This window comes from Pseudarthrobacter defluvii (assembly GCF_030323865.1).
GTDB classification, from domain to species: Bacteria; Actinomycetota; Actinomycetes; order Actinomycetales; family Micrococcaceae; genus Arthrobacter; species Arthrobacter sedimenti.
This window is the reverse complement of sequence record NZ_CP066362.1, coordinates 903,306-959,674: the sequence shown is the minus strand read 5'-3', so window position 1 is coordinate 959,674 and position 56,369 is coordinate 903,306. Positions and strand designations below refer to the sequence as shown.

The following is a 56,369-nucleotide window of genomic DNA, read 5'->3' as shown; positions in this document are numbered from 1 at the left end:
CCTGCGAGGCCATCACGGAGGAACAAATCGCGGAAGCCTGTGGGATTGCCGCGTCCGTGGAAACCTGTGTGATCGTGGTGGGCGACAACGCCGGTCTTTTCGGCCGCGGCACGTCCGGCGAAGGCAACGACGCGGCGGATCTTCAGCTGCCGGGAGATCAGCACCGCATGCTGGACCGGGTGCTGGCCGCCGCAGAGGAAGCCGGGACGCGGGCTGTTGTTGTGGTCCTCAGCGGCCGGCCCTACGCACTGGGCGACTTCGCTGGGCGGGCCGCAGCCATCGTGCAGGGATTCTTTCCCGGTGAGGAGGGCGCGGAAGCACTTTGGGATGTGCTGTCCGGAGCGGCGAACCCGTCCGGCAAACTGCCCGTTTCCGTTCCACGTACCTCCGGCGGCCAGCCTGGAACCTACCTGCACAGCCGCCTTGCCGGCCCGTCCGGCGTCAGCGCGCTGGACCCCTCGCCTCTGTTCCCCTTTGGCCACGGACTGTCGTACACATCGTTCGCGTTCTCCAACCACCAGGCCAGCACGTCCACGATGTCCACGTCCGGCACTGTAAGCGTGGCCGTGTCTGTGGCCAACACCGGCACAGTGGACGGCGCGGAAGTGGTACAGCTCTACCTCGAGGACCCCGTGGGCGAGGTGGTGCGGCCCGTTCGCGAGCTGATTGGCTACGCGCGGCTTGAACTGGCTGCCGGCGCCTCGGCGCGGGTGGAGTTCACGGTGCACGCGGACCGGACCTCTTTCACGGGCCTGGACCTGAAGCGGGTGGTGACACCGGGCCTGGTGAAACTGCATGTCGCCACCTCCAGCACGGCAGACGTCCATACCCACGAGGTCATCCTGCACGGTGAACGCCGGGTGGTGGGCTTTGAACGGGAGATGCTGACGCCGGTAACCGTTAACCGGCCTTAGGTTATGGCCCTGCGCCCCGGCCGCTGGCGGTGAACTTGTCCTCCACCAGCTTCAGCAGCGGCCGGGCGTTCAGGCATACCAGGATTACCACCGCGCCGGCGAGAAACGGCAGCAGGTAGGCGGTGGTCAGCAGGAGCAGCGTTGCGGTCACGAACAGGATGCCCGCCGTGCCCAGGGACACCCGCTTCTGCGCGCCGAAGCTGTAGAGGGCCAGCTTGTAGAGGTCCCGGGTTCGGAACGAAAAACGGGACAGCAACAGCAGGGCGTGCACGGCTGAGGTGGCAGCCAGCAGTGCCAGGACAAGCAGCACCAGCCGGAGCGCCGGCGCAGCAGGATTATCCGGCCCCAGGGCCGCCGGCAGTCCGGCCAGGTTGACGCCGATGACTGCCAACACCACCAGGCAGGGTGTCCAGACCTTCAGCGCAGGAAGGAAATTCAGCCGGTAGCTGCGCACAAAGTCCCGGTACACGCCGCTGTCCCGGCCCCCCAGCAGCCGGTTGAAGGCGTACATGCATGCCACCAGCGCCGGCCCAACGGGCAGAAGTGCGACGACGACGGCCCAGGCACCCAGCACCGGGGCTGCCAGCACCGCGACCAGCAGCAAAACATTGGCCAGCACCAGCAGGGCCGAGCCCATCATGACGCCGGCCGCGGTGCCGGCCGCCTTGAAAAGGGGGCCGGCACCATACGCCGCTTTTTTCTGAGCCACCAACTGCCTTTCGGTCACCGCGGAAGGTCCGCTGCCGCCGTCGTACGCCCTACTTCTTGTCGGCGTACGCCTTGTACGCCTTGTTGGCCAAATCTACATACTTGCCCATGCCCTTGCTGTCCAGCTCTTTCACGTAGGCATCGAATTCGGAGATGGGCCGCTGCCCGGTGATGAACTTCAGAGTGTTTTGCTTGACGTGGTCCTTGAGCGGGGTCAGCGTCAGTGTTGCCTGCTCACGGTCCGCATCGCTGTAGGGCACGGGCGGCGAGACGGGGCGGGGAGTCTTGCTCTTCATGGCCTTCTGGAATGCCAGTTCCTCAGCATCAAAAGTGGACTGCAGCAGGTCCGTGGTGCCGCCGTAGGCAAAGTTGCCGCCTGAGAAGCCGTAGTCCACCCGCAGGTCCTTGGTGCCGGCGGGGTTCAGGCCCTGGAAGTTGATGTCCTTGGCCAGCACCCGCTTGCCGCCCTCTTTGTTGTAAGTGGTGCCCTGCACGCCCCACTTGGCGAACTCCTGTCCTGCGTCGCTGTAGAACAGCCAGTCGATGTACTGGATCAGCGCCACGAAGCTGTCCTTGTCCTTCACCGACGAGTTCAGCATGATGCCGTTCTCCAGCCGGGAGCCGCCAATGATGTTGCCTGCGGGGCCGCCGGGGACCGTTATCTTGCCCACGGTGAAGTTGCCCTTGCCCAGGGACTGCTCCATGGACGTGCGGTAGGTGATGATGTTCTGGGAGTTGGCACTGATCACGAACGACTTGCCGGAGGTGAACTTCTGGATGGCTGAATCGTCGGTCTGCGTGAAGCTTTCCGGGTCCATCAGGCCTTCCGAGACCAGCGAGTTGAAGTACGTCAGCAGGTCCTTGAACGCCGGGGTGCTGGAGGCGAACTCGAACTGCTTCTTGGAATCGTTGAAGGCCAGGCCGTCCACCAGGCCCCAGCCGGCTACGGTGCCGAAGGAAGTGGCGGCGATGTTGAGCACGCTGTTGCCGTTGAAGCGGTCCGAGAAGGGCACCACGTCCGGGTGAGCCTTCTTGAGGGCACGCAGCACGTCCCGGAACTCGTCCCAGGTCTTGGGTTCGGCGAGGTTTTCCTTCTGCAGGATGTCCTTCCGGAATGCCAGGGAGTAGTCCGGCCAAAGTTCCTCATGCAGCCCCGGCAGCACGTAGTACTTGCCGTCCTGTTGCGTGAGCCCGGCGATTTCCGGCTCCAGCTTCCACTTCTTCACCTTGTCCTGGAAGTGCGGCATCAGGTCCACATAGTCACTCACCGGCAGCACGGCCCCGGAGGACACGAAAGCCGATTCCTCGCCGGGATAGGTCTTGGCGATGATCTCCGGAGCCTTCCCGGAGCTGATGAGCAGGCTGCGCTTCTGGGCATAGTCGGCGAACGGCACCACCGTGGCGTCCAGGGTCACGTTGTTGTCGCTGGCCATCTTGGTGAACAGGAGCCAGTCCTTTTTATAGGGGTACGTGGGCTGGTCGCTGAACAGGAAGGTGTAGGTCAGAGGTGTGGTCGCCTTGAACGTGTCCCCCAGCTTAAAGCTGTCCATTGCGCCGGTGCGGGCTTTGGAGGTATCGGCTTTACTGCCGGATTCGGAGTCGCAGCCTGCCAGCGCCAGGCCGAAGGCTGTAAGCGCGGAGAGGCCGAGGAAGTCTCGTCTGCGGATCATGGGCTTTCCTTTCATAAGGGGGTTATTCCTTGACGGAACCGAGCATGACGCCCGAGAAAAAGTACTTCTGCACAAAGGGGTAGACGCACAGGATGGGGATGACGGTGAGGATGATGGTCACGGACTGGATGTTCGCGGCGATCTGGCCCATGTTCTCCGTGGTGCCACCTGCAGAGCCTGCTGTGGTGACCCCGGCGATCATGTTGCGCAGGTAGATGGTCACCGGGAACAGTTCCGGCTTATCCAGGTAGAGGAACGCCTGGAACCAGGAGTTCCAGTTGGCCACGGCGTAGAAGAGCACCATTGTTGCAACAATGGCCTTGCTCAACGGCAGGACCACCTTGAACAGCACGCCGTACTGGGTGAGGCCGTCGATGGCGGCCGCTTCCTCCAGTTCCCGCGGCATGTTCTCGAAGAACGACTTCATGATGAGCAGGTTGAAGACACTGATGGCGTTTGGCAGCACCACGGCCCACAGCGTGTCCCGCAGGCCCAGCGAGCTGATCAGCACGTAGTTCGGAATCAGGCCGCCGTTGAAGAACATGGTGAACACGGCGATGCCGATGAATGCGCTGCGGCCCTTCAGGTCCTTCTTGGCGATGGCGTAGGCGAAGGACGTGGTGAGCACCATGGAGATGGCCGTAGCTACCACCGTGTAGAGCACTGTGTTGCCATAGTTACGCCAGAACGTCGAATCAGCGAGGATCAACTTGTAGGTCTCGATGTTGAAGCCCATCGGGAACAGGTTGACCTGGCCGGCGTTGATGAAGCCTTCGCTGGAGAAGCTCTGGGCCAGGATGTTCAGGAACGGGTAGAGGGTCAGGAACACCACCACCAGCAGGAACGCCAGGTTGGCCACCCGGAATACCCGCATGGCGCGGGAGACCTTCATGTCCTTGACCAGGACGCCGGTCTCTTTGGCTGGTGCTTTGCTGCCGCGCTCTTTCAGTGCGGTTTCCTTCACGGTTGCCCCCTTCACCACAGGCTCGTTCCGGCGAGGCGCTTGGATAAGGCGTTCGCGGAGAGGATCAGCGTCAGGCCGATGACGGATTCGAACATCCCGATCGCGGCCGCATAGCTGAAGTTGCTGGATTCCAGGCCCACCCGGTACAGGTAGGTGGAGATGACGTCGGAGGTTGCGTAGTTGAGGGGGTTGTAGATGAGGAGGATCTTCTCGAAGCCCACTGCCATGAACGTGCCGATGTTCAGGATCAGCAGCGTGATGATGGTGGGCCGGATGGCCGGCAGCGTCACGTGCCAGGTTTGCTGCCACCGGTTGGCTCCGTCGATCCGGGCTGCCTCGTACAGCGACTCATCCACCCGCGTCAGCGCGGCGAGGTAGAGGATGGCACCCCAGCCCATGGTCTGCCACACCTCGGAGCTGATGTACATGGGCCGGAACCAGGCGGCCTCCTGCGTGAAGTTCACTGTGGTGCCGAACAGGGCGTGGCCGATCTGGTTCACCGTGCCCGTCATGGAGAAGTTCTGCAGGATCATGCCGGCGATGATCACCACAGACATGAAGTGCGGCAGGTACGTCACCGTCTGGATCAGCTTCTTGAACTTCTGCGAGCGCAGTTCGTTCAACAGCAGGGCAAAGATGATGGGCATCGGGAAGCAGAACAACAAAGTGAGCACGCCCAGGATGACGGTGTTCTGGAATGCCTGCCAGAAGCTGGGATCGTTGATGAACAGGGTGACGTACTTGAGCCCCACCCACCTCTCACCGAAGATGTTCCCGCCGGGCTGGAATTGCCGGAACGCGATGACGTTGCCGACCATGGGCAGGTAGCGGAACACCGCGAAGTAGGCCAGCGGCAGCAGCACCAGCGTATAGAGGCGCCAGTCCCGTTTGATGGCCAGCTTCCAGCCGCCGGGTTTGTTGCGGGGTTTTCCGGTCCCCGCCTCCGCATCCTTGGGGACCGATTCGGGGGGTACTTCCAATCGCATGGCCATGTCTGCTCCTACCGGCCCGTTGTCAGGGTTTCGTTGTCTGTGGGTGTTTCCTGCAGCACCAGTACGCCGTTCGCGGCAAGTTCAACGGTGCCGGTGACCGCGGCGCCGGTGATACCGTCCGTCCCACCGGATCCAACGTCCACCCTGGCGGGGGCATCGTTGTGGTTCAGCACCAGCAGGTAGCTGCGTCCGTTGCCCGTACGACGGCGGACCTGCACTCCCAGCGGCACCTCCAGTTCCGGCCGGATCCCCGCAGCCGTCCGTTCGGCGGAGAGGAGTTCCTCCAGGAAGGCGTCGTCCACACGGGCGGACAGATAAGTGGCGGTGCCCCGGCCGAAGGTATTGCGGGTGACGGCGGGCATGCCGGTGAGCCGTCCCGATGCGTAACTGGCAACCACCTCCGCCGTCGTGGTGTGAAGGTGCTCAGTCCAGTAATCCGCGGAAGCCGTGCCGCCGTCGGCCGTTGTCAGCTTCACTGCCTCGCCTTCACCTGCGAGTGGGTGCATCTCCTCGCTCCACGCACCCAGGACATTACGGAGCGCGCCGGGGTATCCGCCCAGCCGGATGGTGTTGTCCTGGTCCACGATGCCTGACAGGTAGCTGGCCACCAGGCGCCCGCCGCCGGCTACATAGTCTTCGATGTTCTGCGCTGCACGGTCCGTCAGGAGATATGTGGCGGGCAGGACCACCAGGCTGTACTGGCTGAGATCTGCCTTGGTATCCACGAAGTCCACGGGGATGTTTCCGTCAAAAAGCGGCCGGTACAGGCGGAGGACCTCCTGCGGGTAATTCAGATCCGAGCGCGGGGAATTGCCCAGTTCCAGGGCCCACCAGCAGTCCCAGTCGAACACCAGCGCCACCTTGGCGCCGGCGCGGGTGCCGGTGATGCCCGCCAGGCCCTTCAGTTCCCGGCCCAGCTCGCAGACCTCCCTGAAGACACGTGTGTTGGGTCCGGCATGGTTCACCATGCCGGAATGGAAGCGTTCGGTGCCGCCCTTGGCCTGGCGCCACTGGAAAAACAGGATGGAGTCTGCGCCCTGGGCGATGGCCTGGTAGGATCCCAGCCGCATCTTGCCGGGGAGCTTGGAGACGTTGACGGACCACTGGCTGACGGCGCCCGTGGCCTGTTCCATCACCAGCCAGGGCTGGCCCCGGCGCAGCGAGCGCATCAGGTCGAAGTTCAGGGCCGCGGCCACGTGTGCGTCTTCTTCCCGCGGGTCCGGATAGATATCCAGGGCCGCCGCGTCCTCTTCCGCTGCCCAGGCCCAGTAGTCGTTGTTCTTGTAGAAGCGCATGAAGTTGGTGACGATGGGCAGGTCCGGGGTATGCCGGCGCAGGATGTCCCGCTCAGCTGTGAAGTGCGCCAGCATGCTGTCCGAGGTGAACCGGTGGTAGTCCAGGCGGCGGGAGGGGTTTGACCAGGTGCGGGGCTGGGCGGGCGCGTTCACTTGTGACCAGTCGGAGTAGACCTGGCCCCAGACGTCCGTGCTCCAGGCCCGGTTTAGGTCTTCCAAGTTGGAGTATTTTTCCTGCAGCCATGAGCGGAAGGCCCGATCGGCGTGCGGACCGTAGGAAACCGGGCCGTATTCGTTGTTGACGTGCCACATGCACAAGGCCGGGTGCTGGGCGTAGCGCTCCCCCATCTTTTCGGCCATCGCCAGCGACTTTTCCCGGTATGCGGGGTGGGAAACGTCGAAGTGCTGGCGGGACCCGAATCCAAAGGTGCTGCCGTCAGCCAGGACGGGGAGGATGTCCGGATGCTGGGCGATCAGCCACGCCGGCGGGACCGCGCCAGGGGTGGCCAGATCCACACCGATCCCGTTCGCGTGCAGCAGGTCCATGATGTCGTCCAGCCAGCCAAAGTCATACACCCCGTCTGCTGTTTCAAGCCTGCTCCAGGAGAAAACAGCCAACGTCACCAGGTTGACTCCGGCTTCCTTCATAAGGCGCACATCGTCGTTCCACACCTCCCGGGGCCATTGCTCGGGGTTGTAGTCGCCGCCGTAGGCGATCCCGCCAAGGCGCTCATGCAGGCGTTTGAGACGGTGCTGGGAGGTGCTGGCGCTATGCTCGCTGGTCATCATTGTCCTTTGGTTGGCATTTTGGCCGCGGCACCCACCAGTGCGACCTGCATCACAGAGAAAGTATCGTAAGTTTCAGCAATAACAACAGGGGTAGGGGAAGTGGGAGATAACTATTTATCCGCCTTGCCGCCGGAATGAGTGCACCAACAGTGGGCAGAAGCCTCATATCGATGCAGGAGCAACAACATCCGGGCACCGCAGCGTCACCAGTTTCCAACCGCAGAATGGAAAGTATCGGAAGCCCGCGGGTACGAACGGAAATATTCCGATACCTCATGGGGCGTCCCGACACCTCATGGGGCGTGCAGCCGCCCATCGTGGAACGTGAGGGTGTCGCCCGGTAAGCGGTCAGAGGTGGGCGGGCGTCATCGGAAATCCCGCCAAAGGTGAGCGGGCGTCATCGGAAATCCCGCGAAAGGTGAGCGGGCGTTGATGGGTTACTCCGAGTCAGTTGCCCGGGGCGGCCTCCCCGGCCCAGGCTCCCGCACGTCCTGGACGACTTCGTTGTGCCGCAGGAACCACGGCTTGAACGGCGGGTCGAAGCGGGCGAACCGGGGCGGGCCCACAGGCGTCAGTCCGGCCAGCGTCAGGGCGGCTTGTAAACCGTTGTTCCGCTTCTCAAATGCAGAGCCGGAACCGCTGCCCGAGAATCCCACTACCGCGGCGAGCGAACCCGGCACCGCCCGGACCCTGACCTTCGGGTCCGCGGGCACAGGGGCGGTTTCGGCGGTCACGTCCGCCGGGAGCACAAAGGCCACCGTGAATTCAGCGGGCTGTTTGGAACCGGGCAGCGGTCCGCTTTGGAGCACCGGGGCGGTCATGGCCAGCTTCTGCGGCCCCGGCTGCGGCTCCTGGAGCACGGGGACGGTCATGGCCAGTTTCTGCCGGGCAGTGTTGTTGCCGCTGATGTAGTTGAAAAGATAGCGGAAAGCGGCGTTCCCCGCGCGGTCAAAGCCGGCCGTCACCGTCACTTCGGCGACGACATAGTCCGGGTACCGGCGCAACTCGAAATGCGGATAGCGCCGGACCAACTCATAAGGCTGCTGCTCGGTCATGGTGCAGCAGAGCCTACGCCGGCCGGACGGGCGCGGCCAGACCGAAGGACTCTACCGGGCCGGGGTCAGACGACTCGCATCGCACCCCGAACTGTTGCCAAGCCCACGCTGCCTGCCATTGCCATGTGATAAGCAGGCGAAGCATAATAGTTAGCAGAACTAATTAGCATCGCTAAAGAACGCCAGCAGGAGGCGCACCCGCTTTTATGCCAGCCACCCAAACCAAGACCACTGCAGCCGCCGACCCCACCGCCCCCGACACCCTCGCCATCGATCTCCGCACCGCCGTGATGCGCACTTCGCGCCGGCTCCGCGTTGAGGCCACCGGTGACGCCATCACCCCCGGCCAGTACACGGTCCTCGCCCTGCTGAACGGCAGCGGCCCAAGCACTTTGCGGGATCTAGCCAAGAGTGAGCACGTCCAGGCACCGTCCATGACCAGGATCGTCAACGCGCTGGCCGACCAGGGCTTCGTCACCAGGAGCGCCGATCCCGACGACGGCCGGCAGGTCCGCGTGGACATCACGGACGCCGGCAGGACAGTTTTGGCGGAAGCCCGGAGCCAGCGGACCGCTTGGCTGGCCCAACGCGTGGCAGGCCTCAGCGAGGAAGACCGGCTCATCCTCAGCCGCGCAGCCCGGATCATGCAGGAAATGAGTGGTAAATGAGCGCGATGTTCCGGGCCCTCGAAAACCCCAATTACCGCATTTGGGCCAGCGGTACGATCGTCTCCAACATCGGCACCTGGATGCAGCGGGTGGCACAGGACTGGCTGGTGCTGACTGTCCTCACCGACCACTCGGGTGCCGCCGTCGGCCTCACCACGGGCCTGCAGTTCCTGCCCATGCTGCTGTTCGGCCCCTACGGCGGCGTGCTGGCGGACCGCTACCGCAAGCGCATCATTCTCATGTGGACGCAGCTGGCCATGGGATTCACCGGCCTTGCCATCGGACTCCTGGTGGTCACCGGTACCGCCCAGCTGTGGCATGCCTATGTGGCGGCGTTCTGCCTCGGCCTGGCCAGCGCGGTGGACGCGCCGGCGCGGCAGGCCTTCGTTTCCGAGCTGGTGGGCCAGGAAAACATCTCCAATGCGGTGGCCCTGAACTCGGCGTCCTTCAACACCGCGAGGCTCACCGGCCCGGCTATCGCCGGGGTGCTCATCGCGTGGGTGGGCACGGGCCCGGTGTTCCTGCTCAACGCCGCCAGCTTCGCCGCCGTCCTGATTTCACTGTTCCGGATCCGCGTTAGCCAGCCGGCCCCGGCCGGAAAGGGAGAGCGCAACAAGCACCAGGTGGCCGAAGGCATCAGGTATGTGCGCCGCAGGCCGGACCTGATGCTGATCATGGTCCTGGTGGGCATCCTTGGCGCGTTCGGCATGAACTTCCCCGTCATCAACTCACTGATGGCCACCACCGAATTCAGCATGGGGCCAAGTGAATTTGGGCTCCTCGGCTCGATCATGGCCGTAGGCACGCTGGCCGGTGCCCTCCTGGCGGCGCGCCGCTCCGGCCCCCGGCTGCGGTTCCTGCTGGGAGGGGCACTGGGACTGGGAATCTCCACCATACTGGGCAGCATCGCACCAACTTTCTGGGTCTACGCCGCTATCCTGATTCCCGTGGGCCTGGCGTCCATCACCTTCCTGAACAGCTGCAACACCAGCATCCAGCTCTCGGTGGAGCCCCGGTTCCGCGGCCGAGTGCTGGCCCTGTATCTGGCCATCCTGCAAGGCGGCACCGCCATAGGTTCGCCACTGGTCGGCTGGATCGGAAGCCAGTTCGGAGCCCGCTGGTCCGTTGCGGTGGGCGGCATCGTGGTGCTGCTCGCAGGTATCGCCGCTGTGGTCGCGGTCACCAGGCGGAACCGGCTCACCCTTCGCGGCGCGCTCCGCCTGGCCTTGGGCCGGCGCGAGCCCGCCGTTTAGGAGGGCTGGGACGAAAGTTGACCCGTGGGCCGGTCCCCCAACACCGGCACCGGCCCACCGGTGGCGGCGGCCATTGGATGGGTCCGCCGCAATCCGCAGCTGCAACTTGGGGTGCAGCTGCAGACGATGTCATCCCCCAGGCGGGGGCAGGACTGCGGACCGGCGCACGAGCTCCTGCTCCACAGAGCGCAGGATGGCCTCAGCTTCGCGTAGTTCGGCACCGGGAAGCTCAGCACCGGAGCGTTCGATGGCGTGGCGCAGCATGAGGAGGTCGGCGGCCGGAACCAGGGCCCAGCCGTCGAAGGCATGGAAAACCCGGCCCGGGGCCGTACCGCCGGGCGGATGGAACCAGGAATGCGCTTCTTGAGCTCTAACTTCTTGAGCTGCGAATTGTTGAGCTATGAGTTTCACCAGGGAGGGCTCTCATGACTGCCTAGCCAGCTGACTGCTCAACCACGGGTAAGGAAAAAGATAACCACAACCGTGCCGTTAAATCACGTGGTTGCCGTACCGAATCTGAAAATGACGGCATCCTTCATACGAGCGGCCACAAGAGCCCCCAGGTTGCGGGTTCACTGCGGCGCCTGGTTCACGATGTCCACCGAGATTTCGACTACCGGTACCGTCCCCCGGTTCTCCAGCCAGTGGGTGGTGTGCCGGTCCTCCTTCCACCCCACACCGGGCCCATACTCAGCGACGGCGCCGTCCCGATGCTCCGTGACAGTCCCCTGCAGGACGTAGACGGTGCCGGGACGGCCTTTGTGATCATGGAGTGGGCCGAAGACGCCGCCCGGTTCGATGGTCACCATCCTCATCCGCAGCTGCCGGCCTTCCATGCCGTCAATCTCGCCGGCAAGATCAACAGTCGCCAGCAGCTCCACCGAGACGCCCGTCGACTCAGGCACCGCTTCTTCCCCGCCCATTGCCCTTCCTTTCTATGCCCGCTTACGACGGCGGCGCCGGCCTGCCGCTGCCACGCACCCGGGTGCGGGTGCTCTGGGCGGCACGTGCCGGCGTCGTACCTTGATTGATGCGCCTGCATTGGCGCGACGTGCCCTTAGGCCGGCAACGAGGAGATATTCAGGATGTTGCCCTCGCTGTCCACGAACCAGGCACCCTTGCCCATGCCCTCCATGGTGGCGATGCCGTTTTCGGTCTTGAGGCCTGGCATGTCGTAGTCCTCAAACACCACCCCGCGGGCCCGGAGCTCCTCCACTTCCTTCTCCACGTCCTGGACACCCCACGCCATCTGGGTGTTCTTGGCCGAACCGGCGTTGTCCGTCCGATACAGCAGGAAGCCGGTCCCCTTGCCGCATCGGTAGATCAAATTCTCGTTTTCGATAGTCTGGGCCGGCTCAAGGCCCAGCTTGTCCCGGTAGAACTCCTTGGCCCGGTCGATATCCTTGGCAGGCAGGACGGCCATGAGTTCCATATCTTTGAGCATGACAAACAACTCTCCTTGCGGTTGCGATGGCGACGCTCTCCCCCGAGCCGGTCCGGACGTGCCCGCCGGGCCATGTGGCCGTCCTTCCCGCCGAGTGCCGGGGCGGCCACCTGGAATCCCGTTTTGCCGTGCTGGCAGCAACCATCGACGCAACCATCGACGCGGGGTCCCCGAAGTCTACGAGGCCATTATGGAACCGAAAATCCCGCGGCGAAATAGGGGATTTAATCGGCCCTAAAGCAGCTTCAGCCTGCTACTTACGTGCCACCCAGATTGCCTTACGCAGGGCAGCGCCCACTACAGACACCAGGGGAACCAGGCAGACCAGGGCGGCGATGGTGTTGGGGCGGAAAGCAGGTTTACCGTTCACTGTGCGGTACACGCCGAGCGGGACAACGAAACCGCCGCCGCCTCCGCCGGAGGCCCCGTCTTCCGATTCCGTGCCGCCGCCGAAGCCAAAGGACACCAGCGCCACGGGCACGATTTCCTCCCCGCCGAGGTTCACGGGAGTCCCGTAAGCGCGGGTGACGCCCATGTTCTTAAACGAGTCTGCAAGGGATGCGAGAGTGTCAGCCATGGCATCAGGCTAGGCAGCAGCTTCCGCAGCCGAAAGGACCATAAGTCCCGTTGAAGCCGGATCCCAGCGCTCCCTACTTCCGGATTTCCGCCATCCTCAAGCGGACGATGTCCGCCAGCACGTCGTCGGGCACGGGGTGGTCAGCGGTGAAGCGGATGGTCCCCTTGGACAGCGAGTACCCTTCCAAGCGTCCGGCCACCGCTTCGACCACTGCCGAGGAAAAGGGAAAGATCGAAAGGTGCTTTGCCGCCGGGACGGCTGCCAACAGCGGTTTGCCCTCGAGCTTCAGGGCAGGCATGCCGTAACTCATCCCCTGCGTGGCCTCGGGAGCCAGCGAGCGTGCAGTCTCCACCACATGCTGCAGGCAACTGCGGTCGGGTTCATCCAGCGCAGCCAGCGCCTCGTCCACGGCCCCCACCGGGAACCTCAGCTCTTCCTGGCCGCAACCGTGGAGGCCAGTGCGGCGAGGCCCCGCTCAAAGTCGGCGCCCACCATCTTGTCCATGTCCATGAACAGTGCGAACACCCTGCCCAGGCCCTTGTTCTCGCCCGTCATCCGCCAGGTCACCTCGGTACCGGTGTCCACCGGGGTGAAGCTGAACGTGGTGGGGTTCAGTGCCTTGAACGGCCTGGTGAACTGCAGCCGGATCCGGATCAGGCTGGCGGGTACGGATTCTGTGAGTTCCATCGTGCCGCTGCCGGCCCTGCGATTGCCGCTCCACTCGTACCCCGCGCCGGCGCCGGCCTCGTTGCCGAAGTAACGGCGGCTCATGCCCGGGTCAATCGTTTCCCAGGGGGACCAGGCGGTCCATTCATGGAAGTTGTTGACCAGCGGGAAGATCTGCTCCGGGGAGGCAGGGATGACCGCAGTGCGGCGGACTTCAAAAGTGGACATGGGCCCAGCATAGGGGCCGGAGCCGCTGGCGTTAAGGGAGGACGACGTTCACGGGGTCCCTGCCCTCGAGCAGGAGGCCGATCTGCTTCCTGAGCAGCCGGACCATCCGGGGGAACATGGCAGAGCTGGCGCCGCCCACGTGCGGGGTGATGAGCACGCCGGGGCTGGTCCACAGGGGGTGGTCGGCCGGCAGCGGTTCCGGATCGGTCACGTCCAGGGCAACCCGGAGGCGGCCGGTCGAGGCCTCGGAGAGCAGCGCGTCGGTATCCGCAACCGGGCCGCGGGCCACGTTGACCAGCAAGGCACCATCCGGCATGGCCGCCAGGAACTTGGCGTCAACCAACTGCTGGGTCTGCTCACTCAACGGAACACTGACCACCACGATCTCGTGCAGCGGCAGCTGCTCATAGAGCGAATCGATTCCGTAGATGGTCCCACGTTCGTCTTCCCGCCCACGGCTGGCCATGCGGGTGACTTCCGTTTCGAACGGCAGGAGCCGCGCCTCGATGGCCTTGCCCACTCCCCCGTAGCCCACCAGCAGCACGCGCCGGTCGGCCAGGCTGGGACGCTGGCTGTTGTCCCAGGTCCCGGTCTCCTGGTTCCGGACGAAGTCCGGGATCCCGCGCTGGGAGGCCACCATCATGCCCACGGCGAGTTCCGCCGTCGACGTTTCATGCACTCCGGCCGCGTTGGCGAAGGTGACGCCCGCCGGCAAAACCGCCGCGACGCCGTCGTACCCGATGGACTGGCTCTGCACCAGGCCGACGTCGACGCCCTCCAGCGCGGCGAGCGCCGCCGGCTTGCCCATGTAGCCCGGAACCAGCAGGTCCAGCCGGCCTTCCGGCGCCGGTCCGGTGAGGTCCCACCGGACGAATTCGACGCCGTCCATCGGCTCGAGCGCGTCGATGAGCCTTTGGTCGGGCAGGCACACCCGCAGCCGGCCCGTCATGCGGCGACCATCAGCTTCACGTTCGCGGCATTCAGCGCGTCTTCGATTTCCTGGGGCGGCGGTGCATCGGTCACCAGGACGTCCACCGCATCGAAAGCTGCCAGCCGCGCCAACGCGTACCGCAGCATCTTTTGGTGGGTAGCCACCACCACCACCTGTTCCGCCGAATTCATAAGGGCGATCTTAGTGGCGCGCTCCACATCCCGCTCAATGTAAAACGCCTCGTCGTGGATCCCGGACACACCGATGAAGGCCGTCTTGGCGCGCAGGCCGGCCGCCGCGCTGACGGTCATGGGGCCATTGAAGGCCTGGCTGTCCAGCAGCAGCTCACCGCCCAGGCAGATGGTGCGCGCCTCGGTCAGCTGCAGGCAGCGCTGGATGGCGGGCGCGGAGTGCGTGATGATGGTGCCCGTAAAGGCCGTGGGCAGCTCCTGCGCGATCTGGTAGGTGGTGGTGCCGGCATCCAGGATGATGGCGTCCCGCTCGCCGATCAAAGATACGCAGGCACGCGCCACCCGCAGCTTGGCAGCCGCGTCTTCCCGGACCCGGGCGGCGAAGTCTGCATTCTGGCCGTGCCCGTCAATGGCGCTGACGCCGCCATGGACCACCCTGGCCAGGCCCAGTTTGGACAGTACGCGCGTGTCCCGCCGGACCGTCATGTCCGAAACTGCAAACGTCTCCGCCAGGTCGGTCGTGGAAATGAAACCGCGCCTGCCCAGTTGGTCCAGGATGGTGCGCTGACGAGGCGTCAGCGCACCCTCTTTCCGTGCGGTGCTCATAACCCCTTCTTCCCTCCCCAATGTGCCGGGCTGGAGCCTGGCGGGATGTTGCAATTCCAACACGTATCTTCTTATGAACGTACCCCGATGGCGGCATTGCCAAGCTCAACAGGGCGGCCTTCCGTAATAGACCGTTCAGCGGCCAGGCCCATCCGCACCGACTGGAGGCCATCCGCCACGGTAACCTCCACCGGCCCTTCGCCCAGGATCGCCTTCCGGTAGCCTAGGTGTTCGTAGTAGGTGGAGCCGTGGTGCGCGCCGGCGGCCAGGACAGCCTCGTCCACCGGAACCTCGTGCTTTTCCGGGCCCAGCGGGGACCGCGGGCTGAACTCCACGGTGGCTTCCGCCTCATCGCCGGGAATCCAGTGGTTGGCAGCCACCGGGATAAGGGTTTCGATCTTGGCCTCATCACCCACGATGGAGATCCGCTCCTGGAACTTGGATCCTTCCGCGAACATGGACAGTTCCAGCATGGCCCGGCGGCCGCCCTTGAAGTCAACGATCACGTAGGCGTTGTCCAACATGTCGGAGACCCGGCCGTCGTAGACCTCGTCCATATGGTTCACGTCGTGGCCGCCGCTGGCGTAAACGCGGACAGGCTCGTCCTGCAGGATCAGCCGCATCAGGTCGAAGAAGTGGCAGCACTTTTCCACCAGGGTGCCGCCCGTGCGTTCGGCGAAGCGGTTCCATGCATCCACTTTGTGCAGGAACGGAAACCTGTGCTCCACGATGGAGAGCATGTAGATGTTACCCAGCTTGCCGCCGTGCGCCGCTTGGATGACTTCCTGCACCGGCGGCATGTAGCGGTATTCCATGGCCACCCATACCGGCGCGGGATAGTTGGCGGCGAGCGCTTCCAGTTCGTCTGCCTGCTCCGCGCTGGTACAGACCGGCTTTTCCACGAGCACGGGCAGGTTGGTTCCGCTGGCAAAGATGTCCTTCAGGATCCCCAGGTGCGTGTCGTTGGGGCTGGCAATGACCAGCGCATCCACCAGCCCTGAGGCCAGCAGTTCGTTGTGGGTGGGGAAGGTCCGTACCTCATGGCCAATCTCCCTGGCCGTCTCCGCCAGGGACGACGGCGTGGGATCCGAGACTGCGGTGATCCGGCTTCCAGGGATCAGGGCAAGGTTCCTGACATGTTCGCGGGCCATATGGCCGGCGCCGATAAGGCCGTACCGGATTGTCCGTACTGGTTCCGCAGTAGGCACTGACATGAGCTGCTCCGTTTCTCTACGTTGAGTGGGGGACCGCGGCGTTGCATCCCAAACACAACTATACAGAAAGTGTTGTTTTTCCAACATAGCGTGTGTATATTTCTTCAGTACCAGCCGGAACTACAACGAGGTGGAACGTGCCACAAACGTCAACTGGAACGCTGCTCTTCGTAGGATGCGCCACTCTTGACTCCATTGCCCTGGTGCAGGATTACCCCGCAGCGGACAGCCGCACGGTAGCCACGGACTTCGCGACGGCGGGCGGCGGCCCGGCGGCCACCGCAGCTGTGGCAGCAGCCCGGGCAGGGGCAAGGACAGCCTTCGCAGGAGTCCTGGGTACCGACGAGGAAGGTGACCGCATCATCCACGGCCTGGAGGCCGAGGGCGTGGACACGTCCGCCGTGGTCCGGGACGCCGGTGTCAAAACCGGCGCCAGCGTGATCGTGGTCAGCCGCGCCACGGAGAGCCGGGCAATCGTCACCCGCCCGGTCCCGCCGGTCAGCTTCCCCGCAGGCGGCCGCTTCTCCGAACTGCTGCAGTCCGCGGCGTGGGTCCACACGGACCACCTGGGCTGGAACGCCGTGGCCAGCGCCTCCGGCCGTCCCGGGACACTGAAGATCAGCGTCGACGCCGGCAATCCCATCCCGGGCTTCAGCCCCCGCGGCGTCGCCCTCTATGTCCCCACCATTGAAAGGCTCCAAGCAGAGTACGGCGAGGACCTCTCCCCTGCAGCGCTCCTGCAGAAAGCGATCGACGCCGGCGCCTCCGCCGTCGTCGCCACCGCCGGCTCCGACGGCGCCTGGGTTTTGGAACCCGGCGGCGAACCCGTCCACGTGCCGGCCACTCCCGCAAGCATCGTCTCCACCCTCGGCGCCGGAGACGTGTACCACGGCGCCCTGCTCGCCGCCGTCGCCGCCGGGCTTCCACTCGTGGAAGCCGCGGCATTCGCCGGCCGCACGGCCTCCGCCTCCTGCGGCGGCCTGGACGGCCGCTCCGCCATCCCGCACCAGACCATCAATTCCGTCCCAGCCTCCATCTGAACCAGCTGAAAGAAGCAGCCCATGAGCCCCACAGACCTCTCCCCCCTCCAGCGCCCGTCAGGCGCCTTCGCGATGCTCGCCGTCGACCAGCGCGAAGCCATGCGCAACATGTTCGCCGAACACACCGACCAGCCGGTCACCGACGAGGACCTCCGAGACTTCAAGCTCGAAGCCGCCCGGATCCTCAGCCCCTATGCGTCAGGCATCCTGATCGACCGGCAGTTCGCCCTGGACCAGGCCATCGACGCCGGGGTGGTGGACCCTGGCTGCGGACTCATCGCCTCCGCCGACCACTTCGAGTCCGCGCACGGCGAGCTGGTAGGCGAGGTGACCATCGACAAGCTGGTGGACCCGCACAAGTACAAGGCCCTGGGTGCGAAGGCCCTGAAACTCCTGGTCCTCTACCGCCCGGACGAGCCCGCCGAGGGCCGAGTGGCGATGGTCCGGGAATTTGTCGAAAGCTGCCGGGCTGCCGGACTGATCAGCATCATCGAACCCGTCTCGCGCAAGCCCCTCGCCGGCGGCGATTTCGACTGGAACGCCGGAATCCTGGCCGCAGCCAAGGAGCTCGGCAGCCTTGGCGCCGACCTCTACAAGGCCGAGGTCCCCTTCAAGGGACAGGCTTCCGAGGATGAAGTCCGCGGCGCCTGCGCCGAACTGACCAAGGCCATCAACGGCCCCTGGGTGGTCCTTTCCTCCGGTGTTCCCGAGGACGTCTTCCCCGATGCTGTCCGGTGGGCGTGCCTGGAAGGTGCCAGTGGCTTCCTGTCCGGACGCGCCGTCTGGGCGTCGTGCATCGGCGCCCCCGACGTCGTCGAATCCCTGTCCACCGACGCCGTCCGCCGGCTGCAGCGCCTCTGCGCCGTAGTTGACGAGGCCGTCTCCGCCCAAAGGACCCACGCCTAGGCACCGGTGGCGCGCCGCAGCGTGCCCCGGGGCAAACCCTTCCGCAGTAAGCAAAGCAAACGCAGTAAGCAAACAAGGCACAGCAAACACTCAACGAGGAGATTATTGTGAGTCAGATTTCACGCAGGCAGGCAGTCGCCCTTCTCGGGGCCCTTGGCTTCGGCGCCGCTGCGGCAGCGTGCGCCGGGCCCGGCGGCTCCACCAAGCCGGCTGGCGCCTCCGGACCGGCGGCCCCCTCCGCCGGCGCCGTCACCGGGAAGGTGTCGTTCGCCCACTGGCGCGGCGAGGACAAGGCCGTGTTCGACGAGCTCATCAAGCGCTTCGCCGCAAAGCACGACGGCGTAGAGGTTGCCCAGGACATCTCCACGTCCAACGACTACAACGCCCAGGCGCTGCAGAAGCTGCGCGGCGGCTCCATCGGTGACGCGTTTGCCACCTTCCGCGGGGCGCAGTTCAAGAACTTCACCGAGGCGGGGATCTACACCGAACTCAAGGACAGCCAGGCGGTAAAGAACTACCAGAAGGGCCTGCTGTCCGCGGGCCAGAACGGTGACAGCCAACTGGGCCTGCCGTACCAGGTGGTGTTCCCCATGCCCATGGCCAACCTGGACCTCTTCGACAAAGCCGGCGCGGAGATCGCCCCCAAGAACTGGGACGCGTTCCTGGCCATGTGCGAAAAGCTCGCCTCCGCCGGTGTCATCCCCATCTCCTGGCCCGGCGGCGACGTGGGAAACGGTGGCCAGCTGTTCAACTGCATGATCGCCAACAACGCCCCCGTGGACGACATGTGCGCCCAGATCGAGCAGGGCAAGCTCAAGTGCACCGACGACTGGTTCATCAAGATGCTCAACCAGTACAAGGACCTGAAGCGGTTCGTGCAGCCCAACGCCACCGGAACGGCGGTGGAGCCCGCCCAGAACCTGTTCTCCCAGGGCAAGGCAGCCATGCTGGCCACCGGTTCGTACCACCTGGCCGCCGTCCGCGGACTGGGCGCCAAGTTCCCCATCGACCTGGTGTTCCCCAACACCACCTCCGACGGCAAGGGCAAGTATGAGGGCGCCTACAACGCCACGTTCATCCTTGGCGTCAATTCGGCCAGCAAGAACCAGGCGGCCGCGGCAGCCTGGATCGATTTCCTCTCTGAGCCGGAGAACGCCGGCTACTACGCCAACCAAACGGCCCAGCACGTGTCCGTGGACAAGGTGGAGTACACCAACCCGGACCTGAAGCGGCTGAGCCCCTGGCTGCAGAAGAAGACCGCGCTCGCCGCCAGGTTCCAGTTCAACAACCTGGATGTCCGCAACGCGGTGGAGGCCAGCGCCACGGCCGTCATCTCCGGCACCAGCCCGGAGCAGGCAGCCGCTGCCGCCCAGAAGATTGTTGACGAACGGCTATGAGTATCCATCCCGGAACTGCTGCCAAACGCAAAGCAACGGACAGCCCAGCGCCTGCAAACCCTGCCAAGGTCCGCCGCCGCTCCCCCACACGGGTGAATCCGGCGCTGTACCTTTTCCCGCTGCCCGCCGTCGCCGTCGTCGCCTTCTTCCTGGTGATGCCCACGCTGCAGGCCTTCCAGTACGCCATCACGGACTGGAACGGTTTCTCCGCGGCGTTCAACTACGTGGGCCTGGACAACTTCATCCGGGCGTTCACCAAGGATTCGCTGTTCACCAACGCACTGACCAACAACCTGAAGTTCGTGCTGCTGGTGGTGGTCGCCCAGACCCTGTTCTCTCTGGTGCTGGCACTGCTCCTGACGAAGAATTCACGCGGCAGCATCCTGCTTCGCGCCCTGTTCTTCTTCCCCACCATCCTGTCCTCGGTGTCGGTGGCCTTCATCTGGAAGTTCATCTACGACCCCAACTTCGGGCTGGCCAATTCGGTCCTTCGAACCGTGGGGGTGGACGGGGGCGCCTACCTCGGCAACGACGCCCAGGCCCTGTACTGGGTGGCCGTCACCCAGGTGTGGTTCCACTCGGGCCAGATGATGGTGGTCTACATCGCGGGACTCCAGGCCATCCCCAAGGAACTCTACGAAGCGGCGGAAATGGACGGCGCCAACAAGTGGCAGCAATTCAAGTCCATCACCTGGCCGTTCGTGGCCCCGGCAACGTCCATTGTGGTGGCCTACACCACCGTGCAGTCATTCAAGGCGTTCGACCTGATTCTGGGCATCGCGGGCAACCCGCCCAAGAGCTCCCTGGACATCCTGTCCACCCGCATCTACAGCACCTTTGCCAACTCGGAGTTCGGCTACGCCGCCGCCCAGTCGATCATCTTCATGGCGATGATCGCCCTGGTCACCTGGCTCCAGCGCCGCCTGCTCCGGCTGACCCCGAAGGGGGACTAACAGCATGCTCGCCTCACTCAGCCGCCGCGCCATCCTGGCCATCTACGCGGTCATCATCATCATTCCCCTTACCGTGGTGGCTTTCGGCAGTTTCAAATCCACCCAGGAACTGTTCGCTGGGCCGTTCAGCCTGCCGCACTCCCTCGCACCTGACAACTTCGCCGAGGTGGTGGGCGGCCAGAACCTGGGCTCGTCCTTCATGAACAGCGTGATCGTCACCGGTATCTCCGTGCCGCTCACCCTGTTCCTGGCAAGCCTTGCAGGCTACGCAGTGTCCCGGTTGAAGGGGTTCATGTCCTGGGCCATCTTCGGGTTCCTGGTCCTGGGCATGGCCATCCCCGCGCAGGCCAACATGGTGCCGCTCTACGTGCTGTTCGGCCGACTGGGCCTGCTGGACAACCTGGCCGGCCTCATCCTGGCCAACGTAGTGTCCACACTGCCCATCGCCGTCTTCATCCTGGGCGGGTTCATGCGGACCCTGCCAAAGGAGCTCTACGAAGCATCCTCCATCGACGGCAGCGGACCCTGGAAGACCTACTCCTCCATCGCCCTGCCGCTCTCCGCACCCTCCATCGCCGCCGCAGCGATCTTCCTGTTTGTCATCCACTGGAACGAACTACTGTACCCGCTGCTGTTCATCCAGACCCCCGGCAACCGCACCCTGCCGCTGGCACTGCTGAGCTTCCAGGGCGAGTTCCAGACCAACTACCCGCTCCTGTTCGCCGGCGTGATCCTGGCATCGCTGCCCGTTGTGGTGGCCTACGTCTTCCTGCAGCGCTACTTCGTTGCCGGCATCACGGCGGGAGCCAGCAAGGGATGAGTACGACGACGGCGGCCGGCTTTGCGGCCGGCAGCACCCTTCCCGCCAACGAAAGGCACTGTTCATGAACCTCAAATCAGCCAGGCACCTTGTGAACGGCAGCTGGCACACCGCCGGAAGCGCCAAGGACGTGACTGACCCGGGCAACGGCAGCACCGTGGGCGAGGTGGCCTGGGGAACCGCCGGAGACGCCACCAAAGCCGCCGACGCTGCCGCCGAAGCATTCGGTTCCTGGTCCCGCACCACGGTGCGGCAGCGGGCAGACCTGCTGCGCACCGCAGCCGAACTCCTTGCGGATCGCCGGGACGAACTCGCGCACACCCTGGCACTGGAAGCCGGCAAGCGGCTCCCGGAGGCGCAGGGCGAGGTGGACTTCTCGGTGGAGTACTTCCGCTGGTTCGCCGAGGAAGCGCGCCGCACCACCGGCACCGTCAGCCCGCCCGAACTGCAGGGCCGGAGGCACCTCAGCACCCGGAAACCGATCGGCGTGGCCCTCAGCCTCACACCTTGGAACTTCCCGGTCTCCATCCAGGCCCGGAAGCTCGCGGCCATGCTCGCCGCCGGCTGCACGGTGGTGGGCAGGGTGTCCGAGAAGGCCCCGCTGGCTGCCACCGGGCTGTTCGAGGTCCTGCACGACGCCGGCTTCCCAGCCGGCGTGGTCAACCTGGTCCACGGCCCCTCCCGCGAAATCACCGCCGCCCTGATGTCCCACCCGGCCGTCCGCGCCGTCAGCTTCACCGGCTCCACGGGAGTCGGCCGGCAGATCATGGCGTCCGCCTCGGAGCGCGTGGTCCGGCCCCTGCTGGAGTTGGGCGGCAACGCGCCGTTCATCGTCTTCGAGGACGCCGACCTGGACGCCGCCGTCGAGGGTGCCATCCTGGGCAGGCTCCGCAACACCGGCCAGTCCTGCGTGGCGGCCAACCGCTTCCTGGTGCAGGACAGCATCGCAGAGGAGTTCGCGCAGAAGCTGGGCGCACGCTTTGATGCAATGAGCATCGGCCACGGCGTTCCCGACGACGGCGCACCGGTTCCGGACCTCGGCCCGGTCATCGACGCCGACCGGGTGTCCGCGGTGCAGGCACTGGTGGACGACGCTGAAGAGCGCGGCGCGCGGCGGGTGACGCAACGGACGTCCGTCCCCGCACAAGGGTCCTTCCTGGCGCCCACACTGCTGGCCGACGTCCCCGACGACGCACCGCTGGTGACCGAGGAAGTCTTTGGCCCGGCAGCCGGCGTCGTCACCTTCTCCTCGGAGGAAGAAGCCATCCGCAAGGCCAACGCCACCGAAATGGGCCTGGCCGCCTACGTCTGGAGCGGCAGCCCCAGGCGCGGCTGGGACATCCCGGAGCAACTCGAAGCCGGGATCGTGGGCGTCAACGACCCCCTGCCCTCCGTAGCCTTCGCCCCCATGGGCGGTGCCAAACAGTCCGGTCTGGGCCGGGAAGGATCGAGCCTGGGCCTGGAGGAGTTCGAGGAGGTCCAGTACGTGGCCTGGAGGCCGTAAATGCTGACCACCGGGCTGGTGCTGGGCGCCGTCGTCATGGGAGCGGGGATGCAGCGGATCACCGGGATGGGCTTCGCCCTGGTGGCCGCCCCCTTCCTGGTCCTGCTCCTGGGGCCGGTGGAAGGCGTGGTGCTGGTGAACGTGTGCGGCGCCGTGACGGCTGGGGCCATCATCTTCCGGGTGGTCAGGGACATCGATTGGAAGCGCTACCTGCTGCTCGCGGCCTCGGCGCTGCTGGGCATCATCCCGGCGGCGTTCCTGATCCGCCTCATTCCGGCGCCGGTCCTGGAAATCTCCATTGGGGTTCTCCTGGCCGCCGGGCTGACGGTCCTGCTGGTCCTGAAGTCCGCCACCCTGCCGGAGCGCCGCCGCTACCTCTTCACTGCCGGCGGCCTCAGCGGGTTCATGAACACGGCGGCCGGGGTGGGCGGTCCGGCCGTCAGCATGTACTCCATCGCCACCCGGTGGCAGCACAAGTCCTTCGCGGCCACCATGCAGCCGTACTTTTTCACCATCGGAACGTTCTCGCTCATCTCCAAGGCCATCACCGCCCCGGCGACCTTCCCCGCGATGCCGCTGGGCATGTGGGTGGCTGTTGCCGTGGCGTGCCTGGCCGGGCTGGTGCTGGGCGACCTCGCGTCAAAGTTCGTCCCCGCCCGCGCCGCACAGATACTGCTGATCATCCTGGCCTACCTGGGAGCGGCGGCCACCATCATCCGCGGCGTGCTTGACGCCGCCGCCTGACCCGACATCCCGCATTCCTACCAGAAAGAGGACATGACATGACCTGGCTCGAAAGTGCCGCCCACGCACGATGGCTTGAGGCGGAAACCGACCGGCTGATCCGCTTCGCCGAGGCGTCGAAAGTATCCACAGGTTTCGGCTGGCTGGACAACTACGGCAAGGTATTCGCCGACAAGCCAACTCATCTTTGGATCACCGCCCGAATGACACACAGCTTCGCAGTCGCCGCGCTGATGGGACGGCCGGGCGCTGCGACCCTCGTGGACCACGGCATCAACGCACTCAACGGCGTCCTCCACGATGACGAGTTCGGTGGCTGGTACGCCGAGGTGGACGCGAACGGGCCCGTGAACGACACCAAGTCCGGCTACCAGCACTCCTTCGTGCTACTGGCTGCCGCCAGTGCCGTTGCCGCGGGGCGCCCGGGAGCCCGGGAACTGCTCGACGAAGCACTCCGGATAGCCGACACCAAGTTCTGGGACCACCAGGCCAACATGTGCTTCGACTCGTGGAACCGGGAATTCACCGAAACCGAGGCCTACCGCGGCGGGAACGCGAGCATGCACTCGGTGGAGGCCTACCTGATCGTCGCCGACGTGACCGGGGAGAACCGCTGGATCGAACGGGCGCTGCACATCGCCGAGGTGCTCATCCACGACTTCGCGCGCAACAACAACTACCGGGTGTTCGAGCACTTCGACCCGGAGTGGAACCCGATGCCGGAGTACAACACCGATGACCGGGCCAGCCAGTTCCGTGCCTACGGCGGAACGCCGGGCCACTGGGTGGAGTGGGCGCGGCTGCTCCTCCACCTTCGCGCTGGATTAGAGGCCCGCGGCCTGGACGTCCCGGCCTGGCTCCTCGAAGACGCCCGGGGCCTGTTCGACGCCGCCATCCGCGACGCGTGGGAACCGGACGGCCACCGGGGATTTGTGTACACCGTGGACTGGGAGGGAAAGCCGGTTGTCACCACCCGCATCCGCTGGGTTCCCGCGGAGGCCATTGGAGGCGCGGCAGCCCTTTACCTTGCCACCGGCGAGACGAAGTACGCGGACTGGTATGAGCGGATCTGGGACCATGCCCGCGACTGGTTCATCGACTACGAGCACGGATCCTGGAAGCAGGAACTCGACGAGAACGGCAATGTCAGCTCGACTGTCTGGTCCGGCAAGGCCGACATCTACCACCTGTGGCACTGCTTGGTGGTTCCGCGCCTTCCGCTGGCCCCCGGACTGGCGCCGGCACTCGCAGCAGGCCTGCTCGATTCCCGAATCAACCAAACCCACGTCTAAGAAAAGGACATCGAATGTCTGCCATTTCCTCCCAAGAAGCTGTCCTGCATGTCACCGCGGTAGGTGCTGAAACCCTGAACCTGCGTGTCGATCCGGGTGTGCCGGCAGCGGTGCGCATCGAGGTTCAGGGCAGCTGTGCCTGCCAAAGCGCCGGCCGCCGGCCTGGGTCCTACACGGACACGGACTTCGGCGGCCGGTAGTCCTGTTCCAGCCGGTCGCGAAGCTCATGCTGGGGCACTGCGGGCGGGAGTGCGGGTGACCGTGTCACGTCTGTGACAGGCCCTCTGGTCCGGTAAATTTAATGGAGGAATTGTCCGGCGAGCCGAGCCGCATTCCAAGCCCTCCCCTTGAATGGACCGCACCCCCATGTCTTCCGCGATTTCCGCGCCGTCCCCTACCCGTTTTCCCTACGCCGCGATGGTGGTCCTGGCCACCATCGCGTTTACTGCCATCACCACCGAGCTCCTCCCGTCCGGGCTGCTGCCGCAGATCAGCACCGGCCTGGGCGTGTCCGAGCCGGTGGCCGGATACCTGGCAGCCGCCTACGCCGCCGTCATTGTGGTAACGGTGGTTCCGGCCGCCCGGCTGCTGGGGAAGATCCCGCGGCACGCCCTGCTGGTGGGCCTGGTCCTGACATTCGCCCTCAGCAATGCACTGGTGGGACTGGCCCCGGACTTCACCTCCGCGATGATCGCCAGGCTGGTGGGCGGCCTGGCGCACGGACTGCTTTGGACCACCATGGCGCCGTTCGTGTCACGGGTGGTGCCCGCGGACAAGGTAGGCAAGGCCCTGGCCATCGTGTTCAGCGGCAACAGCCTGGGCCTGGCCATCGGGGCCCCGGTGGGAACGGCCCTGGGCGGCTTCCTGGGCTGGCGTGCCGCATTCATGGTGCTCGCCGGATTCGGTGTGGTGCTGACCGTTCTCGCGTTCTGGCTGCTCCCCCGGGTCCAGCGCATCAGCGACGCCGCCCGCCCGTCCCTGCGCAAGGCGATCGGCCAGCCCGGCGTGAAGTCAGTGGCGATTGCCTGGCCCCTGCTGGTGCTGGCACACTTTGCCCTGTTCACGTACATCGCGCCGTTCATCCGTGAGGCGAGCCTGCCGGACTATGCCACCAGCCTCTCCCTCACAGTTCTGGGCGGTTCCGGCCTGCTGGGCATCTGGATCGCCGGGCTCACCGTGGATTCCCGTCCCCGCCGTTCGCTTTTGATTACGACGGCGGCCATCGCCGCTTCGATGTTCCTCCTTCCACTTGCGGTAGGGAACCTCGTCCTGGCCTTGGTTCTGATGACCGTTTGGGGAGCCGGCCTGGGCGCCATTGGCATCTACAACCAGTCCGCGATCCTTCGTGCCGGCGGCGAATACAGCGAGGCCGCCAACGGACTCACCGTCCTGACCATCCAGTTGGGCATCACCATCGGAGCGCTTTACGGTTCGGCCGCCCTGGTGGTTGGCGGCCCGCTGCTGGTTCCGGCCGCCGCGGCGATCCCTGTGGTGGCCGCGTTCGTCATCACCCTGGCTGGAAAAAGGTATGCCTACCCGCCCGGCCCGCGGGAGCGGATCTGGCTGGAGCCCCGCCCCGTGGCCGACAAGGTCCAGGACCCGGCATAACCCCAAACCACCCCTTCATCGATTGCTCCGTAACTGTCGTTTTGAACGCCCAGAACGACAAGTGCGGAGCAATCGATGGTTCTGGGGTCATTTCAGGGCTGCCCGGCAGAGATTTTGACAAATCCGTCACAAGATTTTTGGAGACCCGTAACCTCCGTGACGCGGATTTCGATTCATTAAGTGCGGGGGCAACTCCGCGGAAGTTGAACGCAATCCAGAAATTCGTCAACGGAGGGTCTCATGTCTTTCTTCACCTTTTCAGGCAACAAGCTCGCCATGACTGTGCTCGCAGCAGGCGCGCTGGCGGTTGGCGGCACAGGCGTTGCCGCGATGGCAGAATCGTCACCGGACGCGCCGTCTGTCCTTGCCGGGACCGAATCGCCGTCGCCGAGCCCCACAGCAACCGAAACTGAATCACCGTCCCCGAGCCCCACCGCGACGGAAACCGAATCCCCAGATCCCACCCCCACCGAAACCGAGACGGAAGCTCCGGACCCGGCACCAACGGCGACAGAAACCGAGTCACCGGAGCCCGCCCCCACGGAAACGGCTGATCCTGAACCGTCGCAGACGTCCACTCCAGCAGGACCTGACGCATTCGGCCCTGCCGCCTTTGGCCTGTGCAACGCGTTCAGCAACGGCGGCCTGGGTACTTCGTCCACGGCCTACGCGGCCCTGGTCCGCGCAGCCGGCGGGGAAGGCGGCGTCGGCGCCTACTGCGCCACTGTTGCCGCTCCCGGAGGCGGCGAGGACGGCAGCGAGGCAGCTGCAACGCCTGAGGAGGGCCAGTTAAAGCAGCAGGTAAAGGAGCAGCACCAGGGTGCACCCGCCTCCAACGCCGGGGGCCACCAGGCCGCAGGCAACGGCGCCAAGCACGGCGGACAGCGGTAGCCTGCCAGCGATGTGCGGCTGCGCCGGGATGGCCAACGTTCCGGCGCAGCGCTCACCTGCCGCCCGTCCGGAGACTCTCGGACCCTTTCGGTGGAGTTGAAGGGAGAGATCGTGGAAGACAAGGCCCTGCAGGAACGCATTCTGGATGACGAGCGCGCTGTCCAGGAACTGCTGGAAGGGGCCGGCCGCACAGACGATCCAGTTCTTTGGGACCTGTTGCTGCAGGTCCGGGAGCTCAGGACGGTCGACGTCCCGGCGCCGTCGCCGCGGCTGAGGGCACTATTGGCGTCCCTGCCCGTTGACAGTGTGCTGACCGCAGTAAGCACGGCTCAGTTGCGGTACTTCGCCACCGTGAACAGGAAGGTGGAGTCCTCTTCGGCGTGAAGGCTGTGCAGGCCGGGCGGGACGATCAGCAAGTCGCCGGTCTTGCCCTGCCACGACTCCCCGCCGGCCTTGAGGCTCACGCAGCCCTGGACCACGAAGACGGTAGCGTCGCCGGGGTTCTGGTGCTCACTCAGCTGCGTTCCGGCCTTCATGGCCATGACCGTCTGCCGGAGGATCTTCTCATGGCCGCCGTATACCGTGTCGGCAGCACGGCCATTGGTGGAGGTCAGAGCAGCCTCGAGCTGCTGCCGGGCCAGCGCGTCGATAGATATCTTCTGCATGCGCCCAAGGCTACCCGCGTTCTTCCCGCAGGGGACCCCGGGTGTGCGGCACCGCCCTACAATCCCCTTTCGTGGGGATGGAGCAACCGCAGGGCCGGTCCTAATCTTCGAGCATGAATGCTGTAGCGCAGATCTTCGCCGTACTCGCCGCGGTCATCTATATCTTCGTGTTTCCGGTGGAGAGCTTCCTCCTTCGCCGCAGCCGGTGGGCGCAGAAATTCCTGAGCACGCCGCCCGAGAACGTGCCGGCGGTGATGATGTGGGCCATTCCCACGGGATACAAGAACCTGGTGATTGCGCTGGGCGTGCTCGCCGGCGTAGTCGCCGCCAACTCGGGACAGCTCGTGGTCGGCTACACGCTGGTGGTCTACTGCTGCGCCAACATGGTCCTCACCGCCCCCACCATGCTGCTGGCAGACCTCCAAGGGCACTACCCCAGGAAGTGGGAGAGCCTGCCGGGGACCCTCGCGGCAACGCTCCCGGCCCTGGTTACCCTGATCCTGCTGCCCCTGGGACCCTAAGCCGGGTTCCTGCGCCGGGCTGGTGCCACGTTCCGGACACGCCCCGGCAGGCCCGATTTCGAAGGCCCGGCACATGCTTGATAAACGTTAAAAGGTGCTAGACGTCCTCAATCCCGCCCTGCCCTTTATCGCCACGGCCCTGGCGGTGCTGGCCGGACTCACACTGTCCTGGCTGCTCCGCAAGATCGTCCTGAAGCTCAACCGGAAACGGCCCGAGCTGCAGGCCACCTCCCGGGTGGCCCGCCAGCCCCTGCGGCTGGCACTGTGCCTGGTGGGCGTCCGTACCGCGCTGGGGCTGACGGCCGGGAACGAAAGCTGGCACGCCGGCGTCGACCACTTCCTCCTCATTGCCCTCATCGGCGCGGTGGCCTGGCTGGCCATTGCGGTGCTGCTGATCGTGGAGGCCGTGGTGTTGACCCGGCACAGCGTGGACGTGGCGGACAACCGGCGGGCGCGGCGGCTGCGCACGCAGATGATCCTGGCGCGGCGGATTGCCGTGGCGCTGGTGGTGGTGCTCGCCGTCGGCACCGCCATGCTGACGTTCCCCGCCATCCAGGCGCTCGGTGCCGGCCTGCTGGCGTCCGCCGGAGTGATCTCCATCGTCGCCGGTTTGGCCGCGCAGACGTCCCTGGTGAATGTGTTCGCCGGGATGCAGCTGGCCTTCACCGATGCCATCCGTGTGGATGACGTGGTGGTGGTGCAGAAGGAGTGGGGCCGGATCGAGGAAATCACGCTGACCTACGTGGTGGTGCACCTTTGGGACGACCGCCGGCTGATCCTGCCGTCGACCTACTTCACCACCACGCCCTTCGAGAATTGGACCCGCCGCCAGTCGGAGGTGATGGGCACCGTGGAGTTCGACCTCGACTGGCGTGCGCCGGTGGAGGACATGCGCACCGAACTGCGCCGGGCCCTGGCCGGTACCGAGCTGTGGGACGAACGCGTGGGGGTCCTGCAGATCACGGATGCCACCGGCGGCTTTGTCCGCGTCCGGATCCTGGTGAGCGCCGCGGACAGCGCGGCACTCTTCGACCTGCGCTGCCTGGTGCGCGAAACCATGGTCACCTTCCTCCAGCAGAACCACCCGGAGGCCCTGCCGCACCAGCGCTGGGAGCAGGCAGCGGACAGCAATCAGGCGCACGACGGCGGCACAGGCACCCGCCCCCGGACACCGCTGCGCGGGCTGGGTTCGCCCGCTGCTGCCGGCACGCACGCCGCAGATCCCCATGAGTCGCAGCTCTTCACCGGCTCCATCGAGGCGGTTGAGCGGTCCCGCGCCTTCTCCGGACCGGGTGACGAGGTGTTCGAGGAACGCGACCGGAACCTGGCCTCCCGGAACTAAATCCTGCTGCGAAGAATCCTTGATAGGTGACCATTTAGTCACCTATCATTAATGCCATGGACGACGTGTTCAAGGCACTCTCCGACCCCACCCGCCGGGACCTGCTCGACGAGCTGTTCCGCGAGGACGGCCAGACCCTGAGCGCACTTGAGGCACGGTTCGACATGACCCGGTTCGGGATCGCCAAGCACCTCCGTATCCTGGAGGACGCCGGCCTGGTGGTCACCCGTCGTCGCGGACGGGAAAAGCTGCACTTCCTGAACCCCGTTCCCATCCGGCTGGTCCACGACCGCTGGGTCAGCAAATTCGCAGAACCATGGGCCGCTGCCCTCAGCGACCTCAAATCCAGATTGGAAAGTCCCATGGAAAAGATCTTCGAGATTTACATCAAGACCACGCCCGAACGGCTCTGGGAAGCCATCACGGACAGCGACATCCGCAGCAAGTACCAGTTCGGCAATACCCTCGAGGCCGACTGGTCCCCCGGCGGCCGGTTTGTCATGGGCAACCCGAAGGCGGGTGCGGCGCTGGGCGAAGGCGAGAACCTTGAGGTGGAGCCGCCGCGCCGGCTGGTGCAGACCATGCGCGCACTGTGGGGCGAGGACGTAAAGGCCGAGGGCACATCCAAAATCACCTGGGAAATTGAGCCGGTGGGGGACTCCTGCCACCTCACGGTCACCCACAGCGACCTGCGCGAAGGCGCCAACGAACAGCTCTACGGCGGCTGGCCGATGATCCTCTCCGGCCTGAAGACGTGGCTGGAAACCGGTGAGAAGCTCACCACACCGGGTTCGCTGATGTACACGTAACTTACGACGGCGGCGGCCGCCCTTGGTGGGGCAGCCGCCGCCGTCGGGGTACTTCCGGGACTACGCCCGGGGGATGCGGACGATGGCAGGTCCCGGCCGGTCAGGTGAGAGCGTGACTTTGAGTCCATCCGCGGCGGCCTCGACAGTTCCGCCGGGTCCCTCCACCGACGCTTGCGCCACGTCAAACGTGCCCGTGTCCAGCGTCAAGGCTGCCTCCGCTCCATCGCCAAGCGAGTCAACGAAGGCCACTACCTCGGTCCCCCGATCCACCCACCGCACCCACGAATCTCCTTGGTCCGTAACCGGAGCGCCCTCCAGCGGGCGGGCACCCACCAGGTACTGCTTGGCGTCAGCCATCCAATGGCCGAGGCCGGTCAGGGCCTGGCGCTGGATGTCGGGGATGGTGCCATCGGCCCGCGGCCCGACATTCAGGAGGAAGTGGCCGCCGCGGGAGACCACGTCCGTCAGGTGGCGGGCCAACTGCCGGCCAGTCAACGACTGCTCCGGACCTTCAACCTGGTTGTAGCCAAAGGAGAAGCCGATGCCCCGGCAGTTCTCCCACTCGGATCCGGACTCGTTCTCCCTGGCCGCTTCATATTCGCTGGTGCCGTAATCCTGCTGGGTAGCGCCCCACCGGTCGTTCACCACGCCATCGGGAACGGCGGAGTAGAAGTGCTCAAACAGCGTTCCCAGCCCATGCGCGCCAAAGTGCTTGCCGGCGTCGGGCCATTCAATGTCGTTCCACAGGACGTGGGGGCGGTATTTGTCGACCAGGTCCACCACATGGTTGTAGGCGTACTCCGCGTAGCCTGCGTCCTTGGGGCGGGACGTATCGTGGACGCTTTCGCTGGTGGTGTGCGGCGGGAAGGGACGCACGTGCCAGTCCAGGCCGCCGGAGTAGTACAGGCCCAGCTTCAGCCCCTTGTCCTCCACGGCGCGGGCAATTTCCCCGATCAGGTCCTTGCCCGGACCACGGCGGACCGTGTTCCGCTCCCCTGTGCCCGGGGCATCCCAGAGAGCGATTCCATCATGGTGCTTGGTGGTGGGAACCACGTAATCGGCACCGGCGAACTTGAACAGGTCCACCCAATCCGCCGGATCGAACTGCTCGGCTTTCCATTGGTCCAGGAAGGCGTCGTAGTCCTCGCCGCCGAACTCCTCCTTGTGGTGCTGCTGGGCAGGGCTGCCGTCAATGCGGATGGTGTTGTAGTACCACTCGGCGTAAGGGTTGTGCTTGAACCACTCGTGATCATCTATGGTGCCAAGGGCGCCGATCGGCTCCGCCCAGGCGGGGACGGAGTAGGCGCCCCAGTGAATGAAGATGCCGAAGGGGGAATTCTGGAACCACTCCGGGACTGGCCGGGATAGGTTGTCCCACTCTTCAGGCGTGGCGATTTCAGTCATGATGCGCTCCAACTCTTGGTGTGCTGTGGACATTCGTCGTGACGGCAGGATTCTGGAGTTGGCGGTCCGGGATGGCCGTGACGTAGTCCTCCACGGCATACAGATGGTTAGCCATTCTGGTCCGGGCACGGTCAGCATCGTGCCGCCTCAGTGCTTCCAAAATGCCCAGATGCTCGCCATGGGTAGTCCGCAGTCCGGCAGCATCATGGATTGACCGCCACATCCGTCCGCGGACTGTCGTGGTGGAGACCGTTTCAATTAGGGCGGACAGCACATGGTTCCTGGATGACTCCGCGATCAGCCGATGAAACTCAAGATCGCATTGCATGGCTACGTCATGATCGACGGGTTTGGCATGAATGGCGTCGTGTGCCCGATCCAGGATGTGCCCAGCCTGCTCCAGTTGCTGCTCGGTAATGGAAACGGCGGCTGCAGCAGCGGCCTCGGTCTCAAGCGCGCGTCGCACTGTATGCACCTGGTTGGCCCGTTCTCCATCCTGTAGGCCCACCCAGAATTCCAGGGCGGACAGTAGGGCAGAGGGCTCCAGGGTGGTGACGAAAGTACCGGCACCCTGTCTGGTTTCCAAGATCCCCATGGTGGACAGGGCACGGACCCCTTCACGCAGGGACCCACGAGACACCTGCAACTCCGCAGCAAGGTCTTTTTCAACGGGCAGCCGGTCCCCCGGCCGCAGCCGACCGGAAGAGAGCATGTGCTTTACACCGGTGATCACGACGTCGGTTTGCGACATAGGGCCGCCGGACACGAGGTCCACTGCCCCGACGCCTCCTGCGGATCTATCATTCATACACTTTCATCCGATCTATTGGTTGGAAAACCGGGCTACGTCCTATAGTGTCACGGAAAAGACCAAAATTCATCAGATGTAAAGGTGACCGCGGGGAAGTCACCTGGACTTTCTGGACCGGAGGGAATCGCTTGCCAAAGATCACCGGATTCGATGTGTTTGACGTACGGTTTCCCACGTCGCTGTCGGCGGACGGCTCGGATGCCATGAACCATGATGCCGACTATTCCGCCGCCTACATCGTGCTGAGGACAGACGACCCCGCACTGTACGGCTGCGGGTTCACGTTCACCATCGGCCGCGGCAACGAAATCTGCGCCGCCGCCATCGAACTGAGGGCCCGGCCCCTCATGGGACGTGACGCCGACAGGATCGGACTCCACCCCGGGGAGACATACCGGGAGCTCAAGCGCGATTCCCAGCTGCGCTGGCTGGGACCAGACAAGGGCGTGGAGCATCTGGCCCTCGGCGCAGTGATGAACGCCGTCTGGGACCTCGCGGCACGACAGGCAGGGAAACCCCTGTGGCAGTTGCTGTCCGATATGACCCCCGAACAGATTGTTGACGCGACGGACCTGAGCTACCTATCGGACGCCCTCACCCGTGAAGAAGCGCTGGGCCTGTTGACCCGCCTTGCGCCCACCAGGGACCAGCGCATCCGGCAACTGACTGAAAACGGGTACCCCTGCTACACCACGTCGGCCGGCTGGCTGGGCTACTCCGACGAGAAGCTCCGGCGGCTGTGCCAGGAGGCTGTGGACCAGGGCTACCGTCACATCAAGCTCAAAGTAGGCGCATCCCTGGAGGAGGACATCCGCCGCCTCGCGATTGCACGCGAGGTCATCGGTCCTGACGGCAACCTGATGATCGACGCGAACCAGGTGTGGGATGTTCCGCAGGCCATCGACTGGGTCAAGCAACTGTCCGAATTCAACCCCATGTGGATTGAGGAGCCAACCAGCCCCGACGATGTCCTGGGCCATGCCGAGATCCGCAGGGCAGTGCAGCCCATCGGAGTGGCCACCGGCGAACACGGCATGAACCGGGTGCTCTTCAAGCAGCTCTTCCAAGCCGCGGCAATCGACTACTGCCAACTGGATGCGTGCCGGCTCGCCAGCGTAAATGAAGTACTCGCCGTCCAGCTGATGGCCGCCAAGTTCGGCATTCCGGTGTGCCCGCACGCCGGAGGTGTGGGTCTATGCGAACTGGTCCAGCACCTTTCGATCTTCGACTTCATCGCCGTGTCAGGTGACCTAACGGGGCGGGTGACCGAGTTTGTCGACCACCTGCACGAGCATTTCGTGGACCCATGCATCATCAAGGACGGTGCCTACGTCATGCCCGCGACTCCTGGATATTCCGCGGAACTCAAGGAACAAACGCTGCAGGAATACGCCTTTCCCTATGGCACCTACTGGGCAGGAACTGACACCGGCCAGGCGGAACAGGCTTGGCGGGCGGGCAACCAAGCCGGCCGGGTTGCCTTCGCGAGCGCACGGATCGAGACACAGGCATGATCAACTACACCCTGACCCACCCGGGGCTGCTGGCGGCGCTCGCCGAGTCCGGTCACGGCACACAGATCCTGGTTGCTGACGCCAACTATCCGCACAACACCGGAGCACCCGCATCCGCCCGTCGCATTGCCCTGAACCTCCGGCCCGGCCTGCTGACAATTGACCAGATCCTCGAAGTCCTGGTCGAGGCAGTCCCTTTGGAGGCGGCAGCGGTGATGACCCCGCCGGACGGAAACTGGACGGAAGCCGTCAAAGGCTACGAACGGACATTGGGCACGGAGGTTCCAATCACGTCCCATCAGCGCTTCGAGTTCTATGACGCCGCCCGCTCGCCCAATGTCGCCGTCGTCATTGCCAGCGGCGATACAAGGCACTACGCCAACCTGCTGCTCACCATCGGTGTGCGGCCCGACGTAACGGCCTGATGGAGGCGCCTTCACTGCAGGTGGTTGACTCCCATGTCCACGTCTGGGATCCGGACGTGCTGGACTACGCATGGCTGGCCGACACTTCCGGCTTGAACCGTCCGTTCCTGCCAAGGGACCTCCCCCACACCCCGGAAAACACGCGTGCCGCCGTTTTCGTGCAGGCCAACTGCCGTGATGACCAGGCACTCAAAGAAGTGGACTGGGTGTCAGGCCTCCGGACGGTCTGGCCCCAGCTCGCCGGGATCGTGGCGTTTGCGCCTATCAGCAAGGGCGACGCCGTCGAGCAGGACCTGGACCAGCTGCTGGAACGGCCCCTGGTCCGTGGGGTCCGGCAGCTGTTCCAGGACCGGGACGAATCCTTCATGCTGCACCAGGACACCCTGGCGGGAGCAAGGCGGGTGGCAGCATCCGGGCTGGTTTTCGACGCGTGTATCCGCAGCGGCCAGATGGCACCCCTCGCGGAGTTTGCCCGGCGTGTGCCTGGGCTGGTGATCGTGCTGGACCACATGGGCAAGCCGCACATCGCCAGTGGGGAGCTCACCGCGTGGCGCAACGGGATGCAGGAACTGGCCCGGTGCGGCAACGTTGCCGTCAAGATTTCCGGCGCCGGCGCGGAAGCTGACCCGGACCGCGCCCTGTCGCCCCAGGCACTGCCGTTCATCCAGGAGACGCTGGATCTCTTCGGGGCGGACCGCTGCATGGTGGGCAGCGACTTCCCCGTCTCCCTGACACGCCCCGATGCTTACCTTGACTGGATCACCACAGTGGAACAGGCGGTCGCAGGCGCATCGGAGGGCGAACGCCGCAACGTGGCGCAGGAAACCGCAGTCCGCGTCTACCGGCTGGAAGCGGCAGCAGAACAGGTAAGCCCACATGAGGAGAAGGACTGACATGCAAGCAGAAACCCGCACCATTCCTGGTACTGACGTCCAACTGCCAGTGCTCGGCTTCGGCGGGGCACCCATCGGCAATCTCTACAGGGAGGTGCCCGAGCAGGAAGCGGTCGACGCCGTCACCGGGGCTTGGGAGGGCGGCGTGCGGTATTTTGACACCGCCCCGCACTACGGGCTGGGGCTGTCCGAACGCCGCATGGGTGCCGCGCTGGCAGGGAAAGACCGCGACAGCTATGTGCTCAGCACCAAGATTGGGCGGCTGCTGCGGCCCAACCCGTCGCCCGAAGGCAAGGATACGGAAGGCTTCGACGTCCCTGACACTGTGCACCGGGTCCGGGACTACTCACGTGACGGGGTGCTGCGCTCCATAGAGGAGAGCCTGCAGCGGCTGGGGACCGACCGGATCGACATCGTCTACATCCATGACCCGGATGATTACTGGGCGGAGGCCGTGGAAGGCGCGGCCCCGGCACTGTCCGCGCTGCGCGACGAAGGGGTGATCCGCGCCTGGGGTGCAGGAATGAACCAGTCCGAAATGCTCCACCGCTTCGTCACCGAGACGGACATCGACGTGGTCATGCTCGCCGGCAGGTACACGCTGCTGGAGCAGGGTGCGGCCCGGGACCTCCTCCCGGCGTGCCTGGAACGCAGCGTCGGCGTGGTAAATGTGGGCGTCTTCAATTCAGGGCTGCTGTCCAAGGAACGCCCCGCCGCCAACGCCACCTACAACTACGCCCCTGCCCCGCAGGAACTGCTGGACAGGGCGAACCTGCTGGCGGACGTTTGCGAATCGCACGGGACCACCCTGCCGGCGGCCGCCCTCCACTACCCCTACCAGCACCCCGCCGTGACAAGCGTTGTCTTGGGCATGCGGACGCCTGCCCAGGTGAAGGGAAACCTGGACCTGGCCGCCCAAAGCGTCCCGGCCGAGTTGTGGACTGACCTGCGCGACCGCGGACTCATCGCCTGAAAGCACAACGACGTACTACCGAGAAAAGAAGAAACGAATGCAATTTGCGCGCATAGGTGCCACAGGCAAGGAAATCCCCGCCCTGCTCCACGACAAGAAGTACTACTCCCTGGAGCAGGTGACGCGGGACATCGATTCCGACTTCTGGGAAACGAATGGGCCGGTGCGCGCTGCAGCGGCACTGGCCGCCGGCGAACTGGCTGAACTCACCGTTGACGGGGTCCGGATCGGGGCTCCGATCGCCAGGCCGTCCTCGGTGATCTGCGTGGGCATGAACTACGCAGCCCACGCAGCGGAATCCGGCTCCGCACCCCCTTCGGTCCCCATCATCTTCCACAAGGCCCCCAACACCGTGGCCGGCCCCTTCGATCCGGTGGCCATTCCGCGCGGTTCCACCAAGACGGACTGGGAGGTGGAACTCGGCGTGGTCATCGGCCGGCGCGCCTCCTACCTGGATTCCCCCTCCCAGGCCCACGACTACATCGCAGGCTTCGTCACCGTCAACGACCTGTCGGAGCGAACGTTCCAGCTGGAGGTATCCGGCGGCCAGTGGTCCAAGGGAAAGAGCTGCGCAGGTTTTTGCCCCACGGGCCCGTACCTGGTGACGCCGGACGAGGTGGATGCCCGCGACCTGCGGCTGCGCAGCTGGGTGAACGGCGACATCCGCCAGGACTCCTCCACCCGCGACCTGATCTTCGGCGTGGAGCAGGTGATCTATGACCTCAGCCAGTTCCTGGTCCTTGAGCCGGGAGACCTGGTCTGCACCGGCACCCCGGAGGGGGTGGCCCTGTCCGGGCGTTTCCCATACCTGAAGGCCGGAGACGTCGTCGAACTTGAAGTGGCGGGACTGGGCCGCCAGCGCCAGGAATTCTTCCAGGGCTAATTACGAAAGGACCGAACAATGGAGTTTGCGGGAATCAAGGCAATCGTCACCGGCGGAGCCTCGGGAATCGGGGCCGCCACAGTGAAGCTGCTCCAGGAGCGCGGGGCGGACGTCGCCGTGCTGGACCTCAACCCCGACCAGGCACCGGCGGGAGTGAAGGCCTTCCACTGTGACGTCTCCAGCGACGCCTCCGTCCGCCGTGCCGTAGAAGAGGCTGCGGAGCAATTGGGCGGGATCGACGTGGTGGTCAACAACGCCGGGGTGGGTGCGCAAGGCACCATTGAGGCCAATGACGACGACGAGTGGCACCGGGTGTTCGACGTCAACGTGCTGGGCATGGTCCGTGTCTCAAGGGCGGCCCTGCCGCACCTGCGCCGGTCCAGCCACGCGGCGATCGTCAATACGTGCTCCGTGGCAGCCACCGCCGGGCTCCCCCAGCGCGCCCTGTACAGCGCTACCAAGGGTGCGGTGCTCTCGCTCACCCTGGCCATGGCAGCCGACCACCTGCAGGAAGGCATCAGGGTCAACTGCGTGAACCCGGGGACCGCCGACACTCCCTGGATTGGCCGTCTCCTCGCCAGCGCACCTGATCCTGCTGCGGAACGGGCGGCGCTGGAGGCACGCCAGCCGCACGGCCGGCTTGTCTCCCCGGAGGAAGTTGCGGGAGCGGTGGTTTACCTTGCCAGCCCGCTCTCCGGGTCCACCACCGGAGTGGACCTGGCAGTGGACGGCGGTATGCAGGCACTTCGGCTCCGGCCCCGTTCCGCCGCCTCCTAGCGCAGCCGCCTCCCGAGCAGAGCAATAGGCACGCGCCACCGGGCCCGTAGCTCGGTAGGGTCGTGTCATGGACAGCGGCGCCCTGGTCAATATTGGGTTGGTACTCGGTTTCGTGCTGCTCGGGGGTGTCTTCGCAGCGGCGGAGATGGCCCTGGTGTCCCTGCGCGAAAGCCAGGTCCGCCGGATCGAGAAGTCCGGGGACACCGGGGCGCGGACGGCAGCGCTGGCGCGCAACCCGAACCGGTTCCTCTCCACGGTCCAGATCGGGGTGACGCTGGCCGGGTTCTTCTCGGCGGCCTACGGCGCTTCGGCGATCGCGCCCGACGTCGTGCCTCTCCTGGAAGCCGTGGGGCTGGGTGCGGCGGCCGGGCCCGTGTCCTTTATCGGCATGACCTTGCTGGTGGCCTATCTGTCCCTGGTGCTGGGCGAACTGGCGCCCAAGAGGCTGGCGCTGCAAAGCCCCGTCGCCTTCACCCGGGTCCTGGCCCCGCCGCTCATCAGTTTTTCGAGGCTCATGCGGCCAGCCATCTGGTTCCTGTCCGTCTCCACTGACGCCGCGGTCCGGCTCTTCGGCGGTGACCCGCGTGCCAAGCGGCCCGGCATCACCTCGGAGGAACTGTGGGACATGGTGGCCGAGAACGAGATGCTCGAAGAGAGCAGCCGGCACATTCTTGCCGACGTGTTCGGTGCCGGAGACCGGACCCTTCAGGAGGTGATGCGCCCCCGCACGGAGGTCGTCTTCATCGACGGCGCCATGACCATCGCGGACGCCCGCACCATGGTCCGCGACGGCCCCTATTCCCGGTTTCCGGTCATCGGCAGGAGTCCCGACGACGTCCTGGGCTTCGTGCACATCCGCGACCTGATGCCAGGCGGCGAGGTGCAGGACCAGGCGCCGGTGCGCGACATCACCCGAAAGATCCTTGCCATGCCGGGGACCAACCGGGTGCTGCCGTCGCTGTCCCGGATGCGCAGGACCAACCAGCACATCGTGCTGGTGGTGGACGAATACGGCGGCACCGACGGCGTGGTCACGCTCGAAGACCTGGTGGAGGAACTGGTGGGCGAGATCTACGACGAGTACGACACCGGCGCCGAGCACGAGGACCGCGTCACCATGGCCAACGGCACCATCGACGTGGACGGGGGCCTGATCCTCCAGGAGTTCACGGCAACGTCCGGGATCGCCCTGCCGGAGGGCCACTACGAAACAGTGGCCGGTTTCATGATGGACCGTCTGGGCCGCCTGCCCACTGCAGGCGACAGGGTCCAGATTCCGGGATACGTCCTGACGGTCCTCAGCATGGAACGGCTGCGGATAGCCCGGATCCGGGTCACCCCGGTCACCAACCATCCCGGCTCCACTGGCTGAAGAATTACGACGGCGGGGGCGCACCCCACGCCATAGGGTCGCGAAGCAGCCGCCGGTCCCGCCATGGGACCAATGGCCCTACGGTCAGGGGCGGGGGCACGTGCTCCCTTACCCCGGCAGGACACATTGCTATGTTCACGAAACGCACCACCCTCATCGGGGCCGCCCTGGCCCTTGGCGCTGCGGCCCTCGCAGCCCCCGCACAGGCAGCAGGCAGCAACGGCGCAGACGTCACCAAGTTCAACGAGTGCACGGTTTATGGCAGTTACCAGACCTGCCGCACGGGCACGGCGGTCAGCCACCAGGTTTCAACCCCCAGCGGCATCCAGTCCACCTCGTCCTCCGGCAACTACACGGACACCCTGACCGCCACGAATGACGGAACTGTTTTAAACACCATCCAGACCCAGACGCACACGCACACACTGACTCGGAACGGGCAGCTCATCGAGATCGGCCAGCATTACCGGCAGCAAACCACGGACGCCACCCGCCAGTGCTGGGAACGGGAAGATTCCCACCAGACGGGCAACAAGGTCCAGTACGACCGTGAGGCGCACTACTGCCCGTGAATGGGTGCCGCCGCTCCTAGGCCTCCAGGCTCCGCTCCAGGAAAGCGAGTGTGCGGGCCCAGGAGTCGGCGGCAGCTTCGGCGTTGTAGGTGTACTTGTTGGTGTCGTTGAAGAAGGCGTGGCCGGCGCCCGGGTACACCACCGCCTCGAACTCCACCCCCGCTGCGCGCATGCGTGACTTCAGCCCAGGCAACTCGTCCATGAGGGCTGCGTCCTGGTCCCCATAAAAGGCCAGGACCGGGCAGTTGATGCCACGCAGCTCTGCGTCCTTAAACTCGGCGTGCCCGTAGAAGGGGACGGCGGCGCGCAGGCGGGGTTCGGAAACGGCCAGCGAGAATGTGTAGGTCCCGCCCAGGCAGAAGCCCGTGGCGGCCACCCGGCCGGTCAGTCCAGCCACGCCCTCCAGGTGGTCGAAACACACGTGCAGCGCAGCCACAGCGTGCTTGGCGTACTCCGGGGAACGGATGGGTGCCATGTGCTTGCGCAGGCGCGGCTGGGCGTTGCTGCGCTGTTGGGGATCGAACGCTGCCTCCTGCAGTTCCCCGCTGAGGTCCGCCACACCGCCGGCTCCGGACAACAGGTCCGGGGCGACCGCCAGGTAGCCTTCCGCGGCAAAACGGTCCGCCACATCCCTGGTGTGGCGCACCAGCCCCCACACTTCGTGGACCACCACCAGTCCGCCCTTGGGGGTCCCGGTCGGTTCACTGACGTATGCCTGGACTGCGGTTTCGGCGTTGCCCAGCGTCATCATGTTTCCCATGGGGCCAGCATGGCACGCTCCCCCGGGCGCTTCCAGTGCCCGAGGGGCCCTTCCCATGGATGGGGCTACGCCTTCTGTTGCCGCCAGAACACGGAAATCCCGAACGTCACTGCGCAGAGCACCACCATGGCCAGCACCATCCGCATCCAGCTCTCCTGGTGCACCCCGCCGGCCGCGAACACCCCGATCATCACCGTGGCGGTAATCGCGCCCACGTAGCGGCAGGTCTGGTAGATGCCGGCCGCCACACCGCGGTCCTGCGGCCGGGTGGACACGAACATGCCCTGATTCGAGGCGATACTCACGGTGCCGTACGGCACGCCCATCAGCGCGGTCAGGACCACCACTAACGGGATGGCCAGCGTCCCGGTCAGCAGCCACATGAGTGCCGCCACCACTGTCAAAAGGACGACGCCGGCCAGCAGCACCCGCCGGACGCCGAACCTTCCCATCGCGGAGACAGCCCAAGGGGTTGCGATTACGGACATACCGGCCAGGGGCAGCATCAGCAGGCCCACGACGCCGGGATCGTAGCCGCCGGCTTCCTGCAGCAGCTGCGGCAGGCCGAAGAAGACGAAGTAGTAGACGCTGCTGAACACGGCGAAGGCCAGGTACACCAGCATCAGCGGCCGGTTCCGGCCCAGCAGCCGCAGGTCCAGGAACGGCTTGGCGAAGCGCAGCTCCCGCCAGGCAAACAATGCCGCGAGGACGGTTCCGGCGGCCAGCATCAACCAGCGGTAGTCCGGCGCCACGTTCAGTGCGGCCATCATGACCAGCAGCAGGGCACCGATGAACCCGGCGATGCCGGGGACGTCGGAGTCCCGCACCAACTCTGCCACACTGCCGTGCTCCCGGACCTTATCCGGTGGTGCGGCCTTCCGGACGATCAGCAGCGCGGCCAGTGCCAGCGGAACGTTGATGAGGAAGAGCCACTGCCAGCCCGCGAAGCCCACCAGCAGGCCGCCGACGACGGGACCCACCGCGGCTGCAGACGTGTTGGCCATCTGCAGCCGGCCAAGCGGACGGGCCGTATCAACCTTCGCCTGGTGGGCCAACTCCCCCACCATCACCACGGCGCTGGGATAGGCCGTGGCGGTGCCCAGTGCCATGACGGCCCGCGCCACGCAGAGCAGCGCGAAGTTCGGGGCCAGCGGAGCCAGGGCACACGTGATGGCCACCAGCGCCATGCCAAGCATGAACATCCGCCGCGGCCCGAACCTGTCGGCCAGCCTGCCCATGACCGGCTGGCCGGCGGCGGAGGCCAGGTAGAAGGAGGTAACAACCCAGGTAACGGCAGCAACGTCGAGCCCGAAGTCCGCGCGAAGCACCACCAGGGCGACAGCGATCATGGACGAATTAAGCGGGTTGAGTGCCGTACCCAGGCTGAGGCCGGCGACGGCCAGGGCAGTCCGGGATTTGTTGCTCACGGTAACAGTCTGGCCCACGGCGGCCGCCCGGGACGATTCGGCGGCCTCCCGGCGCGGTGTGGCGTTCGCTACTTGCCGGCCAATCCCACCGGGAACAACGCGTCCTCCACGGCCCGGGTCAGGTCGCGGATCACCTCCGCCTGGCCGTCGTCGGCCACGCCGTCCGGGTTCTCCGTGTAGATCACCAGTGCGAACGTGGACCCGCCGTAGGTGAGCAGGGCGGCGTCATGCAGTTCGCCGGACACCTCCCCATACTTGTGGTGCACGTTCACTCCCGGCCGGGAGCCAGCGGGAATGAGGTTTTCGTCGTTGGTGTCCTGCATGTAGCTGAGCAGCTGGTCCGTGTTCTCCTTGTTTAGGAGCTCCCCCGCGTACAGCTTCTTCAGGATCAGCGCCATGTCCGCGGCGGTCAGGAGGTTTTGCTCGGGGTCGTAAGTGACACCGATGGAGCCCGCGTAGGCGATCAGCTGTGGGTAGCCCACAGCGTCCATCAGCAGCAGCCAGGAATCGTTGTTGCTGTCATTGACCATGGCCTTGAGCTGGAAGGCGGCGTCGTAGTCGCCCATGGGTGCGTCCAGGCTGGCCTGCCCTTCCTCCACCAGGTGGTAGTAGGCGGCGGCCGTCAGGATTTTCGCCGTGCTGGCTGCCGTAAACGTGTCCTGGTCCCCGAACGTCCGCTCTGCACCCCCGGAGACGTCGGCGAGCGCCAGCCCGATCCGGTATTCGTCCGCTTCGCTCAGGATGTTGTCCACGTTGTCCTGCAACGACGGCGGGGCTGCCGCCACCGGCGCCGCGGGCACGGCGGGCGGGGTGGGGACCACTGCTCCCGACCGCGGTTCCGACCGGACCACCGCCAGGGTGATGGTGCCGACGATCACCACGACCACGATGAGCGCCAGGATCAGCAGCCGTCGGTTGCCCCGGGCTTTACTGGAACTGGGCTTACCGGAGCTGGGCTTGCGCGGCGTAGGCGGCGGAGCGTCGCGGCCTGGTGTGGGCACCACGTGGTGCTCGGACATACAAGGGCTCCTGTCCCGCCTCGGCAAACACAAACAACGTCAGCGCGGCCATGAGCCGCGCTGACGTTGCCGATTAAATCACCGGAGGTTGGGAGCTTCCTGAAGGTCGCGAGGTGTTCCGCGCCACCCTGCTGAGGCGGGGCGCAAGGAGTCATTCTCGGCGTGGAATAGATATCGACGCGCGAATTACTCTGCGCGCACCAAATTGTGGGTGCGCCAGGGAATGAGCGCGTCGAAAACCACTTTGTGCGTCGAAAAAGCGCCTAGCCCCGGGTCCGGGCAGCCAGTGCCGTCTCCAGGAACTCCAGGTGCGCCGGGGTAACTGCCACCACGCTGCCCAGGTAATCCGGGTGCTTGGCCAGGAACTTCTTGATGAACGGGCACACGGGAACGATGCCGCTGCCCGCTTCCACGGTGCTGTCCAGGGCAGCTGTGGCGAGCCGGCCGGCCAGGCCCTGCCCGCCGTATTCCTCGTTGACCACCGTGTGGTAGAAAATCCGCTGCGGCGACTCCCCGCCGTCGTACTCCTTGTACGCTGCCTTTCCAATGACGTTGCCGGCGTCGAGGAGCTCGAAGCGTTCGCGCTCGGGGTTGTGTCGGACCGTGATGTCGCTCAAGGGGAACTCCTTTGCTTGCGGGTGGTGCTGCCCGTGCAAAGCCTAACCCGGCACGGGCAGCACCTATTTCCGCAAGCGGCGGTTCCCTGAAGGCATTACCGCCGCGTCAGCTCAAGTAGCCGTTCGGATTGAGGACGTACTTGGTGGCTGCGCCGGCGTCGAACTCCGCGTAGCCCTTCGGTGCATCCTCCAGCGGGATCGCCTTGGCGTTGACGTTCTTGGCGATGTTGACCTTGTCGTTGAGGATGGCCATCATCAGCTGCCGGTTGTACTTCATCACCGGGCACTGGCCGGTGGTGAAGCTCAGCGACTTCGCCCAGCCGGTGCCAAGGCTCAGGCTGAGGGAACCCTTCTTGGCTGCCTCGTCGATGCCGCCCGGATCGCCGGTGACGTACAGGCCGGGGATGCCCAGCGCCCCGCCCGCCGCAGTGATGTCCATCAGGGTGTTAAGCACGGTTGCGGGCGCCTCCTGCGCGCCCTTGCCGTGCCCACGGGCTTCGAAGCCCACTGCGTCAACGGCGCAGTCGACTTCAGGCACGCCCAGGATCTGCTCGATCTGGTCCTTCGGCTCGCCCTGGGTGAGGTCCACGGTCTCGCAGCCGAAGCTGCGCGCCTGCGCCAGCCGGCCCTCGTTCATGTCGCCCACAATCACGACGGCGGCACCCAACAGGTGTGCGCTGGTGGCCGCTGCTAGGCCCACAGGACCAGCCCCGGCGATGTACACGGTGGAACCAACGCCCACGCCCGCCGTGGTGGCGCCGTGGAATCCCGTGGGGAAGATGTCCGAGAGCATGGCCAGGTCCATGATCTTCTCCATGGCCCTGTCCTTGTCCGGGAACTTCAGCAGGTTCCAGTCCGCGTACGGCACCAGGACATAGTTGGCCTGGCCGCCCACCCATCCGCCCATGTCCACGTAGCCGTAGGCGCTGCCGGGGCGGTCCGGGTTCACGTTCAGGCAGATGCCGGTCTTGCGTTCCTTGCAGTTCCGGCAGCGGCCGCAGGCGATGTTGAATGGCACCGAACAGAGATCGCCGACCTTGATGAACTCGACGTCCCGGCCCACCTCCACCACTTCGCCGGTGATTTCGTGGCCCAGCACCAGGTCTGGCGGGGCGGTGGTGCGCCCGCGGACCATGTGTTGGTCCGAGCCGCAGATGTTGGTGGCCACCGTTTTCAGGATCACCCCGTGGTTGACCGGGCGTCCCACGTTGGCGGGGTTGACCCCTGGCCCGTCCTTGAGCTCGAACGTTGGGTAGTCAATGTCGATTACTTCAACCTTGCCCGCTTCTTTGTAGGCAACGGCTTTGTTCCCTGTCATCTATCACTCCTATAGCCAGGCGTCCGGTGGGACGGCCATGATCTGGGTAGGTGGGACATCCCTCGGGGGAACAGCCCTGGCCCGTCGGTGCTTCCTGAAACTTGGCGTGGTCAGATACCGGTTCCCGGGTGGGGATTCGCCCAGTCTAGGCACGGCCCCCTGAGCGGTCTAGGGGTAGGAAGCCCCTTGTTTACCGGAGTATTCACAGGGGAAGTTCCTATAGTGGCCTACGCTGCACCAACCGGCTTCCAAGAACGCCGGCTGGCCGCTTCCCGGGCAAGTTCCACCTTGAGGAGAACGGCATGAAAACACGCACCATTGGACAACTGACAGTTTCCGCCCTGGGCCTTGGGTGCATGGGCATGAGCGAGTTCTACGGCGACGGCGACGAGCAGGAGGCGATCGCCACCATCCACGAGTTCCTGGACGCCGGCGGGTCGCTGCTGGACACGGCCGATATGTACGGTCCCTTCACCAACGAAAAGCTGGTGGGCCGCGCCATTGCGGGGCGCCGTGGGGATGTTGTGCTTGCCACCAAGTTCGGTAACGAGCGCCGGGAGGACGGGTCCTGGGTGGGCATCAACGGCCGCCCCGAATACGTCCGGGGCGCCTGCGATGCCAGCCTCCAGCGGCTTGGGGTTGACCACATCGACCTCTACTACCAGCACCGGGTGGACAAGACCGTCCCCATCGAGGACACCGTCGGTGCCATGGCGGAACTGGTCCAGGCCGGAAAGGTCCGGCACCTCGGCCTGTCCGAAGCGTCAGCAGAGACCATCCGGCGGGCCCACGCCGTGCATCCCATCACCGCACTGCAGACCGAGTATTCGCTGTGGGAGCGCGAGCCGGAGACCAAGGTCTTTCCGGTGCTCGCGGAGCTTGGCATCGGCTTCGTCCCCTACAGCCCCTTGGGCCGCGGCTTCCTCACGGGCCAGATCCGCAGCGTGGACGACTTCGCCGAGGACGACTTCCGCAAACACTCCCCGCGCTTCCAGGGCGAGAACTTCACCCGGAACCTGGAGCTGGTGGACCGGGTCAAGGAGCTGGCCGACCGGAAAGGCTGCACCCCGGGCCAGCTTGCGCTTGCCTGGCTGCTGGCGCAGGGCGAGCACGTGGTCCCGATTCCGGGCACCAAGAAACGGGAACGGCTGCGCGAAAACCTTGGCGCCGTGGACATCGAACTTGGTGTGGAGGATCTCCAGTTGCTGGACCAGCTGGCACCCGCCGGGGCAACTGCGGGCGCCCGCTACCCGAACATGTCCACCATCGACACGTAAGCTCCGAAGCTCCGCCGGCGGGCGTTTACGTCGGCGGAGCGGGGCTGGCGTAGGGTGGTCCTACGGCTGAAGCAAGCGGCCGCTCTTTTCTTTGTGTGCGGAGCCCGTTTCATGTCCGACAAACCTGCCCTGCGGGCCCTTGCTGAATCAGCCTTCTCCCTGCCCCACCTCCGGGACGGCCAGTTGGCCGGCATGGCCGCCCTCGTCGAAGGCCGCGACGTCCTGGCCGTGATGCCCACCGGCTACGGGAAATCCGCCATCTACCAGGTCGCAGCACTGCACCTGCACCAGCAGACTGGACGTCCCGCCGTCGTGGTCTCACCCTTGATTGCCCTGCAGGAAGACCAGCTGGATGGGCTGTCACAGGACCTCGGCACGGATGCCGCCGTGGCTATCAACTCCTCGCACAGCGACGCGGACGTCGAAGCGTCGTGGAAGGCCGCTGAGGACGGCAAGGCCGTGTTCGTGTTCCTTGCCCCGGAACAGCTGGCAAAGCAGTCCACCGTGGACCGGATCAGGGGCCTGGACATCTCGCTGTTCGTGGTGGACGAAGCACACTGTGTCTCGTCCTGGGGACACGACTTCCGCCCGGATTACCTGGCCCTTGGCAACGTCCGCGAGCAGCTGGGCAGCCCGGCCGTGGCCGCCCTGACCGCCACGGCCTCCCCTCCGGTGCGCGACGAGATCGTGGAGCGGCTCGGCATGAAGGACCCGCTGGTCCTGGTCCGCGGCTTCGACCGGCCCAACATCCGCCTCGACGTGGTCCGGCACCACGAGGACAAGGGCAAGCGCAAGGCAGTGCTGGAACAGGTAGCCGACCTGGCCGGGAAAGGGCAGGGGCTGCTCTACGCCGCAACGCGGAAGGACACGGAGAAGTACGCGGCAAAGCTGGCTAAGGAGGGGCTCCGCGCGGAGGCTTACCACGCGGGCCGTTCGGCCGGGGACCGCGAGCATATCCACGAGCTGTTTTTGGACGACAAGCTGGACGTGGTGGTGGCCACCACTGCGTTCGGGATGGGAATCGACAAACCGAACGTCCGCTTCGTGGTCCACGCCGACATCCCCGAATCGCTCGATTCCTACTACCAGGAGATCGGGCGGGCAGGCAGGGACGGCGAGCCGGCCTCGGCCGTGCTGCATTACCGCTCGGAAGACCTGGGGCTGCGGAAATTCTTCGGCACGCACTCCCCTGACCCCGATTCGCTGCTGGAGGTGCTGAAGGTCCTCAAGGCTGCCCACGCCGCAACCCCCAAGTCCTCCCTTGCGGAGTTGACGGGCTTCAAACCCCGCCGCGTCACGGGCCTGGTCAACCAGCTGGAGGAGATCGGCGCGGTGGCCGTTGGCAAGCGCGGCGTCCGTTTGACGTCCAAAGCAAAGCTGCCCGCCCTGGTGGGTGACGCCGTCGAACTCGCCGAAGCCCGCCAGCGGGTGGACCAGTCCCGACTCACCATGATGCGCGCCTACGCGGAAACGGACGGTTGCCGCCGGCAGTTCCTGCTGGGCTACTTCGGTGAGGACCTGCCCGAGCCCTGCGGGAATTGTGACGGCTGCGCTGCCGCTGCTCCCGCGGACACAGCGAAGGACGGCAAGCCGGACAAGAAGCAGGCGAACAAGAAGGCCGGCAGGAAACAGCAAAGCGCAGCGTCCGACGGCGGCGGCCCGGCTTCCGCCGCCGGCGACGAGCCGTTCCCGCTCCAGTCAGCAGTGGTCCACAAGGAATGGGGGCCCGGCCTGGTGATGCGGCACGAGGACGATGTGATCACCGTGCTCTTCGAGCAGGAAGGGTACAAGACCCTGTCCCGGTCCGCCGTCGTGGAGAACCAACTCCTGAAACCCGCTTAGGTAGGCTGGGGGGACCCTCCAACGAAAGGCCCCCCGCGTGGAAGTACCTGCGTTTGCCTGGACCCTGACCATTGCGGGAATCGTGGGCCTGTTGGCCTTCGACTTCTTCTTCCATGTCCGGAAGGCGCACACCCCCACCATTAAGGAATCGGCCACTTGGTCCGCGATCTACGTGGGAATCGCGGTGCTGTTCGGGCTGGCGGTGCTGCTGTTCGGCGGCCCGGACATGGGCACGGAATACTTCGCCGGCTACGTCACGGAAAAGGCGTTGTCCGTGGACAACCTCTTCGTCTTCCTCATCATCATGGCCAGCTTCAAGGTGCCCCGGGCGGACCAGCAGAAGGTGCTGCTGTTCGGCATCGTATTCTCCCTGATCGCGCGGACGGCGTTCATCTTTTTGGGCGCGGCACTGATCAACAGCTTTGCCTGGGTGTTTTACATCTTCGGTCTCATCCTGCTGCTCACGGCTGGCAACCTGCTCAAGCCGGACGACCACGATGACGACTCCGAAGGCTTGGTGGTCCGACTCGCCCGGAAGTTCCTGCCTGCGTCCCAGCACTACGACGGCGACAAGCTGTTCACCGTGGAGAACGGAAAGCGGGTCCTCACTCCGATGCTGCTGGTGATGGTGGCCATCGGCGGCACGGACATCCTGTTTGCCCTGGACTCCATTCCTGCTATTTTCGGCCTGACCCAGAACGTCTTCGTTGTCTTTACCGCCACGGCGTTCTCCCTGATGGGCCTGCGGCAGCTGTTCTTCCTGATCGACGGCCTGCTGGACCGGCTGATCTTCCTCTCCTACGGCCTGGCGGTCATCCTGGGCTTCATCGGCGTGAAGCTCATCCTGCACGCCCTGCATGAGAACACCCTCCCGTTCATCAACGACGGCGAACACGTCAACGTGGTGGAAGTCAGCACCGGAGTCTCCCTGGGCGTCATCCTGGGCGTCCTGGCGGTGACCATCCTGGCGTCCATCTTCAGTCCCAAGGGCAAGGCCAAGAACGCTGTGTCCGGAGCGCGGCGGCACGCCACCGAATACCTGGACCTCAATTACGAAACGGACATGGCCGAACGCGACAAGATCTTCGCCAAGATGTGCCGGGAGGAGACCCAGATCCGCAAGCTTCCGGAGAAGTACAAGCGACTGGTCCGCAACGAAACCGAGTTCATGGATCTGCTGCGCAACGCCCACTCGGAGCATGACAAGGCGCAGGTCCGGGCAGCTGCGGCGGAGGGCTGACTTCCCGGCATTTTGCCAACTTGGGCCTACCTTTCTTATGCGGCCCCGTTCTTCTTGTTGTTGGCCTGCCCGCTGTTTGTCAGTCCCTCTTGCTAGGTTTGAGGCAGCCATAAAACAGGGCCACGGAAACCGTCTTCGGGCCCGGCTGTCATTGGGGAGGCCCCGTGTTTCTGCTCGACGCTGGTGTTGAAACCGGCTCAAGTGCGCCGCCGGACCTGGTCTTTTCGGCCAGCGATTTGGTGGCTGCCTCCGAGTGTGAGTACCGCACGCTCCGGGTCCTGGACGAAAAGCTGGGCCGCGCCCCCAAAGCCGAGTTCGCGGTTGACGAGATGCAGAAGCGGGCCGGTGAGTTGGGCGACCGGCACGAGCAGACGGTGCTTGCCAGCCTGGTGGCGAAGTACGGCGAGTGGGACGCGAGCCGGGGCTCGGGCGTCTATTCGCTGGAGCGCGGCCAGAACCTGCGCGGTGAGCTGCAGGCAAAGCACGCGGAGACCGAACTCGCCCTCCGCTCCGGTGCGGACGTGGTGTTCCAGGCCACCTTCTTCGACGGCGAATTCCTGGGCTACGCGGACTTCCTGGTCAACGAGGCCGCCGGGACGGGGAACCCGGGGCGGTACGAGGTCTGGGACACCAAGCTTGCCCGGCATGCCAAAGTAGGAGCCCTCCTTCAGCTTGCCGCCTACGGCGACCAACTCCTCGGCATGGGGCTGGAGCCATCGCCTGTGGTCACCCTCGTGCTGGGCACCCGGGTGGGTGACGACTGGCTGCGGAGCAGCCACTCACTGCCGGACCTGCTGCCCGTGTTCCGGGAACGGCGCCGGCGCTTCCGCCAGCTCACAGCCAGCCACCGTGCAGGCGATGCCCCGGTGCAGTGGCAGGAACCCGGCGTCGTGCACTGCGGACGCTGCGACTACTGCGCCGAGCAGGTCAACCTCCACAGGGACCTGCTCATGGTGGCCGGCATGTCCGTTGTCCAGCGACGGAAACTTCATGAATCCAACGTCACCACCATCGACGAACTGGCAGCCATGCCGGCGGCGGAGGCAAAGAACTCCGTGGTCCGGCTCCGCGCCCAGGCCCGGATGCAGCTGGGACTCGATGAGCCGGCGGGGTCCCGCACCTTCACCAAGGACGGCGAGCCGCATACAGTCGCCTACACCGTTCTTCCGGAGAACTCGATCGGGTCTCTTCCGGCGCCCAGCGCCGGGGACATTTTCTTCGACTTCGAGGGCGATCCGCTGTGGCAGGATCCCGCCACAGGCGCCTGGGGCATCGAATACCTCTTTGGCGTCATCGAGGCCCCGGTGGCGGGCGCCGGAGACGATCCTGTGTTCCGTCCGTTTTGGGCGCACTCCCGCTCCGGTGAACGCCGCGCCTTCCTCGACTTCCTGGACTATGTGGAGAAGCGCCGCGCCACCTACCCGGACATGCACGTCTACCACTACGCCCCGTATGAAAAGACGGCGCTAAGGAATCTTTCCCTCGCCCACCAGGCCGGCGAGGACACAGTGGATGACTGGCTGCGGCAGGGTCTGCTGGTGGACCTCTACGCCACGGTGCGGCATTCCATCCGGATCTCGGAGGCGTCGTACTCCATCAAGAAGCTTGAACCGCTCTACATGGGAGACAACCTGCGGTCCGGGGATGTCAAAGACGCCGGCGCTTCGGTGGTGGCCTATGCCGCCTATTGCGCCGCCCGTGATGAAGGGCGCCGCGAGGACGCTGATGCCATCCTGGCCTCCATTTCCGACTACAACCAGTACGACTGCCTGTCCACGCTGCGGCTGCGGGACTGGCTCCTCCGGCTGGAAGAGGATGCCAGTGTTTCGCAGGAGCGCGGCCGGACGGCAGGAGAGGTGGATACAGGCAGGCTTGATGCAGCCGCAATTGGTCCGGAAGCCGGTCCTGTCGAGCTACCCGGGATTGCCGCAGATGCCGGTGGTGAGGCGGTTCCTGCCGAGGAGACACCGGAGGAGGGCAGGCTGCGCGAGTATCTGGCTGCCCTGCCGGACAACCGCCCGTGGACTGAGGACGAACGTGCCGTCGCCATGGTGGCGGCCGCCACCGGGTATCACCGGCGCGAACGCAAGCAGTTCTGGTGGCAGCACTTCGACCGGGTCGAGGCACCGATGGACAACTGGTCCGACCAACGGAACGTCTTTGTCGTTGAATCGGCCGAAGTTTCAGTCGACTGGGCGCTGGCGAAGCCGACGGAAAAGATGCGCACGCGGGTCCTGAAGCTTCGCGGCACCATGACCGAAGGATCCGATTTCCGTGCCGACTCCACATGGTGCCGCTTGTATGATCCACCGGTGCCGGACGGTATGGCCGCCCCCAACGCGGCACCTAATGCGCGGGCCTACACCTTCAAGACCCTCATTGACGACCTCCGGGCAGCTCCCGACAATCCGGAACACACCATCATCACTATTTCGGAGCGGGAGTCCAGGAAAGTCGGCGCCTATGAACACGTCCCGGTGGCGCTGACAGAGGACCAGCCGGTGGCCACCGTCAGTATCGAGGCAGCAATTGCGGAGCTGGCCCGTGCCGTCGGCTCCACACTGCCGTCCCTCCCCGCGCAACCCGGCCTGGACATCCTGCGGAAGCTGCCGCCGCGGTTCCGCTCTCTCCGGGGACCTGCGGAGGTACGGCAAGGCAACGATGGCGCGGCGGATTACGCAGCTGCCATCACTGAGTCCCTGCAGGACCTGGACAACTCCTACCTGGCAGTTCAGGGGCCTCCGGGAACGGGGAAGACTTACGTCGGCGCCCATGTCATTGGCAGGCTCGTCGCCGAAGGCTGGAAGATCGGGGTGGTGGCACAGTCGCACAACGTGGTGGAAAACCTGCTTTGCCGTGCCATCGAGGACGGCGATGTGGATGCGTCCAGTGTGGCCAAAAAGCTGAAAGACCCTCACGACGTCCCGTGGAGTTTGACCGCTGACGGGGATGTGGCACGCCTGCTGGCGTCTTCCGGCGGGTGCCTGGTGGGCGGCACGGCGTGGGTCATGACCGGCAAGGAGGTGCCGCCCGGGTCGCTCGATCTGCTGGTCATCGACGAGGCTGGCCAGTTCTCGTTGGCCAACACGCTCGCTGTGTCCCGCGCCGCGAAGCGGCTGCTCTTGCTGGGTGACCCCCAGCAGCTTCCGCAGGTCTCCCAGGGCGCCCACCCCGAACCGGTGGATGAGTCCGCCCTCGGCTGGCTCGCCACCGGACACGCCACACTTCCCGCGGCCCTGGGCTACTTCCTCGCCGACACCTGGCGCATGCATCCCGAGCTGTGCCGCGCCGTGTCCACCCTCAGCTACGAGGGAAAGCTGAAGTCGGCTCCGGCCGCGGCCCGCCGCGAACTGGAGCAGTTGGCCCCCGGGGTGGAGACCGTCTTCGTCAACCACACCGGCAACACCACGGCCTCCAAGGAAGAAGCCGACGAAGTGGTGCGGCAGGCCCAACGCCACCTGGGCCTGAAGTGGACTGCCGGCGCAGGCAGCGAAGCGCGGCCGCTGGAGCAGCAGGACCTGCTGGTGGTGGCCGCGTACAACGCCCAGGTCCACCTGATCCGAAAGCACCTGGCAGAGGCTGGACTGCCGGAGGTTCGGGTGGGCACCGTGGACAAGTTCCAGGGCCAAGAGGCACCCGTGGTGTTCGTTTCGATGGCGTGCTCGGCGGTGGCCGAGGCACCCCGCGGCGCAGAGTTCCTGCTGAACCGGAACCGCGTCAACGTAGCGGTTTCCCGTGGCCAGTGGCGCGCCGTCATCATCCGGTCCCCCGAACTCACCAACTACATGCCGCACAAGCCTGCGGCCTTGGAGGAGCTGGGCGCGTTCATCGGCCTCAGCCCTCGGGAGTAGCCGCGGGAGTCCGGCCGGTCGGAAGATCTGCGTGCGGTAAGAGGCTCGGGGTTGGCGGCGCCCAGGTTGGGCGGGCGGGCCTCGTTGGAGCAAATCCCGGGTAGGTCAGCCCACCCCGAAGCCGCGGTATTTTCCGCCGGCTTCGGACATCGAGCTGTCCACCCGCTCCACCCGGCCGGGAGTGCGGTCCGAGTTCAGCCAGTCCAGCAGTTTGCGGACCTGTGGCTGGGGCCCCTCGGCAACCACGGATACCGAACCGTCGGCGAGGTTCTTCACCTCACCCGACAAGCCAAGGTCCTCCGCCGTACCCATCGTCCAGTAACGGAAGCCCACACCTTGGACCATGCCGAACACCCGGGCGTCCAACCGCACGCTGTCCTGCTCTGGGCCGTCCTGCGTCCGTTCGTGCCTGCCCATGCCGGGCCTCCTAAGGAAACATCGGCGTGCCCAACCGGGTAGCAGCAGGTGCCGTTGTGAGTGTCAAAACGACAGTAACTGCTGCCCGGTTGGGCACTCAACGCTTAGTTGATGGTGATGTCGCGGGTGGCGTGGTTGTAGCGGATGGTCACGGTGCCACCGGTGTGGTGCAGTTCGTGGTTGGGGCCGTCGAACGTGCCGAAGGCGCCGTAGTTCTCATCCCACGAACGGTTCAGGGCAATCTTGAAGGTGTAGTAACCGGCGGGAAGCTCGGCGCTCTTCTTCCACAGCTGGTCCAGGAAGTCGAACTCCATCTGAGCTTCGTCGTACTGCGGTGCCCAGTCCTCAGGCGCGCCCAGGAAGGTGTTGAAGTCACCCACCACGGCCACAGCCTCGGGCTGCGGCAGGGTCTCAACGTCAGGGCCCTCGAACGGCTCAGCAGCGCCGGCCGCTGTGGACGTTTCTACAGGGGCAGCAACAGCTTCGGCTTTGTCCTTGGCGGGAGACTTGCCCTTGCGGACGGCCTTCACCACGGGCTCCACGGCGTCTTCGAGCGCCTTGGCTGCCTTGCCCACAGCGGAGGCTGCCTTCTTCGCGGGGGCCTTCTTGGCCGTTTTCTTCGGTGCTGCTTCCTTGGCCGGAACCTCCAGCGTTGCCGCGGTGGCGGAAACCGGGCGGACAAAGCCCTCGGGAGCCGTGGGAACGGGAGTGTCGGCAGGGACCGGGGTGCCGGCGTCGAGCGCTGCCGCAAAGGAATCAACGTCCGGGAAGGCAACGGTGGCGCGCATGCCGTCCTCGGTGATGGTCCAGCCCGAGCGGCCCTTGATCAGCCAGCCCGCCTTGACCAGCTTGGCGGTTGCCGAGGTGAGGGTCTTGTGGCCCCGCGGGATGCCGCCGCTGAGGAGTTCGGCCTCATGCTCGTTGAACGGCACGCGGGCGGTTGCTTCCGCCAGGACCTGGCCAGCATTCAGTGCATCGCCGGACCACACGCCTTCGGTCAGGACCTCCAGCACGGTCTTGAGCCGAAGGTAGGTGTTTTCTGCGGTGGACTTGGCCATGATTCCCCTTATATAAAAGCGATCGGTCTTAGGCATCTTGCCAACAGCCCATTAAATCGCGCGACTTTAATTGGTTAACTCTGCGTGTCGTGACCGACTGTGAAGCGGATGGTGCCGCAAGTGAGGCGGAGGTCTCGGGTAAGGGCTGTCTGCATAACCCTCAAGCGCTGACATGGGTGCTGCCTTGCACTCCCCAGACACGCCTGCGGCACCTAGTTTACCGGGCTGAAAGCACCGCTGTTGCGCCCGACACAGGAGCCGTCAGTCGGACACTTCCCTGCCGTTGAGTTCCGCCAACAGTTCCGCCTTCCGCTCCTCCGAAGCGAAGGAGGAGTGGATGGAGTTCGCAGCCAGGCGTGCCTTGTCGAAATCGGAGAGGTCGAACACCGCGGTGAGCTGCGTGAAGTTGTCATCCACGTAGCCGCCGAAGTAGGCAGGATCGTCCGAGTTGACCGAAACATTGAGCCCTGCCGCGAGCATGGCCGGCAACGGATGGTCCGCCAGGGTGTCCACGGCACGGAGCCGGACGTTGGACAAGGGGCAGACGGTCAAGGGAATGCGTGCGTCCACCAGGCGCTCCACCAGGTCGGGATCGTCCATGCAGCGGATGCCGTGGTCGATCCGTTCCACACCCAGGAGGTCCAGGGCCTCGACGATGTACGACGCCGGACCCTCCTCCCCCGCGTGCGCCGTCAACCGCAGGCCTGCTTCACGCGCCTTCGCGTACAACCGCTCGAACTTGGACGGCGGGTTTCCCACTTCGGCCGAGTCCAGGCCGATGGCGCCGATGGGTGCGTTCATGGCCAGCAGCCGGCCCAGCACCTCCAGCGCCGAGTCCTCCGGCAGGTCGCGAAGGAAAGCCGCGATGAGGATGGTGGAGATCCCGTACTCCTCCTCGGAAGTCGCCAGCACCGAGGCCACACCCTTAACGCACGCCTCGAGGGGGATGCCTCGGGAGAGGTGCGCCTGCGGGTCCATCATGATTTCGGCGTGCCGGACCCCCGCGGCGGCTGCCCGCTCCAGGTAGGCGCGGGTCATGTCCGCAAAGTCCTGTTCGGTTTGGAGCACTGCCATATTGGCGTAGTAGAGGTCCAGGAAGGACTGCAGGTCGGTGAACTCGTACTTCTGGCGCAGTTCGTCCAGCCCGGAGTACGGCAGGGTAATGCCGTTGCGCTCGGCCAGGGCAAAGATGAGCTCGGGCTGCAGCGTGCCCTCAATGTGCAGGTGCAGTTCGGCCACCGGAAGGGGCTTGGCAGGGACCG

56 protein-coding genes (2 of these 56 cut by a window edge) are annotated in these 56,369 nt (G+C 65.4%); 30 read left to right on the top strand and 26 right to left on the bottom strand.

From position 1 onward, the window contains the following. Positions 1-914, top strand: the end of a protein-coding gene (locus tag JCQ34_RS04535; RefSeq protein ID WP_286402323.1) for a glycoside hydrolase family 3 N-terminal domain-containing protein. Its footprint begins 1,465 nt before the window's first position; the window shows 914 of its 2,379 coding nt (coding positions 1,466-2,379); its start codon lies beyond the left edge, outside the window; it ends in the stop codon at positions 912-914. A gap of 1 nt (position 915) precedes the next feature. Here JCQ34_RS04535 and JCQ34_RS04530 read toward each other — a convergent pair whose 3' ends face one another. The 6 genes from JCQ34_RS04530 to JCQ34_RS04505 form a co-directional block, all read right to left on the bottom strand. Next, on the bottom strand, positions 916-1,623 hold the full coding sequence (locus JCQ34_RS04530) for a DUF624 domain-containing protein (RefSeq protein WP_286402321.1): 708 nt from the start codon (positions 1,621-1,623) through the stop codon (positions 916-918). 49 nt (positions 1,624-1,672) lie between these two features. Beyond that, positions 1,673-3,307, bottom strand: a complete 1,635-nt coding sequence (locus tag JCQ34_RS04525) for an ABC transporter substrate-binding protein (protein ID WP_350310806.1) — start codon at positions 3,305-3,307, stop codon at positions 1,673-1,675. 7 nt (positions 3,308-3,314) lie between these two features. Beyond that, entirely contained in the window at positions 3,315-4,184 is an 870-nt protein-coding gene (locus JCQ34_RS04520) for a carbohydrate ABC transporter permease (protein WP_286404306.1), read from the bottom strand. A gap of 83 nt (positions 4,185-4,267) precedes the next feature. Beyond that, positions 4,268-5,248: an ABC transporter permease gene (locus tag JCQ34_RS04515; protein ID WP_286402317.1), complete on the bottom strand. Its 981-nt coding sequence runs from the start codon at positions 5,246-5,248 to the stop codon at positions 4,268-4,270. A gap of 8 nt (positions 5,249-5,256) precedes the next feature. After that, positions 5,257-7,329, bottom strand: a complete 2,073-nt coding sequence (locus JCQ34_RS04510; RefSeq protein ID WP_286402316.1) for a beta-galactosidase — start codon at positions 7,327-7,329, stop codon at positions 5,257-5,259. A 440-nt stretch (positions 7,330-7,769) separates the two neighbouring features. After that, positions 7,770-8,387 (bottom strand): SOUL family heme-binding protein, encoded by a 618-nt coding sequence (locus JCQ34_RS04505; RefSeq protein WP_286402315.1) that lies wholly within the window; start codon positions 8,385-8,387, stop codon positions 7,770-7,772. Between the two features lie 206 nt (positions 8,388-8,593). On the opposite strand from JCQ34_RS04505, the gene JCQ34_RS04500 reads away from it, so the two are divergent. Together JCQ34_RS04500 and JCQ34_RS04495 are read left to right on the top strand one after the other, a co-directional pair. After that, complete coding sequence (locus tag JCQ34_RS04500; protein WP_286402314.1) at positions 8,594-9,055, top strand: MarR family winged helix-turn-helix transcriptional regulator; 462 nt, start codon at positions 8,594-8,596, stop codon at positions 9,053-9,055. Continuing rightward, positions 9,052-10,308 carry an MFS transporter gene (locus JCQ34_RS04495; protein ID WP_286402313.1) on the top strand — a complete coding sequence of 419 codons (1,257 nt, stop codon included), beginning with the start codon at positions 9,052-9,054 and terminating at the stop codon, positions 10,306-10,308. Before JCQ34_RS04500 ends, JCQ34_RS04495 begins: the two co-directional genes overlap by 4 nt. A 129-nt stretch (positions 10,309-10,437) precedes the next feature. Here JCQ34_RS04495 and JCQ34_RS04490 read toward each other — a convergent pair whose 3' ends face one another. The 9 genes from JCQ34_RS04490 to JCQ34_RS04450 all read right to left on the bottom strand — a co-directional run bounded on the left by JCQ34_RS04490 (position 10,438) and on the right by JCQ34_RS04450 (position 16,165). Continuing rightward, complete coding sequence (locus tag JCQ34_RS04490) at positions 10,438-10,719, bottom strand: hypothetical protein (RefSeq protein ID WP_286402312.1); 282 nt, start codon at positions 10,717-10,719, stop codon at positions 10,438-10,440. A gap of 161 nt (positions 10,720-10,880) precedes the next feature. After that, the gene (locus JCQ34_RS04485; RefSeq protein WP_286402311.1) at positions 10,881-11,231 is read right to left on the bottom strand and encodes a cupin domain-containing protein; all 351 of its coding nucleotides are present in this window, start codon (positions 11,229-11,231) and stop codon (positions 10,881-10,883) included. 134 nt (positions 11,232-11,365) lie between these two features. Further along, the gene (locus JCQ34_RS04480) at positions 11,366-11,752 is read right to left on the bottom strand and encodes a VOC family protein (RefSeq protein WP_286402309.1); all 387 of its coding nucleotides are present in this window, start codon (positions 11,750-11,752) and stop codon (positions 11,366-11,368) included. Between the two features lie 253 nt (positions 11,753-12,005). Next, the gene (locus JCQ34_RS04475) at positions 12,006-12,329 is read right to left on the bottom strand and encodes a hypothetical protein (protein ID WP_286402307.1); all 324 of its coding nucleotides are present in this window, start codon (positions 12,327-12,329) and stop codon (positions 12,006-12,008) included. A gap of 73 nt (positions 12,330-12,402) precedes the next feature. After that, the gene (locus tag JCQ34_RS04470) at positions 12,403-12,747 is read right to left on the bottom strand and encodes an iron chaperone (RefSeq protein ID WP_286402305.1); all 345 of its coding nucleotides are present in this window, start codon (positions 12,745-12,747) and stop codon (positions 12,403-12,405) included. Positions 12,748-12,755: 8 nt separating this feature from the next. Continuing rightward, positions 12,756-13,223: an SRPBCC family protein gene (locus JCQ34_RS04465; RefSeq protein ID WP_286402303.1), complete on the bottom strand. Its 468-nt coding sequence runs from the start codon at positions 13,221-13,223 to the stop codon at positions 12,756-12,758. A gap of 31 nt (positions 13,224-13,254) precedes the next feature. Then, positions 13,255-14,172: a 2-hydroxyacid dehydrogenase gene (locus JCQ34_RS04460; RefSeq protein WP_286402301.1), complete on the bottom strand. Its 918-nt coding sequence runs from the start codon at positions 14,170-14,172 to the stop codon at positions 13,255-13,257. Next, a complete protein-coding gene (locus JCQ34_RS04455; protein WP_286402299.1) occupies positions 14,169-14,951 on the bottom strand; it encodes a DeoR/GlpR family DNA-binding transcription regulator in 783 nt (260 codons plus the stop codon). The genes JCQ34_RS04460 and JCQ34_RS04455 overlap by 4 nt, the downstream gene beginning before the upstream one ends. A 71-nt stretch (positions 14,952-15,022) precedes the next feature. Beyond that, complete coding sequence (locus JCQ34_RS04450; RefSeq protein WP_286402297.1) at positions 15,023-16,165, bottom strand: Gfo/Idh/MocA family protein; 1,143 nt, start codon at positions 16,163-16,165, stop codon at positions 15,023-15,025. 137 nt (positions 16,166-16,302) lie between these two features. Here JCQ34_RS04450 and JCQ34_RS04445 point away from each other — a divergent pair, with 137 nt between their 5' ends. From JCQ34_RS04445 to JCQ34_RS04390, 12 genes are all read left to right on the top strand, one after another. After that, positions 16,303-17,205: a PfkB family carbohydrate kinase gene (locus JCQ34_RS04445; RefSeq protein WP_286402294.1), complete on the top strand. Its 903-nt coding sequence runs from the start codon at positions 16,303-16,305 to the stop codon at positions 17,203-17,205. A gap of 21 nt (positions 17,206-17,226) precedes the next feature. Next, positions 17,227-18,111, top strand: a complete 885-nt coding sequence (locus tag JCQ34_RS04440; protein ID WP_286402291.1) for an aldolase — start codon at positions 17,227-17,229, stop codon at positions 18,109-18,111. Between the two features lie 107 nt (positions 18,112-18,218). Beyond that, positions 18,219-19,508 carry an ABC transporter substrate-binding protein gene (locus tag JCQ34_RS04435; protein ID WP_286402288.1) on the top strand — a complete coding sequence of 430 codons (1,290 nt, stop codon included), beginning with the start codon at positions 18,219-18,221 and terminating at the stop codon, positions 19,506-19,508. Next, positions 19,505-20,461, top strand: a complete 957-nt coding sequence (locus tag JCQ34_RS04430) for a carbohydrate ABC transporter permease (RefSeq protein ID WP_286402285.1) — start codon at positions 19,505-19,507, stop codon at positions 20,459-20,461. The genes JCQ34_RS04435 and JCQ34_RS04430 overlap by 4 nt, the downstream gene beginning before the upstream one ends. Positions 20,462-20,465: 4 nt before the next feature. Beyond that, complete coding sequence (locus tag JCQ34_RS04425) at positions 20,466-21,281, top strand: carbohydrate ABC transporter permease (protein WP_286402283.1); 816 nt, start codon at positions 20,466-20,468, stop codon at positions 21,279-21,281. A gap of 64 nt (positions 21,282-21,345) precedes the next feature. Further along, complete coding sequence (locus tag JCQ34_RS04420; protein WP_286402281.1) at positions 21,346-22,785, top strand: NAD-dependent succinate-semialdehyde dehydrogenase; 1,440 nt, start codon at positions 21,346-21,348, stop codon at positions 22,783-22,785. Further along, positions 22,786-23,529, top strand: coding sequence for a sulfite exporter TauE/SafE family protein (locus JCQ34_RS04415; RefSeq protein WP_286402278.1), 744 nt, complete (start codon positions 22,786-22,788; stop codon positions 23,527-23,529). Between the two features lie 38 nt (positions 23,530-23,567). Further along, positions 23,568-24,821 carry an AGE family epimerase/isomerase gene (locus JCQ34_RS04410; protein WP_286402275.1) on the top strand — a complete coding sequence of 418 codons (1,254 nt, stop codon included), beginning with the start codon at positions 23,568-23,570 and terminating at the stop codon, positions 24,819-24,821. Between the two features lie 14 nt (positions 24,822-24,835). After that, positions 24,836-25,021 (top strand): hypothetical protein, encoded by a 186-nt coding sequence (locus JCQ34_RS04405; protein WP_286402271.1) that lies wholly within the window; start codon positions 24,836-24,838, stop codon positions 25,019-25,021. Positions 25,022-25,187: 166 nt separating this feature from the next. Beyond that, positions 25,188-26,429, top strand: coding sequence for an MFS transporter (locus tag JCQ34_RS04400; protein WP_286402268.1), 1,242 nt, complete (start codon positions 25,188-25,190; stop codon positions 26,427-26,429). Between the two features lie 240 nt (positions 26,430-26,669). Then, the gene (locus JCQ34_RS04395) at positions 26,670-27,320 is read left to right on the top strand and encodes a hypothetical protein (RefSeq protein ID WP_286402265.1); all 651 of its coding nucleotides are present in this window, start codon (positions 26,670-26,672) and stop codon (positions 27,318-27,320) included. Between the two features lie 111 nt (positions 27,321-27,431). After that, positions 27,432-27,704 carry a hypothetical protein gene (locus JCQ34_RS04390; protein ID WP_286402262.1) on the top strand — a complete coding sequence of 91 codons (273 nt, stop codon included), beginning with the start codon at positions 27,432-27,434 and terminating at the stop codon, positions 27,702-27,704. Here JCQ34_RS04390 and JCQ34_RS04385 read toward each other — a convergent pair. Next, complete coding sequence (locus JCQ34_RS04385; protein WP_286402259.1) at positions 27,650-27,985, bottom strand: cupin domain-containing protein; 336 nt, start codon at positions 27,983-27,985, stop codon at positions 27,650-27,652. The two genes, JCQ34_RS04390 and JCQ34_RS04385, sit on opposite strands and share 55 nt — an antisense overlap. 113 nt (positions 27,986-28,098) lie before the next feature. Between JCQ34_RS04385 and JCQ34_RS04380 the strand changes: the two genes are divergently transcribed. The 3 genes from JCQ34_RS04380 to JCQ34_RS04370 all read left to right on the top strand — a co-directional run bounded on the left by JCQ34_RS04380 (position 28,099) and on the right by JCQ34_RS04370 (position 30,657). Beyond that, on the top strand, positions 28,099-28,506 hold the full coding sequence (locus JCQ34_RS04380; RefSeq protein WP_286402256.1) for a DUF1304 family protein: 408 nt from the start codon (positions 28,099-28,101) through the stop codon (positions 28,504-28,506). Positions 28,507-28,624: 118 nt separating this feature from the next. Next, complete coding sequence (locus JCQ34_RS04375) at positions 28,625-29,848, top strand: mechanosensitive ion channel family protein (protein WP_434738945.1); 1,224 nt, start codon at positions 28,625-28,627, stop codon at positions 29,846-29,848. A gap of 56 nt (positions 29,849-29,904) precedes the next feature. Continuing rightward, positions 29,905-30,657: an ArsR/SmtB family transcription factor gene (locus JCQ34_RS04370; protein WP_286402249.1), complete on the top strand. Its 753-nt coding sequence runs from the start codon at positions 29,905-29,907 to the stop codon at positions 30,655-30,657. A gap of 60 nt (positions 30,658-30,717) precedes the next feature. Here JCQ34_RS04370 and JCQ34_RS04365 read toward each other — a convergent pair whose 3' ends face one another. Continuing rightward, a complete protein-coding gene (locus tag JCQ34_RS04365) occupies positions 30,718-32,061 on the bottom strand; it encodes an alpha-L-fucosidase (RefSeq protein WP_286402246.1) in 1,344 nt (447 codons plus the stop codon). Further along, on the bottom strand, positions 32,054-32,836 hold the full coding sequence (locus JCQ34_RS04360) for a FadR/GntR family transcriptional regulator (protein ID WP_286402243.1): 783 nt from the start codon (positions 32,834-32,836) through the stop codon (positions 32,054-32,056). Before JCQ34_RS04360 ends, JCQ34_RS04365 begins: the two co-directional genes overlap by 8 nt. A gap of 164 nt (positions 32,837-33,000) precedes the next feature. Here JCQ34_RS04360 and JCQ34_RS04355 point away from each other — a divergent pair, with 164 nt between their 5' ends. From JCQ34_RS04355 to JCQ34_RS04320, 8 genes are all read left to right on the top strand, one after another. Beyond that, complete coding sequence (locus JCQ34_RS04355) at positions 33,001-34,386, top strand: L-fuconate dehydratase (RefSeq protein WP_286402240.1); 1,386 nt, start codon at positions 33,001-33,003, stop codon at positions 34,384-34,386. Further along, complete coding sequence (locus tag JCQ34_RS04350) at positions 34,383-34,811, top strand: RbsD/FucU domain-containing protein (RefSeq protein WP_286402237.1); 429 nt, start codon at positions 34,383-34,385, stop codon at positions 34,809-34,811. The genes JCQ34_RS04355 and JCQ34_RS04350 overlap by 4 nt, the downstream gene beginning before the upstream one ends. Further along, entirely contained in the window at positions 34,811-35,704 is an 894-nt protein-coding gene (locus tag JCQ34_RS04345; RefSeq protein WP_286402235.1) for an amidohydrolase family protein, read from the top strand. Before JCQ34_RS04350 ends, JCQ34_RS04345 begins: the two co-directional genes overlap by 1 nt. A gap of 1 nt (position 35,705) precedes the next feature. Then, positions 35,706-36,677, top strand: coding sequence for an aldo/keto reductase (locus tag JCQ34_RS04340; protein WP_286402232.1), 972 nt, complete (start codon positions 35,706-35,708; stop codon positions 36,675-36,677). Positions 36,678-36,714: 37 nt separating this feature from the next. Then, a complete protein-coding gene (locus JCQ34_RS04335) occupies positions 36,715-37,560 on the top strand; it encodes a fumarylacetoacetate hydrolase family protein (protein ID WP_286402230.1) in 846 nt (281 codons plus the stop codon). Between the two features lie 18 nt (positions 37,561-37,578). After that, a complete protein-coding gene (locus JCQ34_RS04330) occupies positions 37,579-38,337 on the top strand; it encodes an SDR family NAD(P)-dependent oxidoreductase (RefSeq protein WP_286402227.1) in 759 nt (252 codons plus the stop codon). Between the two features lie 67 nt (positions 38,338-38,404). After that, entirely contained in the window at positions 38,405-39,709 is a 1,305-nt protein-coding gene (locus JCQ34_RS04325) for a hemolysin family protein (RefSeq protein WP_286402224.1), read from the top strand. A gap of 131 nt (positions 39,710-39,840) precedes the next feature. Further along, the gene (locus JCQ34_RS04320; protein ID WP_286402222.1) at positions 39,841-40,281 is read left to right on the top strand and encodes a hypothetical protein; all 441 of its coding nucleotides are present in this window, start codon (positions 39,841-39,843) and stop codon (positions 40,279-40,281) included. A gap of 16 nt (positions 40,282-40,297) precedes the next feature. On the opposite strand, the gene JCQ34_RS04315 is transcribed toward JCQ34_RS04320, so the two are convergent. The 5 genes from JCQ34_RS04315 to fdhA form a co-directional block, all read right to left on the bottom strand. Continuing rightward, positions 40,298-41,041: a dienelactone hydrolase family protein gene (locus JCQ34_RS04315; protein WP_286402219.1), complete on the bottom strand. Its 744-nt coding sequence runs from the start codon at positions 41,039-41,041 to the stop codon at positions 40,298-40,300. 65 nt (positions 41,042-41,106) lie between these two features. Then, the gene (locus JCQ34_RS04310; RefSeq protein WP_286402216.1) at positions 41,107-42,468 is read right to left on the bottom strand and encodes an MFS transporter; all 1,362 of its coding nucleotides are present in this window, start codon (positions 42,466-42,468) and stop codon (positions 41,107-41,109) included. 68 nt (positions 42,469-42,536) lie between these two features. After that, entirely contained in the window at positions 42,537-43,487 is a 951-nt protein-coding gene (locus tag JCQ34_RS04305) for a serine hydrolase (protein WP_286402214.1), read from the bottom strand. A gap of 263 nt (positions 43,488-43,750) precedes the next feature. Next, a complete protein-coding gene (locus JCQ34_RS04300; RefSeq protein WP_286402211.1) occupies positions 43,751-44,104 on the bottom strand; it encodes a GNAT family N-acetyltransferase in 354 nt (117 codons plus the stop codon). Between the two features lie 106 nt (positions 44,105-44,210). Further along, positions 44,211-45,422: a formaldehyde dehydrogenase, glutathione-independent gene (fdhA, locus tag JCQ34_RS04295; RefSeq protein WP_286402208.1), complete on the bottom strand. Its 1,212-nt coding sequence runs from the start codon at positions 45,420-45,422 to the stop codon at positions 44,211-44,213. Between the two features lie 302 nt (positions 45,423-45,724). Here fdhA and JCQ34_RS04290 point away from each other — a divergent pair, with 302 nt between their 5' ends. The 4 genes from JCQ34_RS04290 (at position 45,725) to JCQ34_RS04275 (ending at position 53,632) form a co-directional block, all read left to right on the top strand. Beyond that, entirely contained in the window at positions 45,725-46,699 is a 975-nt protein-coding gene (locus tag JCQ34_RS04290) for an aldo/keto reductase (protein WP_286402206.1), read from the top strand. Between the two features lie 111 nt (positions 46,700-46,810). Beyond that, positions 46,811-48,541 carry a RecQ family ATP-dependent DNA helicase gene (locus JCQ34_RS04285; protein ID WP_286402203.1) on the top strand — a complete coding sequence of 577 codons (1,731 nt, stop codon included), beginning with the start codon at positions 46,811-46,813 and terminating at the stop codon, positions 48,539-48,541. 37 nt (positions 48,542-48,578) lie between these two features. Next, entirely contained in the window at positions 48,579-49,781 is a 1,203-nt protein-coding gene (locus tag JCQ34_RS04280) for a TerC family protein (RefSeq protein WP_286402200.1), read from the top strand. Between the two features lie 164 nt (positions 49,782-49,945). Then, positions 49,946-53,632, top strand: coding sequence for a TM0106 family RecB-like putative nuclease (locus JCQ34_RS04275; RefSeq protein ID WP_286402197.1), 3,687 nt, complete (start codon positions 49,946-49,948; stop codon positions 53,630-53,632). A gap of 105 nt (positions 53,633-53,737) precedes the next feature. On the opposite strand, the gene JCQ34_RS04270 is transcribed toward JCQ34_RS04275, so the two are convergent. The 3 genes from JCQ34_RS04270 to JCQ34_RS04260 form a co-directional block, all read right to left on the bottom strand. Beyond that, entirely contained in the window at positions 53,738-54,049 is a 312-nt protein-coding gene (locus JCQ34_RS04270; protein ID WP_286402195.1) for an acylphosphatase, read from the bottom strand. Positions 54,050-54,153: 104 nt separating this feature from the next. Continuing rightward, entirely contained in the window at positions 54,154-55,107 is a 954-nt protein-coding gene (locus JCQ34_RS04265; RefSeq protein WP_286402194.1) for a pullulanase X25 domain-containing protein, read from the bottom strand. 261 nt (positions 55,108-55,368) lie between these two features. Further along, positions 55,369-56,369: the 3' portion of an adenosine deaminase gene (locus JCQ34_RS04260; RefSeq protein ID WP_286402192.1), read on the bottom strand. The gene runs 61 nt beyond the window's last position; the window shows 1,001 of its 1,062 coding nt (coding positions 62-1,062); its start codon lies beyond the right edge, outside the window; its stop codon occupies positions 55,369-55,371.

Excerpts from the sequence above, each read along its gene's own strand:
- JCQ34_RS04525 (WP_350310806.1), bottom strand. The coding sequence starts at position 3,307 with ATGAAAGGAAAGCCCATGATCCGCAGACGAGACTTCCTCGGCCTCTCC.
- JCQ34_RS04520 (WP_286404306.1), bottom strand. The coding sequence starts at position 4,184 with ATGAAGGTCTCCCGCGCCATGCGGGTATTCCGGGTGGCCAACCTGGCG.
- JCQ34_RS04515 (WP_286402317.1), bottom strand. The coding sequence starts at position 5,248 with ATGGCCATGCGATTGGAAGTACCCCCCGAATCGGTCCCCAAGGATGCG.
- JCQ34_RS04510 (WP_286402316.1), bottom strand. The coding sequence starts at position 7,329 with ATGACCAGCGAGCATAGCGCCAGCACCTCCCAGCACCGTCTCAAACGC.
- JCQ34_RS04505 (WP_286402315.1), bottom strand. The coding sequence starts at position 8,387 with ATGACCGAGCAGCAGCCTTATGAGTTGGTCCGGCGCTATCCGCATTTC.
- JCQ34_RS04500 (WP_286402314.1), top strand. The coding sequence starts at position 8,594 with ATGCCAGCCACCCAAACCAAGACCACTGCAGCCGCCGACCCCACCGCC.
- JCQ34_RS04495 (WP_286402313.1), top strand. The coding sequence starts at position 9,052 with ATGAGCGCGATGTTCCGGGCCCTCGAAAACCCCAATTACCGCATTTGG.
- JCQ34_RS04485 (WP_286402311.1), bottom strand. The coding sequence starts at position 11,231 with ATGGGCGGGGAAGAAGCGGTGCCTGAGTCGACGGGCGTCTCGGTGGAG.
- JCQ34_RS04480 (WP_286402309.1), bottom strand. The coding sequence starts at position 11,752 with ATGCTCAAAGATATGGAACTCATGGCCGTCCTGCCTGCCAAGGATATC.
- JCQ34_RS04475 (WP_286402307.1), bottom strand. The coding sequence starts at position 12,329 with ATGGCTGACACTCTCGCATCCCTTGCAGACTCGTTTAAGAACATGGGC.
- JCQ34_RS04465 (WP_286402303.1), bottom strand. The coding sequence starts at position 13,223 with ATGTCCACTTTTGAAGTCCGCCGCACTGCGGTCATCCCTGCCTCCCCG.
- JCQ34_RS04460 (WP_286402301.1), bottom strand. The coding sequence starts at position 14,172 with ATGACGGGCCGGCTGCGGGTGTGCCTGCCCGACCAAAGGCTCATCGAC.
- JCQ34_RS04455 (WP_286402299.1), bottom strand. The coding sequence starts at position 14,951 with ATGAGCACCGCACGGAAAGAGGGTGCGCTGACGCCTCGTCAGCGCACC.
- JCQ34_RS04450 (WP_286402297.1), bottom strand. The coding sequence starts at position 16,165 with ATGTCAGTGCCTACTGCGGAACCAGTACGGACAATCCGGTACGGCCTT.
- JCQ34_RS04440 (WP_286402291.1), top strand. The coding sequence starts at position 17,227 with ATGAGCCCCACAGACCTCTCCCCCCTCCAGCGCCCGTCAGGCGCCTTC.
- JCQ34_RS04430 (WP_286402285.1), top strand. The coding sequence starts at position 19,505 with ATGAGTATCCATCCCGGAACTGCTGCCAAACGCAAAGCAACGGACAGC.
- JCQ34_RS04425 (WP_286402283.1), top strand. The coding sequence starts at position 20,466 with ATGCTCGCCTCACTCAGCCGCCGCGCCATCCTGGCCATCTACGCGGTC.
- JCQ34_RS04420 (WP_286402281.1), top strand. The coding sequence starts at position 21,346 with ATGAACCTCAAATCAGCCAGGCACCTTGTGAACGGCAGCTGGCACACC.
- JCQ34_RS04415 (WP_286402278.1), top strand. The coding sequence starts at position 22,786 with ATGCTGACCACCGGGCTGGTGCTGGGCGCCGTCGTCATGGGAGCGGGG.
- JCQ34_RS04410 (WP_286402275.1), top strand. The coding sequence starts at position 23,568 with ATGACCTGGCTCGAAAGTGCCGCCCACGCACGATGGCTTGAGGCGGAA.
- JCQ34_RS04405 (WP_286402271.1), top strand. The coding sequence starts at position 24,836 with ATGTCTGCCATTTCCTCCCAAGAAGCTGTCCTGCATGTCACCGCGGTA.
- JCQ34_RS04400 (WP_286402268.1), top strand. The coding sequence starts at position 25,188 with ATGTCTTCCGCGATTTCCGCGCCGTCCCCTACCCGTTTTCCCTACGCC.
- JCQ34_RS04395 (WP_286402265.1), top strand. The coding sequence starts at position 26,670 with ATGTCTTTCTTCACCTTTTCAGGCAACAAGCTCGCCATGACTGTGCTC.
- JCQ34_RS04385 (WP_286402259.1), bottom strand. The coding sequence starts at position 27,985 with ATGCAGAAGATATCTATCGACGCGCTGGCCCGGCAGCAGCTCGAGGCT.
- JCQ34_RS04380 (WP_286402256.1), top strand. The coding sequence starts at position 28,099 with ATGAATGCTGTAGCGCAGATCTTCGCCGTACTCGCCGCGGTCATCTAT.
- JCQ34_RS04370 (WP_286402249.1), top strand. The coding sequence starts at position 29,905 with ATGGACGACGTGTTCAAGGCACTCTCCGACCCCACCCGCCGGGACCTG.
- JCQ34_RS04365 (WP_286402246.1), bottom strand. The coding sequence starts at position 32,061 with ATGACTGAAATCGCCACGCCTGAAGAGTGGGACAACCTATCCCGGCCA.
- JCQ34_RS04350 (WP_286402237.1), top strand. The coding sequence starts at position 34,383 with ATGATCAACTACACCCTGACCCACCCGGGGCTGCTGGCGGCGCTCGCC.
- JCQ34_RS04345 (WP_286402235.1), top strand. The coding sequence starts at position 34,811 with ATGGAGGCGCCTTCACTGCAGGTGGTTGACTCCCATGTCCACGTCTGG.
- JCQ34_RS04340 (WP_286402232.1), top strand. The coding sequence starts at position 35,706 with ATGCAAGCAGAAACCCGCACCATTCCTGGTACTGACGTCCAACTGCCA.
- JCQ34_RS04335 (WP_286402230.1), top strand. The coding sequence starts at position 36,715 with ATGCAATTTGCGCGCATAGGTGCCACAGGCAAGGAAATCCCCGCCCTG.
- JCQ34_RS04330 (WP_286402227.1), top strand. The coding sequence starts at position 37,579 with ATGGAGTTTGCGGGAATCAAGGCAATCGTCACCGGCGGAGCCTCGGGA.
- JCQ34_RS04325 (WP_286402224.1), top strand. The coding sequence starts at position 38,405 with ATGGACAGCGGCGCCCTGGTCAATATTGGGTTGGTACTCGGTTTCGTG.
- JCQ34_RS04320 (WP_286402222.1), top strand. The coding sequence starts at position 39,841 with ATGTTCACGAAACGCACCACCCTCATCGGGGCCGCCCTGGCCCTTGGC.
- JCQ34_RS04315 (WP_286402219.1), bottom strand. The coding sequence starts at position 41,041 with ATGGGAAACATGATGACGCTGGGCAACGCCGAAACCGCAGTCCAGGCA.
- JCQ34_RS04305 (WP_286402214.1), bottom strand. The coding sequence starts at position 43,487 with ATGTCCGAGCACCACGTGGTGCCCACACCAGGCCGCGACGCTCCGCCG.
- fdhA (WP_286402208.1), bottom strand. The coding sequence starts at position 45,422 with ATGACAGGGAACAAAGCCGTTGCCTACAAAGAAGCGGGCAAGGTTGAA.
- JCQ34_RS04290 (WP_286402206.1), top strand. The coding sequence starts at position 45,725 with ATGAAAACACGCACCATTGGACAACTGACAGTTTCCGCCCTGGGCCTT.
- JCQ34_RS04285 (WP_286402203.1), top strand. The coding sequence starts at position 46,811 with ATGTCCGACAAACCTGCCCTGCGGGCCCTTGCTGAATCAGCCTTCTCC.
- JCQ34_RS04270 (WP_286402195.1), bottom strand. The coding sequence starts at position 54,049 with ATGGGCAGGCACGAACGGACGCAGGACGGCCCAGAGCAGGACAGCGTG.
- JCQ34_RS04265 (WP_286402194.1), bottom strand. The coding sequence starts at position 55,107 with ATGGCCAAGTCCACCGCAGAAAACACCTACCTTCGGCTCAAGACCGTG.